47 protein-coding genes (1 of these 47 running past the window's edge) are annotated in these 57,671 nt (G+C 64.9%); 25 read left to right on the plus strand and 22 right to left on the minus strand.

What is annotated here, in order from left to right; genetic code table 11:
• From VSR34_RS04465 to VSR34_RS04500, 8 genes are all read right to left on the minus strand, one after another.
• A partial coding sequence (locus VSR34_RS04465) for an efflux transporter outer membrane subunit (protein WP_342961965.1) occupies positions 1 to 1,427 on the minus strand: 1,427 nt, incomplete at its 3' end.
• Positions 1,424 to 2,422 (minus strand): HlyD family secretion protein, encoded by a 999-nt coding sequence (locus VSR34_RS04470; protein ID WP_342962108.1) that lies wholly within the window; start codon positions 2,420 to 2,422, stop codon positions 1,424 to 1,426. The genes VSR34_RS04470 and VSR34_RS04465, both read right to left, overlap by 4 nt.
• Positions 2,423 to 2,429: 7 nt before the next feature.
• Positions 2,430 to 2,639 (minus strand): DUF1656 domain-containing protein, encoded by a 210-nt coding sequence (locus VSR34_RS04475; protein WP_028213779.1) that lies wholly within the window; start codon positions 2,637 to 2,639, stop codon positions 2,430 to 2,432.
• A gap of 37 nt (positions 2,640 to 2,676) precedes the next feature.
• Positions 2,677 to 4,809, minus strand: coding sequence for an FUSC family protein (locus tag VSR34_RS04480; protein WP_028213778.1), 2,133 nt, complete (start codon positions 4,807 to 4,809; stop codon positions 2,677 to 2,679).
• A 17-nt stretch (positions 4,810 to 4,826) separates the two neighbouring features.
• Positions 4,827 to 5,291 carry a MarR family transcriptional regulator gene (locus VSR34_RS04485; protein WP_028213777.1) on the minus strand — a complete coding sequence of 155 codons (465 nt, stop codon included), beginning with the start codon at positions 5,289 to 5,291 and terminating at the stop codon, positions 4,827 to 4,829.
• Between the two features lie 165 nt (positions 5,292 to 5,456).
• Positions 5,457 to 6,161 (minus strand): HAD family phosphatase, encoded by a 705-nt coding sequence (locus VSR34_RS04490; RefSeq protein WP_342961966.1) that lies wholly within the window; start codon positions 6,159 to 6,161, stop codon positions 5,457 to 5,459.
• 221 nt (positions 6,162 to 6,382) lie between these two features.
• On the minus strand, positions 6,383 to 8,791 hold the full coding sequence (locus VSR34_RS04495; protein WP_028213775.1) for a glycoside hydrolase family 31 protein: 2,409 nt from the start codon (positions 8,789 to 8,791) through the stop codon (positions 6,383 to 6,385).
• A 39-nt stretch (positions 8,792 to 8,830) separates the two neighbouring features.
• The gene (locus VSR34_RS04500) at positions 8,831 to 10,099 is read right to left on the minus strand and encodes an MFS transporter (RefSeq protein ID WP_342961967.1); all 1,269 of its coding nucleotides are present in this window, start codon (positions 10,097 to 10,099) and stop codon (positions 8,831 to 8,833) included.
• 407 nt (positions 10,100 to 10,506) lie between these two features.
• On the opposite strand from VSR34_RS04500, the gene VSR34_RS04505 reads away from it, so the two are divergent.
• Complete coding sequence (locus VSR34_RS04505; RefSeq protein ID WP_342961968.1) at positions 10,507 to 11,676, plus strand: porin; 1,170 nt, start codon at positions 10,507 to 10,509, stop codon at positions 11,674 to 11,676.
• Positions 11,677 to 11,775: 99 nt separating this feature from the next.
• On the plus strand, positions 11,776 to 12,534 hold the full coding sequence (locus VSR34_RS04510; RefSeq protein WP_028230332.1) for a class I SAM-dependent methyltransferase: 759 nt from the start codon (positions 11,776 to 11,778) through the stop codon (positions 12,532 to 12,534).
• 69 nt (positions 12,535 to 12,603) lie between these two features.
• Here the strand turns inward: VSR34_RS04510 and VSR34_RS04515 are convergent, their stop codons facing one another.
• The 5 genes from VSR34_RS04515 to VSR34_RS04535 all read right to left on the minus strand — a co-directional run bounded on the left by VSR34_RS04515 (position 12,604) and on the right by VSR34_RS04535 (position 17,616).
• The gene (locus VSR34_RS04515; protein WP_081716156.1) at positions 12,604 to 13,881 is read right to left on the minus strand and encodes an alanine--glyoxylate aminotransferase family protein; all 1,278 of its coding nucleotides are present in this window, start codon (positions 13,879 to 13,881) and stop codon (positions 12,604 to 12,606) included.
• A gap of 429 nt (positions 13,882 to 14,310) precedes the next feature.
• Positions 14,311 to 14,652, minus strand: a complete 342-nt coding sequence (locus VSR34_RS04520; protein WP_028230334.1) for a zinc ribbon domain-containing protein YjdM — start codon at positions 14,650 to 14,652, stop codon at positions 14,311 to 14,313.
• A gap of 150 nt (positions 14,653 to 14,802) precedes the next feature.
• Positions 14,803 to 15,597, minus strand: a complete 795-nt coding sequence (locus VSR34_RS04525) for an ABC transporter ATP-binding protein (RefSeq protein WP_028213769.1) — start codon at positions 15,595 to 15,597, stop codon at positions 14,803 to 14,805.
• Between the two features lies 1 nt (position 15,598).
• Entirely contained in the window at positions 15,599 to 16,495 is an 897-nt protein-coding gene (locus VSR34_RS04530; protein WP_028213768.1) for an ABC transporter permease, read from the minus strand.
• A 131-nt stretch (positions 16,496 to 16,626) separates the two neighbouring features.
• A complete protein-coding gene (locus tag VSR34_RS04535; protein WP_028230335.1) occupies positions 16,627 to 17,616 on the minus strand; it encodes an ABC transporter substrate-binding protein in 990 nt (329 codons plus the stop codon).
• Between the two features lie 1,001 nt (positions 17,617 to 18,617).
• Between VSR34_RS04535 and VSR34_RS04540 the strand changes: the two genes are divergently transcribed.
• The 5 genes from VSR34_RS04540 (at position 18,618) to VSR34_RS04560 (ending at position 23,577) form a co-directional block, all read left to right on the plus strand.
• Positions 18,618 to 19,745 carry a branched-chain amino acid ABC transporter substrate-binding protein gene (locus VSR34_RS04540; protein ID WP_342961969.1) on the plus strand — a complete coding sequence of 376 codons (1,128 nt, stop codon included), beginning with the start codon at positions 18,618 to 18,620 and terminating at the stop codon, positions 19,743 to 19,745.
• A 146-nt stretch (positions 19,746 to 19,891) separates the two neighbouring features.
• Complete coding sequence (gene livH / locus VSR34_RS04545; RefSeq protein WP_028213765.1) at positions 19,892 to 20,818, plus strand: high-affinity branched-chain amino acid ABC transporter permease LivH; 927 nt, start codon at positions 19,892 to 19,894, stop codon at positions 20,816 to 20,818.
• Between the two features lie 7 nt (positions 20,819 to 20,825).
• Positions 20,826 to 22,109: a high-affinity branched-chain amino acid ABC transporter permease LivM gene (locus tag VSR34_RS04550; protein ID WP_028230337.1), complete on the plus strand. Its 1,284-nt coding sequence runs from the start codon at positions 20,826 to 20,828 to the stop codon at positions 22,107 to 22,109.
• Positions 22,106 to 22,876, plus strand: a complete 771-nt coding sequence (livG, locus tag VSR34_RS04555) for a high-affinity branched-chain amino acid ABC transporter ATP-binding protein LivG (protein ID WP_342961970.1) — start codon at positions 22,106 to 22,108, stop codon at positions 22,874 to 22,876. The genes VSR34_RS04550 and livG overlap by 4 nt, the downstream gene beginning before the upstream one ends.
• Complete coding sequence (locus VSR34_RS04560) at positions 22,876 to 23,577, plus strand: ABC transporter ATP-binding protein (RefSeq protein WP_028213762.1); 702 nt, start codon at positions 22,876 to 22,878, stop codon at positions 23,575 to 23,577. The genes livG and VSR34_RS04560 overlap by 1 nt, the downstream gene beginning before the upstream one ends.
• Positions 23,578 to 23,678: 101 nt before the next feature.
• On the opposite strand, the gene VSR34_RS04565 is transcribed toward VSR34_RS04560, so the two are convergent.
• The gene (locus tag VSR34_RS04565) at positions 23,679 to 24,884 is read right to left on the minus strand and encodes a helix-turn-helix transcriptional regulator (protein ID WP_028213761.1); all 1,206 of its coding nucleotides are present in this window, start codon (positions 24,882 to 24,884) and stop codon (positions 23,679 to 23,681) included.
• A gap of 433 nt (positions 24,885 to 25,317) precedes the next feature.
• Here VSR34_RS04565 and VSR34_RS04570 point away from each other — a divergent pair, with 433 nt between their 5' ends.
• Positions 25,318 to 25,920 (plus strand): DUF4337 domain-containing protein, encoded by a 603-nt coding sequence (locus VSR34_RS04570; protein ID WP_028213760.1) that lies wholly within the window; start codon positions 25,318 to 25,320, stop codon positions 25,918 to 25,920.
• A 48-nt stretch (positions 25,921 to 25,968) separates the two neighbouring features.
• On the opposite strand, the gene VSR34_RS04575 is transcribed toward VSR34_RS04570, so the two are convergent.
• Positions 25,969 to 26,454: a hypothetical protein gene (locus tag VSR34_RS04575; protein ID WP_042290501.1), complete on the minus strand. Its 486-nt coding sequence runs from the start codon at positions 26,452 to 26,454 to the stop codon at positions 25,969 to 25,971.
• A 135-nt stretch (positions 26,455 to 26,589) separates the two neighbouring features.
• A complete protein-coding gene (locus VSR34_RS04580) occupies positions 26,590 to 27,057 on the minus strand; it encodes a DUF2501 domain-containing protein (protein ID WP_028213758.1) in 468 nt (155 codons plus the stop codon).
• Between the two features lie 656 nt (positions 27,058 to 27,713).
• On the opposite strand from VSR34_RS04580, the gene VSR34_RS04585 reads away from it, so the two are divergent.
• On the plus strand, positions 27,714 to 28,916 hold the full coding sequence (locus VSR34_RS04585; RefSeq protein ID WP_342961971.1) for a transposase: 1,203 nt from the start codon (positions 27,714 to 27,716) through the stop codon (positions 28,914 to 28,916).
• A 59-nt stretch (positions 28,917 to 28,975) separates the two neighbouring features.
• Here the strand turns inward: VSR34_RS04585 and VSR34_RS04590 are convergent, their stop codons facing one another.
• A complete protein-coding gene (locus tag VSR34_RS04590) occupies positions 28,976 to 30,496 on the minus strand; it encodes a mannose-1-phosphate guanylyltransferase/mannose-6-phosphate isomerase (RefSeq protein ID WP_342961972.1) in 1,521 nt (506 codons plus the stop codon).
• A 497-nt stretch (positions 30,497 to 30,993) separates the two neighbouring features.
• Between VSR34_RS04590 and VSR34_RS04595 the strand changes: the two genes are divergently transcribed.
• From VSR34_RS04595 to VSR34_RS04640, 10 genes are all read left to right on the plus strand, one after another.
• Positions 30,994 to 32,373 carry an undecaprenyl-phosphate glucose phosphotransferase gene (locus VSR34_RS04595; RefSeq protein WP_342961973.1) on the plus strand — a complete coding sequence of 460 codons (1,380 nt, stop codon included), beginning with the start codon at positions 30,994 to 30,996 and terminating at the stop codon, positions 32,371 to 32,373.
• 80 nt (positions 32,374 to 32,453) lie between these two features.
• Positions 32,454 to 33,893 (plus strand): UDP-glucose/GDP-mannose dehydrogenase family protein, encoded by a 1,440-nt coding sequence (locus tag VSR34_RS04600; protein ID WP_028213755.1) that lies wholly within the window; start codon positions 32,454 to 32,456, stop codon positions 33,891 to 33,893.
• A gap of 30 nt (positions 33,894 to 33,923) precedes the next feature.
• Positions 33,924 to 34,373, plus strand: coding sequence for an exopolysaccharide biosynthesis protein (locus tag VSR34_RS04605; RefSeq protein WP_028213754.1), 450 nt, complete (start codon positions 33,924 to 33,926; stop codon positions 34,371 to 34,373).
• On the plus strand, positions 34,370 to 35,545 hold the full coding sequence (locus tag VSR34_RS04610) for a polysaccharide biosynthesis/export family protein (protein WP_036044434.1): 1,176 nt from the start codon (positions 34,370 to 34,372) through the stop codon (positions 35,543 to 35,545). Before VSR34_RS04605 ends, VSR34_RS04610 begins: the two co-directional genes overlap by 4 nt.
• Before the next feature lie 59 nt (positions 35,546 to 35,604).
• Positions 35,605 to 37,851, plus strand: a complete 2,247-nt coding sequence (locus VSR34_RS04615) for a polysaccharide biosynthesis tyrosine autokinase (protein WP_028213752.1) — start codon at positions 35,605 to 35,607, stop codon at positions 37,849 to 37,851.
• A gap of 40 nt (positions 37,852 to 37,891) precedes the next feature.
• Entirely contained in the window at positions 37,892 to 38,815 is a 924-nt protein-coding gene (locus tag VSR34_RS04620) for a glycosyltransferase family 2 protein (RefSeq protein WP_342961974.1), read from the plus strand.
• Between the two features lie 34 nt (positions 38,816 to 38,849).
• Positions 38,850 to 39,995, plus strand: coding sequence for a glycosyltransferase family 4 protein (locus VSR34_RS04625; protein WP_342961975.1), 1,146 nt, complete (start codon positions 38,850 to 38,852; stop codon positions 39,993 to 39,995).
• Between the two features lie 62 nt (positions 39,996 to 40,057).
• Positions 40,058 to 41,473: a glucose-6-phosphate isomerase gene (locus VSR34_RS04630; protein WP_342962109.1), complete on the plus strand. Its 1,416-nt coding sequence runs from the start codon at positions 40,058 to 40,060 to the stop codon at positions 41,471 to 41,473.
• Positions 41,470 to 42,690: a glycosyltransferase family 4 protein gene (locus tag VSR34_RS04635; RefSeq protein ID WP_342961976.1), complete on the plus strand. Its 1,221-nt coding sequence runs from the start codon at positions 41,470 to 41,472 to the stop codon at positions 42,688 to 42,690. Before VSR34_RS04630 ends, VSR34_RS04635 begins: the two co-directional genes overlap by 4 nt.
• A 31-nt stretch (positions 42,691 to 42,721) precedes the next feature.
• Positions 42,722 to 43,879 carry a glycosyltransferase family 4 protein gene (locus VSR34_RS04640; protein WP_342961977.1) on the plus strand — a complete coding sequence of 386 codons (1,158 nt, stop codon included), beginning with the start codon at positions 42,722 to 42,724 and terminating at the stop codon, positions 43,877 to 43,879.
• An 84-nt stretch (positions 43,880 to 43,963) separates the two neighbouring features.
• Here VSR34_RS04640 and VSR34_RS04645 read toward each other — a convergent pair whose 3' ends face one another.
• The 4 genes from VSR34_RS04645 to VSR34_RS04660 form a co-directional block, all read right to left on the minus strand.
• Positions 43,964 to 44,920, minus strand: coding sequence for a GDP-mannose 4,6-dehydratase (locus VSR34_RS04645; RefSeq protein ID WP_342961978.1), 957 nt, complete (start codon positions 44,918 to 44,920; stop codon positions 43,964 to 43,966).
• Entirely contained in the window at positions 44,907 to 45,950 is a 1,044-nt protein-coding gene (gene gmd / locus VSR34_RS04650) for a GDP-mannose 4,6-dehydratase (protein WP_028213746.1), read from the minus strand. Before gmd ends, VSR34_RS04645 begins: the two co-directional genes overlap by 14 nt.
• A 37-nt stretch (positions 45,951 to 45,987) precedes the next feature.
• The gene (locus VSR34_RS04655; RefSeq protein WP_028230345.1) at positions 45,988 to 47,082 is read right to left on the minus strand and encodes an acyltransferase; all 1,095 of its coding nucleotides are present in this window, start codon (positions 47,080 to 47,082) and stop codon (positions 45,988 to 45,990) included.
• A gap of 210 nt (positions 47,083 to 47,292) precedes the next feature.
• A complete protein-coding gene (locus tag VSR34_RS04660; RefSeq protein WP_154671160.1) occupies positions 47,293 to 47,496 on the minus strand; it encodes a hypothetical protein in 204 nt (67 codons plus the stop codon).
• Here VSR34_RS04660 and VSR34_RS04665 point away from each other — a divergent pair.
• From VSR34_RS04665 to VSR34_RS04675, 3 genes are read left to right on the plus strand one after another with little or no spacing between them, the layout of a single operon-like run.
• A complete protein-coding gene (locus VSR34_RS04665; protein WP_342961979.1) occupies positions 47,483 to 49,636 on the plus strand; it encodes a hypothetical protein in 2,154 nt (717 codons plus the stop codon). The two genes, VSR34_RS04660 and VSR34_RS04665, sit on opposite strands and share 14 nt — an antisense overlap.
• Positions 49,637 to 49,666: 30 nt before the next feature.
• On the plus strand, positions 49,667 to 51,133 hold the full coding sequence (locus VSR34_RS04670) for an oligosaccharide flippase family protein (protein WP_342961980.1): 1,467 nt from the start codon (positions 49,667 to 49,669) through the stop codon (positions 51,131 to 51,133).
• Positions 51,130 to 53,607 carry a glycosyltransferase family 4 protein gene (locus tag VSR34_RS04675; RefSeq protein WP_342961981.1) on the plus strand — a complete coding sequence of 826 codons (2,478 nt, stop codon included), beginning with the start codon at positions 51,130 to 51,132 and terminating at the stop codon, positions 53,605 to 53,607. The genes VSR34_RS04670 and VSR34_RS04675 overlap by 4 nt, the downstream gene beginning before the upstream one ends.
• A 611-nt stretch (positions 53,608 to 54,218) precedes the next feature.
• Here the strand turns inward: VSR34_RS04675 and VSR34_RS04680 are convergent.
• A complete protein-coding gene (locus VSR34_RS04680) occupies positions 54,219 to 55,379 on the minus strand; it encodes an acyltransferase (RefSeq protein WP_342961982.1) in 1,161 nt (386 codons plus the stop codon).
• Positions 55,380 to 55,605: 226 nt separating this feature from the next.
• On the opposite strand from VSR34_RS04680, the gene VSR34_RS04685 reads away from it, so the two are divergent.
• From VSR34_RS04685 to VSR34_RS04695, 3 genes are all read left to right on the plus strand, one after another.
• Positions 55,606 to 55,749 (plus strand): hypothetical protein, encoded by a 144-nt coding sequence (locus VSR34_RS04685; RefSeq protein ID WP_167334407.1) that lies wholly within the window; start codon positions 55,606 to 55,608, stop codon positions 55,747 to 55,749.
• Between the two features lie 271 nt (positions 55,750 to 56,020).
• Positions 56,021 to 56,911, plus strand: a complete 891-nt coding sequence (gene galU, locus VSR34_RS04690; RefSeq protein WP_028210375.1) for a UTP--glucose-1-phosphate uridylyltransferase GalU — start codon at positions 56,021 to 56,023, stop codon at positions 56,909 to 56,911.
• A gap of 574 nt (positions 56,912 to 57,485) precedes the next feature.
• Positions 57,486 to 57,671 carry the start of a S53 family peptidase gene (locus VSR34_RS04695; RefSeq protein WP_342961983.1) on the plus strand. It continues 1,485 nt past the right edge of the window, so only the first 186 of its 1,671 coding nucleotides appear in the window; it begins with the start codon at positions 57,486 to 57,488; its stop codon lies off the right edge, out of view.

Below are 57,671 nucleotides of genomic sequence, written 5' to 3' on the forward strand. Positions count from 1 at the left end.
CCCCCGCCCAGCGCGAGGAAGAGCCGTACCTGATCGAGCGCGACCTGGCCTTCGGCCGCGGCGACCTGGGCGTGCGCGCTGGTGAGCGTGCGCGTGGCATCGAGGTCGGAGAGGAACGCCTCGCGGCCCGCGGCATAGAGGCGATGGGTTTCGTCCGCCGACTGCCTGGCAGACTGATAAGCGGTGCGAAGCGACTCGGCGCGCTGATCGTCGGCGGCATAGGTCGCGAGGCTCGACTGCGTTTCGCGCAGCGCATTGAGCACCACGCCGTCGAAGTGCGCGAGCGCGCCGCCCGTTGCGGCCTCGGCCGCGCGCACGCGCGCGCGCTGGCCGTTGACGGGGATGGTCCAGCTGATCAGGGGTCCGAATGACCAGGCGTTGGTCGCGGGGGTGAAGAGATCGCCGGTCAAGCCGACCGTCCCGACGCTCGCGCCGAACGTGATGTCGGGGTACATCTCGGCGATCGATACACCAATGCGCGCCGTCGCTGCCGCGAGCTGGCGCTCGGCCTCGCGCACGTCGGGGCGGCGCTTGAGGAGCGCGGCGCCGTCGCCCACGGGAATCGGCTGCTTGAGCTTCGGCAGGCGGTCGCACTCGAGCGCGGCGGGCGGCAGGTCCTTGGGCGCGCGTGCGAGCAGCATGGCGAGCTGATACTGGGCCACGCGGCGGCGGCCCTCGAAACGCGGGATATCGGCGGCGAGCGTGTTGGCCTGGGTCTGTCCGCGCGTCACGTCGGGCTGGTTGCCGCGGCCCGCGTCGCGCAGGCGTTTCGTGAGCGCCACGCGCTTTTTCTGCAGCCTCAGCGATTCCTGTGCAACGGCCAGCTCCTCGGCGGCCGAGCACGACTCCACGTAGGCCTGCACCACGTCGGCGACCACGGTGATGCGCGCGAGGTCGGCGGCGGCCTGGGCGGCCGCGTCGTCGGCGCGCGCGGCTTCCACGCCGCGCCTCAGCTTGCCGAACAGATCGAATTCGTACGATACGTTCAGGCCCAGATCGCCCAGGTTCGCAACGGGCACCTTTTCGAACAGGAGAAACTGCTCGCCCGACACCTGCGCGCGCTCGAAGGCCGCGTGCGCGCTGCCCGAGAAGCCGCCCTGCGCGCTGGCCACGTCGACGGCCGCGCGCGAGCGTGCGAGATTCGCCGCCGCCACGCGCAGATCCGTGTTCGACTTCAGCGCTTCCTGCACGAGCTCGTTGAGCGTGGGATCGTCGTACAGCTGCCACCAGTTGGCGGGCACGCCCTGTTGCGAGACCGGCGCACGGTCCGCGCCATCGATCGGCCCCTGCGCGAGAGGCGCATTGACGACGGCTTCCTTCGGCACCTGATAGTTGGGTCCGAGCGTGATGCATGCCCCGAGCGCGAGCGTGAGCGATGCGAGGGCGAAGTGCGGCCCAAAGCGGCGCCAGAAACTGCGGCGTGTCATTGCGAAGCTCCGGCGGCCTGGGAAGCCGCGTGCACGCCGGTGCCCGAAGCGGGCTGCGCGGCGACGGCGCCGCTAGCGCCCAGCGCGCCGCTGGCGGAATTCGGACGGCTTGCCTGCCGGTCCCTTAGCGCTTCCTCGCGCACCGCCACGGTTGCCGTGCGCCCCGCGATCATGCGGAAGTCGTCGGGCACTTCGTCGAGCGCGACGCGCACGGGAATGCGCTGCGCGAGACGCACCCAGCTGAACGCCGGATTCACGTTGGGCAGCAGGTTCGGGGCCGCCTGGCGGTCGCGGTCCTCGATCGCGGCGACGATGCTCTGCACATGGCCGCGCAGCGGACGCGATTCGCCCATGACCGTGATCTGCACGGGCTGGCCGATTTCGATGCCGTGCAGGCGCGTTTCCTCGAAGTAGCCGTCCACGCGGAACGAATGCATGTCCACGACGGCGACCACGGCGCGGCCCGCCGTCACGTACTCGCCCATCCGCGGCGCGCGGTCGTTCAGATAGCCGTCGACGGGGCTTACGATCGTCGTGCGCTGCAGATTGAGCCTGGCAGTGTCGACCTGGACCTGGGCGTCGGCCGCCGCTGCCTCGCCCTGATCGACGCGCGTGCGGCTTTCCTCCAGCGTTTCCGCCGCGACGAGATTGCCGAGCCCGACGTTGCGCGCGTATTCGCGCTTTGCCTGGGCGAGCGTGGCCTTGCGCTGCGCGAGCGTGGCCTCTGCGAGGCGCAGCGCGAGCGCATAGCGCGCCTGGTCGATCACGAACAGCACCTGGCCTTGCTTGACCTGCTGGTTGTCGACGACGTCGACGCGCGTGATGAGGCCGCCGACGTCGGGCGCGACCTGGATCACGTCGGCGCGCACGCGGCCATCGCGCGTCCACGGCGAGAACATGTAGTAGTTGACGATGCGCCACAGCACGAGTGCGGCGACGACGACGACGATGAGCGTCAGCAGGATCTTTCCTGCGGAGAACCAGGTATTTTTCACGTTCACGTTATTTCACGAAGCGATGCGACACGATGATGACGGCGGCCAGCACGAGCACATAGATGCCGAGATCGAAAATGGAACGATGCCACACGAGGCGGTAAAAGCCGACGCGGGTGAGCACCTTGCCGATCACGACGTTGATGAGGTACGCAATCAGCATCAGCACGAGCACGGCGGGCACGAACACGCCGAAGATATCGATTTCGCCGATCATGGTGCGGGTTTCGAAAAAGGATGAGAGGGATGCGCGCTCATGCCGTGGCCTCGGGATGGGAAGGCGACTGCGCCGACGCGGCCGGATAGAGCGCGAGCCGCATGCCCACGAGCGCATGCAGGGTGTTGCTCAGCCAGCGCTGCGAGACGAGCGCGCGCGGCGCCGGTTCCGCATCGGCGTCGGCCGCGGTGACGGGTGGCAGGTGCGCGCGGGCGCGCGCGGCGACGCGGCGCATGGCGTCGTCGATGGCCTCGCGCAGTGCGGGCGGCGCGCTCTGGCGCTCGCTTTCGCGCGCACAACGCGCGTAGTGTTCGCTGACGCCGGCGAGCACGCGATCGATCGCATCGGTCATGTCGCTATCGAGCTTGCGCAGCGAGCGGCGCAAATCGAGCGCATTGAGCGCGATGCGCAGATCGCGAAAGCTCTCGATCGAAGGGTGGCGATGCTCGTCGGAAGCCGCGAGACGCGGAATCAGCTGCATGAGCCTGTCGAGCATGCGCGAGGCGAGATTGCGCTGATCGGCGATGCGCGTGTGCGAGGCCGAGAGCGCGACGTCGTTCCAGCTCGAGCGCAACAGGCGCCGCGCCGCGAGTTCGGCGCCGAACGGGCGCGTGGCGCGGGTCCACAGATAGGCGAACAGGAGGCCCGCCACGCCCGCGATATTGCTGTTGAGGAACACGAGGAAGTCGGCCTCGTAGGCGCTTTGCACGCTGATGAAGGTTGCCGTGTTCACGGCCGTGAGCATCGTCACCATATTGAAAGCCGGGCGCGGAATGAGCGTGCCGACCAGGATGAACGGCCCCGCGAACAGCAGCACGAGCATGGCGAAGTCGTGCACCTTGGGCAGCGCGACGAACAGGTACAGGCCAGCGAACACCACGCTTGCCGCCGTGGCGAGGAAAAAGCGGAAGACGAGCGGCGCGGGATCGTCGGAGGCCGCGAAGAAGCAGCAGGCCACGGCCGCCAGCGTCACCGCTCCTGCCCCGTCGTGCCAGCCCGAGCTGACCCACAGCCAGCAGGCCACCAGAATCGCGCTCACCGGCACGAAGCACGAGAACAACATGAGGCCGCGATCGTAGAAGCGCTCGGTCCCGCCAAGCCGCCAATGCCGGTAACGTGGCCGCCACGTGCCGGCTTCGTGCGCGATGAGCGCGCGCAGCGCGCGGCAGTCCTGCCAGACGTCGATTACCTGGGTGAGACGCCAGAGCGCATTCGAGAGCAGGGCGCCTTGCCAGCTCGCGAGCGCGTCGTGGGCGGGCTGCAGCGCCGCGATGCGCGCACGCAGGCTGTCGGCGGTCGGATCGCCTGCGTCGTCGTGCATGTCCGCTGCGCGCCTCGGCAGCGGTTCCTCGAACCAGCGGGCCGCGTCGCGCAGCAGGCCGTCGAGGCCCTCGGGCCACACATGGAGATCGCGGCGCAGCGCGAGGAGCGGGTCGGCGAGCGCGGAAATCAGCGGCAGAAAGAGCAGCATGCGCCCGCGCAGGGATTCGGCGCGCGCCAGCGTTTGGGGATGCGCGTGGTCGTAGCTGAGCTGGCTGAGCAGAAACTCGAGCTGGTTCACGGTGGCCGCGAGGCGCTGGCGGCACGCCGAAAGCGCCTTGCCGGTGATATGACCCGAGAGCGTTTCGCCGCCGTACCACGCGGCGTCGCGGAACCAGGCATCCGCGCGCTCGATCAGCGTGGGCGCGAGACGGCTCGGCAAGATGTTGCTGCCGATCACGCTCGCGCACACGATGCCGAGCGTGATCTCCTGCGTGCGCGCGATGGCCACGTCGAATATGGTCGTGGGATCGGTAACGGTAGGCAGTGCGATGAGCGGCATCGTGTAGCCCGCGAGCATGAACACATAGCTGCGCGCGGTGCGGTCGGAGATCGCCAGATACAGCAGCGTGCCGGTCCACGTGGCGACGATCACGCTGAAAAGCAGCGGCGTTTCGACGAAGGGCGGCACGAGGGCGATCGCGGCGGCCGCGCCGAGCGCCGTGCCGAGCGCGCGATAGAGCGCCTTCGAGCGCGTGGCGCCAACGAACGGATTCGAGACGATGTACACGCTCGCCATCGCCCAGTACGGGCGCGGCAGCTGGAATACGAGCGCGATATAGAGCGCGAGCATCGACGCAGCAAAGGTCTTGACCGAAAAGAGCCAGTCGCGGATGGAGGGGTAGGTCATGGGTCCGCTTTCCGCTTTCAGTCGTGTAAGGCCCGTTCAGCCTGGTCTGGAGGGACTGCGGCGTTGAACGCGTTGAGCACGCGCAGCGTCGCCTCCAGGTCGGCGCGGCTCACGCCCTTGAGCACGCGCGCGCGCAGCTCGCGCAATTCCTGCTCCATGCGGGCGGTGACGGCGCGGCCTTCTTCGGTCAATGAAATCGTTTTTGCGCGGCGGTCGTCAGGGTCTTCGTCGCGGCGCACGAGGCCGGCGGCGCAGAGCTGGTCGAGCAGACGCACGAGCGAGGGGCCCTCTATGCCCACGTGCTCCGCGAGCGTCACCTGGCGCACGGCTTCCCCGAGCCGACCAGCCGTGAGCAGCGGCGCGGCGCATGCCTCGGAGACGTTGTACGCGGTGAGCGCGCCGTGGGTCGTGCGCCGCCATTTGCGTGCTGCGACGACGAGCGTGCTGCTGACCGCGAGGCGTAAGGTATGTAGATTCGACATCCGCGGATGATAGATCAAGGCGATTCGATAGCAAACTATCTTTTTCTCTGCGCAGCCACGATCCGGATGGTATGCGAGTCGCGGGCGGGCTGCGTCGGGCGTGGTGGGCGACGATGCGCGAGACCAACAGGGATGGCGATGTTCGCGTGTTCTATAGGCGCTTAACTATCTGGCTGGCGCGTGAGACGGCGATGTCCAGCCGGCGAGCAGCGCGGGAAGCTGTGCCATGTCGGTGAAGACGTGTGCGACGCCGGCTTCGCGCAGCGCCCCGGCGCTGCTGTGGACGGGCTCGGGCGGGCTGTAGCCGAAAACCGTGGCCCCCGCGGCGAGGCCCGCGCGCGCGCCCGTGACCGTGTCCTCGATCACGGCGCAGCGGCCAGCATGCACGCCGAGACCGTCCGCCGCCGCTAGATATACATCGGGATGCGGCTTGCTGCGCGGCGTTTCGTGGCCGCTGTAGATGTGCCCCTCGAAGCAGTCGATGAGGTCCACCTTGCGCAACTGCAGTTCCACTTTGAGCCGGTCCGCGCCCGAGGCGACGGCGATGCGTCCGTTCATGGCCGCATGCACCGCGCGCACGGCCGCGGGTGCGCCCGGGATTTCGACGAGATCGCGTTCGAGCGCCTCGTTGCGACGCGCACGAAAGCCTTCGAGCCAGGCATCGGTGATCGCGAAGCCCGTCTGGGCCTCGATGCGCGCGGCTTCGTCTTTCACCGCCTTGCCGACGAAAATGCGCATGGTTTCGTCCACGGAAAGCGACCAGCCCAGCTCGCCCAGCAGCTGCGTGAGCACGACGTGGGTGATGCGTTCGGAATCGACGAGTACGCCGTCACAGTCGAACAGGACGGCGTCGAAAGGGATGAGGGACATCGTAAGCCTGGGGTTGCCTGCTGTTGACTGCTGTTGCCTTCGGTGTGGGTTGCGTCATGCGGCGCGCATCGGTCATGCATTCGGATGGCGCAAGCGCGAGGCGGCTCCATTGCCACGTGGTTGCGCGCGCAAGAGGGCGATGATAACCGGGGCCGCGCGTGGGCGTGGTTTTCGCGTGCAATCCCGCGCGGCGGGGAGGATCGCGCCGGAGCGCCCGGGGCTTATAGTTCGACGACGATCCGGCGCCACCCGCCCATAGGTTCGTCCGCGACGATGCGGCCCGCGGAGATGGCTACGTTACGCGATTCGCCCGCTGGCAGGAAGATCTCAACGGACGTCGCCGCACGAGGCATCGGCCCGATGACTTCGACGGCGAGCGTGAGCGTGCCCGCATCGCCCTGCGCCGAGACGACCCATTCGCCGAACTCGCCGCGCCGCCACGCCTCGCTTTCGCCGTCGTCCTCGGCATAGCGGCGGCAAACGCGCTCGTTGCCTGCGAACGGCGTCACGATGAACGCGCGGCGGTCGTCGCGCCGCCCGAATTGCTGTTCCGCGACGTTCAGCGCGATCACGCTGCCTTCGCGCACCAGCATGACGGGCCGCTCCCACGGCGCGGGCAGCGTCACCCTTTGGCCCCCCTCGAACTGTTCGCCGCTCCAATAACAGGTCCAGCGCACCCCCTCGGGGAGCCAGACCTCCCGCTCCGTTTGTCCGGGTTCGACCACGGGCGCCGCGAGCAGCGAAGCGCCGACCATCATGTCGTCGGATTCCGCGTAGCAGCGCGCGTCCTCGGGGAACTCGGCGAAGGTCGGGCGCAGCACGGGCTCGTACTCCATCGTCGAATCCCAGAGCAGCTGATATAGATAAGGCAGCAGGCGATAGCGGAGCTTGAGCAGCGCCGAGACCTGTGGCGTGAGCGTGGGGTACATCCACGGCTCGTTCACGGTGCCGTCGTCGTTCCACGAGTGGATCGAGAAGCGCGGCATCCATACGCCGAACTGGATCCAGCGGATGAAAAGCTCGGGCTCGGGCGCGGGCCCCGAGAAGCCGCCGATATCGTGGCCGATGTTCGACACGCCCGAGAGCGCGAGTCCCAGCCCCATCTTCAGGTTGTAGCGCAGCGTTTCCCATGAGGTGGCGTTGTCGCCCGACCAGGTCTGCACGTAGCGATGCATGCCCACGCCGCCCGAACGCGAGACGAGGAACGGGCGTTGGCCGGGAGCGTGCTCGCGCTGCGCGTCGCGCGAGGCGCGCATCATCAGCAGTGTTTGCAGGACCTTCGCTTCGCGCGCGGGCCATGGCGTGCCGAAGCCATGCGCCATAGCGTGAGGCGACCAGAGTTCGTACTCGTTGTTGTCGTTCCAGGTGGCGGCGATGCCGTAGCGCAGCAGGGCGTCCCTCACGTGCTGCTTCCACCAGGCCACGGCGGCGGGGTTCGTGAAGTCGAGGTACGCGCCGACGTCGTCCCAGAACTGGACCCATGCGGGCTCGCCATCGCGCGTCTGGATGAGCAGGCCGTCGCGCACGGCGTGCTCGAACTCCGGATGATCGCGCAGCAGGCAGGGCTTGATGTTCGCGCACAACCTGACGCCGTGCGCCAGGTAGTCCTGAACGAAGCCTTCGATGTCGGGGAATTTCTCGCGATTCCAGTGGAATACATAGCGCTTAGCGCCGATCGATGTATAGCCCGACGACAGATGAAACGAGTCGCAGAGAATGTCGTGCTCCCGGCAACGCGCGAGGAATTCGCCCATGCGGCGCTGCGCGTCGGGCGCGTCGGTGTAGCTCATCGTCGAGCCCGAGTAGCCGAGTCCCCATTTCGGCATGAGGGCGGGGCGGCCCGTCAGCCACGTGAAGCGCCGCACGGCGGCGAGCGGCGTTTGCGGCGACGCGATGAAATAGTAGTCGAGGTCGCCGTGGTCGGCGATGAAATGGCGGTAGGGGCCGTGATAGTTGTCCAGCTCGCGGCCCATGTCGAAGGTGCAGTCCGCGAGCGTGTCGTAGAAGAGACCGAAACCCTGGCGCGTTTCGGGCTGCCAGGTCAGATAGAACGGAATGTGCTTGTAGAGCGGGTCGGTTGTCCTGGCGCTGTAGCCCATCGCGTCGACATTGGTCATCCGGTAGCTCTGGTTCGCACGATCGATCGAGCCGGCGCGTTCGCCAAGACCCAGATACATCTCGCCCGGCTGGCGGCGCACGTAATGATAGATGCGCTCGTCCCACCAGCCGAAGTTGTACGCCTGCGTCGCGCGGTCCTGTAGCACGATGCGCCAGCCGCCGTCACGGCGCATCTCCCACGTGCAGCGGCCGCCCGCCAGCGCGACGGTGAGCCGGATCTGCGTCGTCTCGATGCGGATCTCTTCCTCAGTGGAAAGGACACCGAACGAAGGCAACGCGAACCCGCTCGTGTCGAGGCGGTCGCGGCCTTCGTAGGGCACATCTTCGAGCCCCGGCGCGATGGCCCACGTGCGCGGCCCGTGAGCTTTGCCGTCCGGCAGCACACGCACGCGCACGATGTCTTGTTCTAGCACGAACACGTCAATTGCGGGGCCTTGCGTGCTTTCGAGGCGCAGGTGATGGCCTTCGTGTTTCGACAGGGCGAACCTGGGGGGATGAAGTAGCGACGTCATCGGTATTTCCTTTGTCTTGCGAGGCGCTGACACGGACGCTCATGCGCGCGCCAGTCCGTAATCGCCGCGGGACTGTCCGCGGATGAGCCACACGAGCAGTGCGGCGCCTATCAGGTCGAACGCGCCCAGGCTCGCGAACAGCGGGCCGTAGCCCACCTTGTCGGCGAGCGCCCCGACCATGAGCGAGAAGCTCAGGCCGCCGATCCACGCGGCCATGCCCGCGAAGCCGCTCGCCGTGCCGACTTCGCGCGAATCGAACACGTCGGCGGCGAGCGTGTTGACGAGCGTGGAGATCATCTGGTGCGCGAAGCCGCCCACGCAGAAGAGCGCGATGGCCGTATAGGGCGAAGCGACGAGCCCGATGCACGCGGGCCCGATCATCATGAACGCGCCGAGTACGACGCCCGTCACGCGCGACCAAAGCAGCGACAAACGGAAATGGCGCATCAGGAAGGGCGAGAGGTAGCCGCCGAGAATGCCGCCCAGGTCTGCCGCGACGAACGGCAACCACGCGAATGCGGCGATCTGCTTGAGGTCCATATGCCGCTCAGTGGCGAGATAGAGCGGAATCCAGAAACTGAAGGTCTGCCACGCCGGCTCGGCGAAAAAGCGCGGCAGCGCGATCGCCCAGAAGCGGCGCGAGGTCACGACGTCGCGCGTGCGTGCCTCGCCTTCCCCCGAGGGGCGGCTTTGACCTTCCATGATCAAGGCACGCTCACTCTCGCTGATGCGTGGGTGGGCGGCGGGCGCGCGATAGAGCACGTACCACGCGGCGGCCCAGACGAAGCCGACCGCGCCCGTCACGATGAACGCCGTTTGCCAGCCAAAGCGCAGCGAAAAGAAGATGACCACGGGCGGCGCGAGCACCGCACCGAGTGACGTGCCCGCATTGAAATAGCCGACTGCCACCGACTTCTGCCGGTCGGGAAACCATTCCGCCACGGCCTTGAGGCCGGAAGGAATGGCGGCGGCTTCGAAGAGCCCGAGCAAACCGCGCATGGCGCCGAGCGACAGCCACCCCGTGGCGAAGCCGTGCATGACGCCCGCGGCGGACCACAGTGCCGCGAACAGCGCGAAGCCGATACGCAGCCCCACGAGGTCGACGATGATGCCGCAGACGGGTTGCATGATCGTGTAGCCGATCTGGAACGCCGCAACGATATACGAGTACTGCTGGGTGCTGAAGTTCAGCGCATTCTTGAGTTCGGGCGCGAGCACCGACAGTGAGTTGCGCGCGAGATAGTTCAGGATGGTGCCCGCGCAGACGAGGGCGATGATCCACCAGCGCAGGCCTTTGACTGTTTTCAATGTTGTCTCCCCATGGTCCCGGGTTGTTGCTGGGCGAAAATAGGTTCGCTTTACTAATTAAAGAGATGGTTCTCACATGCGAGTATTTATGCCACTGGTACACCGCTGCTATGTCATACGATGACGCACATCTGATCTGCCGCCAGATGCTATGTTTGCGGCCGGTCGGTGTCAAGGTGCGCGGACAGCGGGGACCACGCCAGTGGGCGCAATATTCTGGGCGGTTTGAGGTAGATCAGGCATCTTTCAACTAGCTTGCGTGGCGAGGCTCCTGTGCTTGACGTTGGTCTTTGTCAAACCTACGATGCCCTCGCTCATCCTGACATCGGTTGTCAGATGACAAGAAATTTGCACGCGCCGGACTGTCCATTCATGCGCCGGTTCGTGTAATAACATGAGGAGACCTGATGAACAGATACGCAAAAACGCGCGCCTTCCTGCTTGTGGCAGCCCTCTGTGACGTGGCGTCGGTTCAGGCGCAATCGAACGTGACGCTGTACGGTACGGTCGACGACGCGATCAGCTACGTCAACAACCAGAACGGTAGCTCGAACGTCTACCTGCGCCACGGCAACCTGTATGCCTCCAAGTTCGGACTTCGCGGCAACGAAAATCTGGGTGGCGGCACCCGCGCGATCTTCGACCTGCAGGCGGGCTTCGACGCGAACACGGGCGCCGCAGCGTCGGCTGGCCGACTTTTCAACCGCCAGGCCTACGTGGGCCTCGCCAACGACACCTACGGCACCCTCACGATGGGCCGCCAGTACACGCCCTATATGCTCTTCGTCGGTGCGCTCTCCGCGAATAGCTGGCTCACGGGCGCAACGGGTTCCCATCCCGGCGACTACGACAGCCTCAATACCACGGTGCGCATCAATAATGCGCTCACCTATGTAACCCCGGTGTTCAAGGGCGTGAGCGCGAGCGCGCTATACGGCTTCAGCGGCATTGCGGGGAGTCCGGGCAAGGGGCAGAGCCTGAGCGCCGCGCTGCGCTACACGGGCGGCCCGCTGAGCCTCGCGGCAGGCTATTTGCGCCTGAATAACACGGGCCGCACAGCGGGTTTCGATCCAAACGCTTCGGGCTCGTTTGCCGTCTCAGCGGTGAATCGCGGATATGCGTCGGCGCGGGCGGTGCAAAACATCGCCGCCGCGGGCAACTACACGCTGGGCGACTTCACGTTCGGCCTGAACTACACCAACGTGCAATATCTGGCGGGCGGCACCGCGGCGTTTGCGAACACAGCCGTGTTCAATACCTACGGCGCACTCGCCGCATGGCGCGCAACGCCTGAGTTCGATCTGGCGGCCGCGTTCTCGTACACGATGGCCGCGAAGGCCAATGGCATCACGAGCGCGGCGCGCTATCGGCAGTACTCGCTACGCGAATCATGGCATCTTTCGAAGCGCACCACGCTCTATGCCTTGCAGGCGTATCAGCGTGCGGGCGGCCAGACGCTCGGCGCGAGGGGCAATGTGGTCGGCGCTGTGGCGACCGTCGGCGACTCGCAGAATGCGTCGCCGTCATCGACGAACGCGCAGTTCGTCGGCATGGCGGGCATTTCGATGCTGTTCTAGTCTGGGCTCGCCTGGCGTTGGTGTGGTGGTGGTCGGCTGCGCCAAACGGCGGACAAAACGGTGGACAATGGCGTATTCAATCCGCTTCCTCGCGCTCTCATGTCCACCGACGAAAAGAACCCCGACGCAACGGCCAACGAACTGCCGGGCCGCGCCAGCTACACGCAGTTCGCCGGGCGCTATGCCGAGCAGGCGCCCGGCAAGCCGCACAACGCGCTCTACGAGCGGCCCGCCACGCGCTCGCTGCTTGGCGCGGTGGCGGGGCTAGACGTGCTCGACGCGGGCTGCGGGCCCGGCATCGTGAGCGCGGAGCTGGCGCGCGAGGGCGCGCGCGTGCAGGCCTTCGACGTAACGCCTGCGATGGTCGAACTGGCGAAAGCGCGTTGCGCGGGTCTCGCTGTCGAGATCGCAGTGGGCGATCTCGGGCGCCCGCTCGACTGGCTGGCCGATGCGGTGGTCGATCGCATCGTGTGCTCGCTGGCGCTCGACTACGTCGAGCATCTCGCACCGGCCTTTCGGGAGTTCCACCGCGTGGCGCGTCCCGGCGCGCTGCTGGTGTTTTCGATGTCGCACCCCATGCGCGACTGGATCGACACGCGCACGCGCGGCTCGCGCAGCTACTTCCAGACGACGCGGTTTGGCCTGCACTGGGGCGGCTTCGGCGAGCCCAAGCCGTGGGTGGAAGCGTTCAGGCGGCCGCTTGCGGACATCTTCAATGCGCTCACGGAAACGGGCTGGGCGATCGAGCGGGTGCTCGAGCCCGAGCCGCAACCGGAAATGAAAGCGGTATCGCCGGCACTGTACGCAGAACTCGCGCAGGCGCCGGCGTTCATTTGTGTGCGAGCGCGACGGCTATGAGCGCTTCGCGGCGCGCCACGCGGCCGCACGTGCTCAACGACGCACATGGCGCCGCATACGGCGTTGCGCTTAGCGCCGCGTTTCGCGCGAACTGGCCGAGAGCGACTCTTCGAGCGCGGCGACGCCGGCGGGCAGGTCGACCTTCACGCCAAGATCGCTCATCGTGCGGCCCAGCGCGTGCACGGTGCGAAAGAGGTGGTGCTCGCGGCACTGCTCGCCCATCTGCCCGATGCGAACGATCGGGAGACCGAACGATCCCGCGATCTCCACCTGATATTGCTGCGAGATGTGATTGCAGACCTCGCGCGCGGTGACGCCCTCGGGAAGGGCGATGCCGACCACGGAGTTGAGGCGGCAAGTCTGCGGCGTGTAGAGCGCGAGGCCCAGCGCGCCCACGCCGCTTTGCAGCGCCAGCGAGCAGCGCAGATGGCGCGCATAACGCTTTTCCAGCGTTTCCGTGCAAACGAGGCGCAGTGCCTCATGCAGCGCGAGCACGCCGGAAACGGGCGCGGTGTAGTGATAGCCGGCGTTGTGCCAGAAGTTTTCGGCGAGCATGGCGTCGAGGCACCAGTGGGTGTTCGGCGCGGTGCGCGTGCGCACGCGCTCCCAGGCGGCGTCCGAAAAGGCGATCAGCGAAACGCCGGGAATCGACGAGAGGCCCTTTTGACCGCCCGTGATCACGACGTCGATGCCCCATGCGTCCATGTCGAGCGGCATCGTGCTCAGCGTGCACACGGCGTCCACCACCACGAGCGCACCGGCGGCCTTGGCGAGCTGCACGATTTCCCTGAGTTCGCGATTCCAGACCGTGTTCGACGTTTCGCCGTGCACGATCGTGACGACGGCAGGGCGCGTGCGCTCGATGGCCTGCTTCACGGCGTCGAGCGAGGCGATCTCGCGGTCGGCCACGTCGAGCGTGGTGACTTCCGCGCCCACGCGGCGCGCCATTTCGGCCATGCGCGCGCTGAAGAAGCCGTTGACGATGGAGAGCACGCGCGTGCCCGGCCACGCGAGGTTGGAGATCGCCATTTCCATTGCCGCCGACCCCGGGCCGGCCACACCGAGCACCCAGTTCGAGCGGGTCTGGAACACGTAGCGCGCCATCGTTTTAACCTGATCGATGACGCGCGCCATGGTGTCGCCGAGGTGATTGATGACGACGGAGTTGGCCTTGGCCACGGCGTCGGGAATCGGCACGGGGCCCGCGCCCATCATGAGGAGCGGTTCCTCGGGAAGGATGCGGTCGAGCGTATCGACGACAGGGCAAGGGACGGGCGCGGCCTCGGCCGCTGCCGCCGCTGCGCGCGAAGTGGCCAGCGGATCGGGGTGGAGCGCGTTGTCGTTCATCGTGGGTACCTGGCTTGCCTGGAAGTGAGCTGCGGAATTGGCTGCGGAACGGGCTGCAAAACGGGCCGCGTGCGAGGCGCCCGAAGGCGGCGCCTCAAGCAGTGTGGTTCGGCGCCGCTGCGCTGGCCATATACAGTTGCACGCAAATTTGCTGAACAATCGTTCGGGCGGCGCTCCGGCGTACGGACAGCCAGCCTATGATCGATCGCATCGCCGGATAATGCAAGGAGCACGGCGCATGTCGCGATTTGCCCTTCGGTCGCGCGTTTGTCGAAACGCCTGGCGCGAGCGTCACGCCATGGTGCGCAGTGAACGTTCAGGTATTCGGGAAACGCGCTTGAATTGAGTCGGAGTCCGAAGCAGATATTCGGCTTGTCTGCCGACATCGCGGGGGGCAGGAGCCGCCCCCGTTGACCCACGTGCCGCTGGTCACGCTTTCCTGACGAATTCCGACTTCAGGCTCATGGCGCCAAAGCCGTCGATCTTGCAGTCGATATCGTGGTCGCTGTCCACGAGCCGGATGTTTTTCACCTTGGTGCCCATCTTGATCACGCCGCCCGAACCCTTGAGTTTCAGGTCCTTGATGACCGTGACGGTATCCCCGTCGTGCAGGACATTTCCGGCCGAATCGCGATAAACCTTGCCGGCGGCTTCGGCCGGCGCGGCTTCTTGCGCCGACCATTCGTGCGCGCACTCCGGGCAGATGTAGACGCCGTTATCCTCGTACGTAAACGCGGAATTGCATTTCGGGCAGGGGGGCAATGTGCTCATGTGTGATCCTTGGTGCCGACGAAGGCAATGAAAACGGAAAATTATAGCGCGCCGGATTCGCCGCCCTTTCCCGGGAATCTTCGCAAAGCCATGGAAAAAGCCCGCGGCCTCGAACGAGGGGCAGGCATCCCTTGCGCGAAGCGCGGCGCTTCAGCCCAACAGCAGCGCGTCGTCGTCCAGCTTCTCGTGGCGGTTCTGCTCGAACAGGCGCAACAGGTCTGGCACGTCGAGGCCGCGGCGCGTGTCGCCCGAGACGTCGAGCACCACCTGACCCTGGTGCAGCATCACGGTGCGCTGGCCGTAGTCGAGCGCCTGGCGCATGCTGTGCGTGACCATCATGGTCGTGAGCTTCGATTCCTCGACGATGCGCGCGGTCAGTTCGAGCACGAACCCCGCCGTTTTCGGATCGAGCGCCGCCGTGTGCTCGTCGAGCAGCAGGATGCGCGATGGCTGCAGCGACGCCATCAGCAGGCTCACCGCCTGGCGTTGACCGCCCGAAAGCAGCCCGATTCGATCGGACAGGCGGTTTTCGAGCCCCAGATTCAGGAGGCGAAGCTTCGCGCGGAACCGTTCGCGATCCTGCTTTTTCAGCGCGGGGCCGAAGCCGCGGCGTTTGCCGCGCGCCATGGCGAGCGCCATGTTCTCTTCAATCGTGAGCGCTTCGCAGGTGCCGGCCATGGGATCCTGGAACACGCGTGCAACGAGATGCGCCCGGTCCCACGCCTCTCTTTTCGTGACGTCCTGACCGTCGATCGTGATCGATCCGCTATCCACCATCTGGTCGCCGCTGATCGCGTTGAGGAAGGTGGACTTGCCCGCGCCGTTCGAGCCGATCACGGCGACGAACTGGCCGCTCGGAATCTCGAGGTCGAGACCGCGCAGCGCACGCGTTTCGATCGGCGTGCCGGGGTTGAAGGTCAGCTTGAGGTCTTTGGCGCTGAGCATTTCATGCCCTCCCGTTCCTGCGGCCGAACAGCTTCTTGCGCGTCGCGGGCAGGACGAGCGCGATCGTCACGAGTACGGCGGTGACGAGATTCAGGTCCTGCGCCTTCAGGCCGATGAAGTCGCTATTGAGCGCGAGCGCGATGAAGAAGCGATAGAGAATCGCGCCGAGCACGGCGGCGAGCGTGGTCAGCACGAGCCGGCGCGCGGGCAGGATGCTTTCGCCGATGATCACGGCTGCAAGCCCGATCACGATGGTGCCGATGCCCATCGAAATATCCGCGCCGCCCTGCGTTTGCGCGAAGAGCGCGCCGGCCAGCGCGACGAGTGCGTTCGAAAGCGCCATGCCGGCCAGCGTCGCGCGGCCCGTAGCGATGCCTTGCGCGCGCGCCATGCGCGGATTTGCGCCGGTCGCGCGCAACGCGAGGCCGTATTGCGACGAAAAGAACCAGTCCAGACCGAATTTCGCGACCAGCGCGACCACCAAAAGCGCGAGCGGGCGCAGGACGTAGTCGGGCAGCCACGCGGGCTGGAGGATCGTGAACACCGTCGATTCCGAAATGAGCGGCACGTTCGGCGCGCCCATCACGCGCAGGTTGATCGAGTAGAGCGCGATCATCATCAGGATGCTCGCGAGCAGGTCCATGATTTTCAGGCGCACATTGAGCCAGCCGGTGATGAAGCCGGCAATTGCGCCCGCAGCGATCGCGCACGCGGTGGCCAAAAAAGGATTGTGGCCCGCGGCGATGAGCGTCGCCGCCACGGCGCCGCCCAGCGGAAAGCTGCCGTCCACGGTGAGATCGGGGAAGTTGAGGATGCGAAACGAGATCAATACCCCGAGGGCCACGAGACTGAAGATCAGGCCGATCTCGAGCGCGCCGAGAAGCGAGTAGAGGGACATGGAGAAAAATCCTGTTGCGGTCTCCGGCAGCCGTGCGCCGGAGTCGACGCGCGGCGCCCGCCCGCATGGGGACGGGCGCCGCTGCCGTCGTTGCTTACCGCAGATGCCGCAGTAACGATTGAGGGTCCGGCTTACTTCACGACCGAGGTCGCGTCCTTGAGCAGGTCGGCCGGGAGTGTCGCGCCTTGCTTTTGCGCGGCGACCGGGTTCACGAATAGTTGCAGCCTGCTGCTCGTTTCCGAGGCGATCGCGCCCGGCTTTTCGCCCTTGAGGATGCGCACGACGACTTTGCCCGTCTGATGGCCGAGATCGCTGTAGTCGATGCCGAGCGCCGCGATCGCGCCGCGCTTCACGCTGTCCGTGTCGGAGGCGACGAGCGGGATCTTCGCGTCGTTGGCGACCTTCACGAGCGCTTCGTACGCCGAAACGACGTTGTTGTCCGTGTTCGTGTAGATCACGTCGGCCTTCCCGATCAGGCTCTTCGCGGCTGGGCCGATGTCGACGGTGCGCGGCGCGGCGGCTTCCTTGAGCGCCATGCCCTGCTGCGCGAGCAGTTCCTTGAGCGCCTTCACGACCACGACCGAGTTTGCTTCGCCGGGGTTGTAGACCATGCCGACGGTCTTCGCGTTCGGCACGACGCGCTTGATGAGCGCGACCTGCTTGTCGAGCGGGAGCTTGTCGGAAACACCGGTGACGTTCGTGCCGCTCGGCGACCACGTCTTCACGAGCTGTGCGGCGACCGGATCGGTCACGCCCGAGTACACCACAGGCACGGACTTCGTTGCGGCAACAACGGCCTGAGCGGAAGGCGTTGCGATCGCGACGATCGCGCTCGGGTTGTCGCCCACGAACTTGCGCGCGATCTGCGCGGCGGTGCCCGTATTGCCCTGCGCGCTCTGGTATTCCCACTTGAGATTCTTGCCCGCGTCGTAGCCCGCGGCCTTGAGCTCGTCGCGCACGCCGTCGCGGATCGCGTCGAGCGCGGGGTGCTCGACGATCGACAGCACTTCCACAGTCGCGGTTTCGGCGGCTTGCGCGGCGCCCGAGGTCAGCACGAGCGCTGCGGCGCTGGCGACGAGGGAAAGGCTGGCGGCAAGGGCTGCCTGCTTGAACGTCTTCATTGTTTTTGATCTCCCCCGATGTTGGGTTCTTCCGGATCTGTCGGTGCGGTATCGCCGGCTCCGCGCGTGGCGCGAGAGCACCCGGCATGCGCCGTCATGGTGCATGCGAGCGCGGCGAGGGAGCGAGGATACCACCGACTCTCGCGGGGCAGGAACGCTATTGCGGGCCGGCGAGGCGGGTGCGCGACGGTATTGCGAGGGATTAATTCAAGATTGCACGGTTCGATTTTCCGGGAAATCCGAAACTTGACGAAAAAAATCTCGTTATGGGATTGGGAATCGTATTTATTGGATAGTTGAATGGCGATATGGGTGGAACACCGTATCGGAAATAATTAAATTTTAAGGTGATCGTAATGTTTTCCTTTTTTAATCAATGATTTGGCATATTTCTCATTTAGGGTATTCCCGATGTTGCTCTTTACTGATATTCATTAACTTCTCTCGTAAGCAATTAATCGATGAATCTATCCGTCGAATCAGATTTCTCCATCGAATCGATCGTGAAGAGAAAATGGTAATCCCGATCCTCTAAAAATAACAAGCGCGCCGCTTGATATCCCCTCGGCGAGCCGCAGCAGCGCGGGGAGACGGCCCATTGTCCGTCGGGGCGGCCATTTCCCGGGGTATTTTCAAGTCTTTTCGAGGACGCCCTCAATTGATCAGCATCAAAACTCAAGCCGATATCTGAAAAAAAACTCGCGGTTGCGGTGAGATGCGATTATTGATAGCATCCGCGGGTCGCTGATTCGGGCCGGTCCACCTTTCCGGTACGAATTGCAGCGAACGGGGCAGGCGGAATGCTTGCGCAACAGAGCCTGTAACTCAACAGGCTCTCCGAACTCAGCGCCTACCAGGGCGCTGATACACGCCGGGCCCCGTCACGTCTATTTTCTGGTGCCCGTCGTGGTTGTTCCCCACGGCAATTCATAGGGGTGCTGTTCGTTTGCGCAGGTCATGCCGTCTGACCGGTTGACCCGAAAACAATCGAGGAGCTCCTGATGACGCCGTTGTCACGCCTTAACCGTCTTACGTCCGTTTCCGTGGCCGCCGCGCTGCTCGCTTTTGGTGCAAGCGCGCACGCCGACACCGTGAAGATCGCCATTGCCGGCCCGTTCAGCGGCCCGGTCGCCCAGTACGGCGACATGGTCAAGGCGGGCGCCCTGACCGCCATCGAGCAGATCAACGCCGCCGGCGGGGTCAACGGCAACAAGCTCGAAGCGGTCCTGATGGACGACGCCTGCGAGCCGAAACAGGCCGTCGCCGTCGCCAACAAGATCGTTTCGCAGCACATTCAGTACGTGATCGGCCACGTCTGCTCGGGCTCGACGATTCCCGCCTCGGACATCTACGAGAACGAAGGCGTCGTGATGGTTACGCCCTCGGCGACCGCGCCGCAGCTGACCGAGGGCAAGAAGCGCCAGTTCGTCTTCCGCACCATCGGCCGCGACGATCAGCAAGGTCCGGCCGCCGCCGCCTACATCATCAACAAGGTCAAGCCGAAGAAGGTCGCGATCCTGCACGACAAGCAGTCGTACGGCCAGGGCATCGCCACGTCGGTCAAGGCCGCGCTCGACAAGGCCCACATTCCCGTGGTCGTGTTCGAAGGCATCAACGCCGGTGATTCGGACTACTACGCAGTCGTCACGAAGCTCAAGTCGCAAGGCGTGGACTTCGTCTACTTCGGCGGCTACCACCCCGAAATGGGTCTCCTGATGCGCCAGTCGCGCGAGCAGGGCGTGAAGGCCACGTTCATGGGACCGGAAGGCGTGGGCAACAAGGACGTGACGGCGATCGCCGGCCCGGCCTCGGAAGGCATGCTCGTCACGCTGCCCGCCGATTTCGCAGCCGACCCGGCCAACGCGAAGCTCGTGAAGGCGTTCGCCGATGCCAAGCGCGACGCGAACGGTCCGTTCCAGATGCCGGCTTACGCCGCGGTCGAAGTGATCGCCGACGGCATTGCCGGCGCGAAGAGCACCGACCCGACCAAGGTCGCGGCCTACCTGCACAAGAACGGCTTCAACACGCCGATCGGCAAGGTCGAGTACGACGCACAGGGCGACCTGAAGTCGTTCCGCTTCGTCGTCTACACGTGGCACAAGGACGCCACCAAGACCGCCGCGAACTGATCCGGCGCGCCGCAAGCCGCAAGCGCCCCGCCATACCTGGCGGGGCGTTTTCATGGCCGTTGTGCGCGCAACGAAAAATGGCCGGCACGGCTTCAAGAGTCTCTACACAGGTCTCTCATCGGCTTCACGGCCGCGGGGCTTAAGGCATGAATGATTTTCTTCCGCAGTTCACCCAGCAGCTCGTCAACGGGCTCACGCTGGGTGCGATCTATGCGCTGATCGCCATCGGCTACACGATGGTCTACGGCATCATCGGCATGATCAACTTCGCTCACGGCGAGATCTACATGATCGGCGCCTATGTGGGCCTCGTCACGCTCACGGCCATCGGCACCTCGGCGGGCTACCCGCTGCCGCTCGTGCTGGGCGCGGCGCTCATCGTCTCGGTGCTGGTCACCGGGCTCTACGGTTTCGCGGTCGAGCGCGTGGCGTACCGGCCGCTGCGCGGCGGGCCGCGCCTCGTGCCGCTCATTTCCGCCATCGGCATGTCGATCTTTTTGCAGAACTACGTGCAGATCGGGCAGGGCGCGCGCGACGTGTCCGTGCCGATGCTCATTTCCGGCGCGCTCGACTTCAACATGGGCGGCAACTTCGAAGTGACGATTCCCTACGCGCGCATGCTGATCGTCGGCGTGACGCTCGTGCTGATGATCGCGCTCACGCTGTTCATCTCGCGCTCGCGCATGGGCCGCGCCTGCCGTGCCTGCGCCGAGGACATGAAGATGGCCAACCTGCTCGGCATCGACACGAATCGCGTGATCTCGTTCACGTTCGTGCTCGGCGCCATGCTGGCGGCGGTGGGCGGCGTGCTGATCGGTCTCACGATCGGCAAGCTCAATCCGTATATCGGTTTCATCGCGGGGATCAAGGCGTTTACTGCCGCGGTGCTGGGCGGCATCGGCAGCATTCCGGGCGCGATGCTCGGCGGCGTGCTGCTGGGCCTCGCCGAAACCCTCGCCTCGGGTTACATGCCGGCCGAGTACAAGGACGTCGTGGCGTTCGGCCTGCTCGTGCTCGTGCTGCTGTTCCGTCCCACCGGCCTGCTCGGCAAGCCGGACGTCGAAAAGGTGTGAGGTCGATATGAGCCAAACTGTTTCGGTTCGCGCGGCCGCCCAAGGCGCGTCCTCGTCGCAAACGGTGAAGGGCGCGCTGGCCGCCGCCGTCGCGACCATCATTCTCACTGCACCGATCCTCGGTCTGCAGCTCACGCTCGACGGCTATCAGGTCGTGCTGCAGCAGCACTGGCGCCCCGTGTGGATCGCCGCCGCCATGGTGTTCGTGTTCCAGCTCGTCAAGCCGATGCTCGTGCAAGCAACTAGCAGTGCGAAGTTGTTCAACGCGTTGCCCAAGGCGCCCGCACTCGGCGCGCGCCAGCAGCGCGTGGCGATCTGGGTGCTGCTCGCGTTCGGGGCGGTGTATCCGTTCCTCGGTTCGCGCGGGGCGATCGACGTCGCCACGCTCGCGCTCATCTACGTGATTCTCGGTCTTGGCCTGAACATCGTGGTGGGCTTCGCGGGTCTGCTCGACCTTGGCTACGTGGGTTTCTACGCGGTGGGCGGCTATACGTACGCGCTGCTCAACCAGTACTTCGGCTTCACGTTCTGGGAGTGCCTGCCGCTCGCGGCGCTTGCTTCTGCCACGTTCGGCTTCGTGCTCGGCTTTCCGGTGCTGCGCCTGCGCGGCGACTATCTCGCCATCGTGACGCTCGGCTTCGGCGAGATCATCCGTCTCCTGCTCAACAACCTCACGAGCATCACGGGCGGTCCGGACGGTATTTCCGGCATTCCCAAGCCCACCGTGTTCGGCTTCGAAATGGCCCGCCGCGCGAGCGTGGAAGGCGCGAAGACGTTCAACGAGCTGATCGGCATCGAGTACAGCGGCCAGCATATGGTCATTTTCCTGTACCTGCTCGCGCTCGTGCTGGTGGCGTTCACGCTGTTCGTCACGAGCCGCCTGCGGCTCATGCCGATGGGCCGCGCATGGGAAGCGCTGCGCGAAGACGAGATCGCCTGCCGCTCGCTGGGTCTGAACCCCACGCGCATCAAGCTCTCGGCGTTCACGCTGGGCGCTTCGTTCGCGGGCCTCGCCGGCGCGTTCTTCGCGGCGCGCCAGGGGCTCGTCACACCCGAATCGTTCACCTTCATCGAATCGGCGCTCATTCTCGCCGTCGTCGTGCTGGGCGGCATGGGCTCGCAACTGGGCGTCGTGCTCGCCGCGATCCTGCTCACGGCGCTGCCCGAGGTGGCGCGCGGCTTTGCCGAGTACCGCATGCTGATCTTCGGTCTGGTGATGGTGCTGATGATGATGTGGCGTCCGCAGGGCCTCTTGCCTGCGAGCCGTCCGCACGTGGAGTTGCCGCAATGAGTGCACAAGCGTTGTTGAAAGTAGCGGGCCTGCAGATGCGCTTCGGCGGTCTGCTGGCCGTGGACGGTATCGACTTCGACGTGCGTCCCAACGAGGTGTTCGCGATCATCGGGCCGAACGGCGCGGGCAAGACCACGGTGTTCAACTGCGTGGGCGGCTTCTACAAGCCGACCGCCGGCGACATCGTGCTCGATGGCCACGCGATCAACGGCCAGCCGAGCCATCAGGTCGCGCGCCGCGGCCTCGTGCGCACGTTCCAGAACATCCGCCTCTTCAAGCAGCTCACGGTGCTGGAAAACCTGATGGTCGCGCAGCACCTGAAGGTGAACCGCAACATGCTGAGCGGGCTCTTCGCGACGCCCGCGTATCGCCGCGCCGAACGTGCCGCGCTCGAGCGCGCCGCTTACTGGCTGGAACGCGTGGGCTTGAAGGACGTCGCGAACCGGGAGGCGGGCACGCTTTCATACGGCCATCAGCGCCGGCTCGAAATCGCGCGTTGCATGATCACCGACCCGCGCCTGTTGATGCTCGACGAACCCGCTGCCGGTCTGAACCCGCAGGAGAAGATCGAGCTTCAGCAGATGGTGGACGGTTTGCGCAACGAGTTCGGAATCTCCGTACTCCTGATCGAGCACGACATGAGCCTCGTGATGGGTGTGTCGGACCGCATTCTCGTGATGGAGCACGGCAAGCCGATCATGATCGGCAAACCCGATGAAGTGCGCAACGACCCGCGCGTGATCAAGGCCTATCTCGGAGAGGACTGATGCTGAAGCTGGAAAAGGTCCATACCCACTACGGCGCGGTCGAAGCGCTGGCGGGCGTGTCGATCGAAGTGAACAAGGGTGAGATCGTCACGCTGATCGGCAGCAATGGCGCCGGCAAGACGACGCTCATGATGACGGTCTGCGGCACGCCGCGTGCCTCTTCGGGCCGGGTGACGTTCGAAGGCCAGGACATCACGCGCATGCCGACGCACGAGATCATGCGCCTTGGCATGGCGATTTCGCCGGAAGGCCGCCGCGTGTTTCCGAGCCTCACGGTGCTGGAAAATCTGCAGATGGGCGGCTTCTTCGCCTCGCAGCACGAGATCGACGCGGGCATCGAGCATGTGTTCAAGCTCTTTCCTCGCCTCAATCAGCGGGCGAAACAGCGAGCGGGCACGATGTCGGGCGGCGAGCAGCAGATGCTCGCCATTGGCCGCGCGTTGATGAGCAAGCCGCGTTTGCTGCTGCTCGACGAGCCTACGCTCGGCCTCGCGCCGCTCGTGATCGCGCAAATCTTCGACATCATCCGCACGATTCGCGAGGAAGGCGTGACGGTGTTCCTCGTCGAGCAGAATGCGAACAAGGCGCTGCATGTGGCCGATCGCGGCTATGTGCTGGAGACCGGGCGCGTGGTGCTCGCCGACAGCGCCGAAAACCTGCTTGCCAACGACGACATCAAGCGCGCCTATCTGGGCGGTTGAACGTCCAGGGTGAGGCCAGACAGCGGCCCGCACAATCCGTGTTCATGAAAACCGGGTTGAGCGGGCCGTTTTTTACGCGTGAATCGCCCGTCGAACCGGAATCAATCCCCGCGCGCGATGGCGATCTGCGCGATCAGCCGCATCAATTCGGCCTGGCGCCGCGTGGCCGTCTTCGCGAACACGTGATGCAGATGCGTGCGCACGGTGGAGGGCAGCACCTGCAGCGCCTCGGCAACGTCCTTGGGGTTGAGCCCCTTGCCGACCTCGCAGGCCACGCGCGCTTCCGCTGGCGTGAGGCCGAACAGCGAGACGAGACGCGTTTCCACGCCGCGCCGCGACGACTGCGGATCGATCACGATGAGCATGACCATGCCGCTGCACGCGCCGTGCGCGATGCCGGCGTGACGGTGCGTGCCCAGCGGCGAGACCAGCGCCTGCAGCGGCTCGTCGGGCGGCTGGCGCGCGATCAGCATCGCGCCGCCCGTGCGTCCGCGCGCATCGCGTCCGGCGGCGCGCTCGATCAGGCCGCGCAGTGCCTGCGTGGCGGCGGCCGTGGCGGCTGCGAGCGTGGCCTGTTCGCTGCGCAGTCCGTTCGCGCGCGCGAGTTGCGCCGTTGCCGCGCGATTCGCAAACAGGATGCGCGCATCGGCGTCGACGATCAGTACGCCGTGCGCGAGCGCGTCGAGCGCGTCGGCGGGCGCGGTGCCGCCTTCATCGTGCGATACCGTGGCGCGTGCGGTGTGCCGCTGCACGCGCAGCGCATTGCGCAGATGCGGCAGCAGCGCGCGCATCGCGTCTAGCTCGTCTGCGCTGAAGAAGCGCGTTTCATGCCGCAGCGCGCCGAACACGCCGGCCATGTCGTCCTCGCGCAGCACGTTTGCGAACGCCACTGTGTAGAAGTGCTGCGGGCGCACCCATTCCTGAACGAAAGTGCTGCGCTCATGGCTCGCCTGCGGGCGGAGCATGGTGTCGGTGACGAGCGTGCCGGCGGGCCAGCGGCGCACTTGCGGCAGGAGCGGATCGAAACCGCCGTAATGCTGCGCGTAGGAATGAGCAAACGGAGCGTCGATGCCCGCCCAGTCGTCGAGTGGGAACGCGCTTTCGCTCCGCACCATGGTGAGATTCACGTGTTGCGCGCCGATGCGCCGCGCGATTCGCGCGCAGACATCCGGCCAGCGTTGCGTGTCGAAACCTGCGTCGTAGATCGCATCGATCAGGCCGCCCATTTCAAGGTCGCCCGGCTCCACGTGCGCACTACGTACGACAGGAGCGGTGGCTGCGGCGAGTGCGGCCGTGGTGGGCCCCATGATGGTCTCCAGGTTGCTTTTTATTGACGGCGGAAGGCCGCAGGGCATGCTGCGCGGCGTTACGGGCAGAGCCGTGTGGCACTGCAACGGCGCGGGTCGCATTCAGGGTGCAATTCGGGGTGCAAAACCACGTTCGCAAACGGCAGGCGGGAGGGATGCATTGCAACATCCGATGTACCTGATTTGAATAAATAGACGATAGAACCTACGATTCGCTTACGTCCGGGGACATTTCGACTTTCGTTACATCCAATCGAGTTCGGGTACTGGACAAGCGCGCCGGGCTCACGATAATTGAGCCCCTATAGGCGGAGTCCCTTGAAGTGGGCGAGGCCGCTAAAGCGCCGCACGGGGCCAGGCGGCGCGCCGCGCACTTCGTCGCGAGAGCGAAGCGCGGATCGAGGACGAGTCAGTGAAACCGGAGAGTCTTTGGATGTCTGAAGAGTACGAAGTGCATGGGCCGCACGACCACGCGGTCGAACACGCCGCGGCGGGCCATGGCGGGCATGGGGAAGGCGATCGTTTCCCGGGCCGCATGGCGGTGATGACCGCGATTCTCGCTTCCATCGGAGCGATCTTTGCCTATCAGAGCGGCAACAGCGAGAACCTCGCCCTCTATTACAAGAACGAAGCGGCGATTCACAAAACCGAAGCCGCGAATCAATGGGCTTACTATCAGGCGAAAGGCGAGAAGCAGAATCTCGCTGAACTGGGGGCGCAGCTCTCCGCGCTCGCGCCGAACGCCGAGGCCGCGCAGCGCCGCTTTGCCGGCGACGCCGACCGTTATCGGCAAGAGAAAGCGCCGATCCGCGCCAAGGCGGAGGAGCTGGAGAAGACCGTCGAGCACGACGATGCGTTGAGCGAGCAGCTGCTGCACGGCCATCACCGTTGGGCACAGGCCACGACGCTCATCCAGATCTCGATCGCGCTCACGGCGATCACGCTGCTCACGCGCCGCCGCTGGCTCCTGAACACGTCGGTCGGGGTGGCCGTCGTGGGCGTGGCGCTGGGTGCACTGGCGTTCTTCGGCGGCTGACCGCATGCGCGGGGCGGCACGGGCCGCGCTAGCCCCTGAGCTGCGCGCTTATCCGCCGCACACGATCGCCGTGAGCAGCAGCGGCACCACCGACTGCACGGTGGCGTCGCTGTTGACTTCGCGCACGCGCGAGCGCACGGTTTCCGCCGGCGCGGACACGACGACGCCATATAGCGGCGAGTCGATCTCCTTGCCCGCGCCGCGCTTGAAAAGCGAGTCGTCGTGGTCGTAGCCCAGCACCACGTAGATGGGAAAGCCGAAAGCGCTCAAGCGGGTTCCGCGCGCGGGGCGAAATGCGTTGACCGAATTGGCTTCGACGCGGCTCGGCTCGGGGTCGATGGATTTTTCGTCAATCAGCGACGAAATGAACGCGTGCGGGTTGGATTTGCAGTCGAACTGCTGGTCCCGCGGGCCTTGCGCGTGCGCAGGCGCCGGAACCAGCAGCGTGGCGAGAGCGGCGAGACTGGTAAAAGCGGTTGCCCACACTGTGGTGGCCGCAAACGGGAAGACCACGGGGTTTTTGCGCTTGTTCATGGCTACGGTCAGCAATGTCACGAGAAGTACGCATGACCTCATTCGACACCAGGACTTGGTTCGTGTTCAAGCGCCGGGGCACAAAAATTGCGCAACCCGTGCGCCCGCGCACGTGCGCAAGCAGGCGCGGGGGCGCTACAGCATCGATCTGGCCTGACTTAGTATCTTGTCGCAGACCTGCTTCGTAGCTTCTTCCTTGAGACCGCTGCCCGTGAGATCGACTTTCTGGCCGTTGCCCGCGGTGAGGATGCCGCTCGTGCCCTGGGCATAGCCGCTATCGGACGTGTTAGCGCCACCGGGAAGCTTGCTGAGCAACGAGTCCTTGACGTGGCTCGCGGTATCCGCGTTCAGGTAATTGTTCTTGATGCAGTACTGCAGCACCCCGGTGACATTGCCCAGACTGCTCGAACTCAGCGACGACGGCGAAAGCGAAGTGCCGAGTCCGCCCAGATTGCCGAGCGCGCTCTGCGCCGAGCCGCTGTTGCTGCCGCCCGGGGCCAGCAGGTTGCCGAGCTGTGCGCGCGCGGCGCCCCAAGGGGCGAGGAGCGCCAGGGTCAGCGTGGCCAGCAACGCGGTTGGGATGCGCGGTGCAGTGGTTTGCATACTCGAATCTCCGTGATGATCAGCGCGCTCTTACTATAGACGGATTCGCATTCGCAGCATCGCTACATGACGCTGTACGACCGTTCGATGCGAGTGTGCTTAGTCCGGCTGAAATGCGATCGCGAATTTCATGGCGGGCCCGTCGCCGGCATCCGGTGATTTCATCGGCGTGTCATTGGTTGCGGGCGCAACGATAACGGCGCAGCAGCGAACCGGATGTCTGCCGAGGCGGTGGTGTCGCAAGTGGTATGCATGCGTTCGGACGTTATGCCGGGACGAGGCATTGTCATGTCCGCGCAACGAATGTGGCTCTCACAAGTCTGTTTGTGCGGCAAATCACTGCGTTTCTGCGCCTTTTCCAGCAGCATTCTCCGCGATTCAAGCGCGAGATTGTTTCCAACCGTAACACTTATTACGGCCCTCCTCATCGGCTGGTTTCGGGTGGTATGCTTCCTGCACAAATTCTCCCTTGCACGAGTGAGACCACGTGTATTGCGTCAATAACGTGAACGAACGCACTGCCACAGTGCGCTTCGCGACGCAAACGAACACGTCATACAAACATATGGTGCAACCGAGCTAGCCAAGGCGGGCAACAAGATCCGCAAGCCAGTGCTCCGTCAGTGCAGCCCCGGTCCGGCTGCGTGGAGAACAGCATGAATTTCGAAGAATTGAGCGACGACGAGTGGATGCAGGTGTCCTCGCTCGTCTCAGATGAACCTCCTATCAGACTCAACCGGCGCGGCCGCCCTCGCGCCGAGCCACGCGTCGTGGCCAATGCCGTCCTGTGGATCCTCACGACGGGCGAATCGTGGTCGCGTCTTCCCGCGCGTTATCCTTCGGGGCCTACGTGCCGTCGCCGTTTCGAGGAATGGCACGCGAGCGGAACGCTGATCGAACTGGTCGAACTGCTCTCGCAGCGCGGGCGAAAGTTCGTTTATGTGCCGCAGCCGGTGCAGGCCGATGCAGCGCCCGTTGCCGTCGCAGTGGAGGAAGCGGCAGAGGACGACGGCCTGCCGGCCGTGTACTGGAAGAGTCCCGAAGCATGGCAGGCGCCCACGGCGCTCGCCGATGCACCGCTCGCCGATCCCATGGAAAGCATGATGCGTCAGCTAGCCGGCGAACCTGCTGCGCGCGGTGTGCCTGCCGAGCCTGCCGACCCTGTGATGCCGACAGCGAGCGCAACGCGTCCCCAGACGCCGTTCGCGCCTTCCCGCGCAGGCAAGCCGACCGCTACCCGCGCGATGCCGCGCGAGGAATACACCACCCCGCACCGCCGCGCGCACGCGCCGGGCGGCGCGGTCCAGATCGCCGAATGGCGCGGCTACACGATGAGCCTCACCGTGCAGCCCGTGCGCAACCGCATGTTTCGCGGGGCCGTGGAAATTCTCAAGGATGGCAAGCGCGTTGAACGCTCGGGCCTGATCGGACCGCCGTTCCAGGACCGCGAGGCCGCGAGGCATTTCGCATTCGACTGGGCGCGCGAATGGATCGATCGCGACGGTGCGGCCGACGCCGCGTCGGACACGGGTTATCCGGTTGCGCCGCCCGCAAAGCATTCCGCGTCCCAAGGCATGGCGCAGAGTGGCGCGCCAGGCTCGTTGCCGCCTGCCGTTGCGAGCGCACCGATGCAAAGCGCGAGCGTGATGCGTGGCGATCCGTCGAATGCTGCGATTGCGCGCGCATTGCCTGCTGCAGTGCCGGGCAGCGTGCGGCTCGCGCCGATGCAACGCTACACCGCCACGGGCGCGTTGCTTTCCGGCAGCGAAACCCGCGACGCCAATGCGGCAACGTCCGGGACCGCCGAACGCCACCCCGCCGGTACGACGCTCACGCGCTACCGCACGCTGTCGCGCTGATACTGCGCGGCCGCCGGCGCGGCGGCGCAGCCGGGCATCACTGCTTCAGGCACCGTCTGTCACTGCCTGCCGTACTGATCGTCGAGACGCACGATATCGTCCTCACCGAGGTACGAGCCCGACTGCACCTCGATGATCTCGAGCGGCATCTTGCCCGGGTTTTCCAGTCGATGTGACACGCCGAGCGGGATGTACGCCGATTCGTTCTCCGAAACGATGAAGCGTTCCTCCCCGCGCGTGACGAGCGCCGTGCCGCGTACGACAACCCAGTGCTCGGCGCGGTGGTGATGCATCTGCAGTGAAAGGCGTGCGCCGGGCTCGACGACGATACGCTTGACCTGGAAGCGCTCGCCGCTGTCGACGCTGTCATAGTGTCCCCACGGACGATGCACGAGGCGGTGTGCGACGGCTTCCGCGCGGCGCTCCTGCTTCAGGCGTTGCACGATCTTCTTGACGTCCTGGGCGCGCGAGCGGTCGGCGACGAGCAGGGCGTCGGGCGTCTCCACGATCACGAGGTCTTTCGTGCCGAGGCACGCCACGAGCCGGCCGTCCGAGTGCGCGAAGGTGTCGCTTGCATCTTCGAACAACACGCGTCCATGGGCGACGTTGCCTTGGTCGTCCTTCGGCGAGACTTGCCATACGGTGTCCCATGAGCCGAGGTCGGTCCAGCCGGCCGCGAGCGGAACGACCACGCCGGTTGCGATCGAGGGGTCACCGGCGAGCGGCTCCATGACGGCATAGTCGATGGAGTTCGAAGGCGAGCGGGTGAACGCTTCGCGCTCGACGCGGAAGAATTCGCCGTCCGCCTTGCCGTGTTCCATCGAATCGGCGCACGCCGAATAGATCGCGGGATGGAAATGGCGAATCGCGTCTAGCCACGTCGAGGCGCGCACGATGAAAATGCCGCTGTTCCACCAGTAGCGCTGCGAAGCGACATATTGCTGCGCCAGCTCGAAATAGGGCTTCTCGACGAAACCGTTGAGGCGGCGGGCGCCGTCCGGTTCCGCGCTTGCCAGGGGTTCGCCCACGTGAATGTAGCCATAGCCCACTTCGGGATGCGTGGGCACGATGCCCATCGTCACGATCTGGCCGTTCGCCGCGTGGCGCACGCCTTCGGCAACGGCGTTCCGGAACGCAGCGGGATCGGCGAGCGCGTGATCGGCCGGCATCACCACGAGAATGCCGTCTTCCTGCGCCGCCACTACGGACATCGCGGCGAGGGTCAGCGCGGGCGCCGTATCGCGGCCCACCGGCTCGAGAATCAGGCGTGCACGCTTGCCCGCCGCACGAACCTGGTCGGCGGTGGTGAAGCGATGTTCTTCATTGCAGACGATCAGCAACTGCTCCGCGAGCGCGACGCATTCGGCGAGCGCATCGAGGCGGCTCGCCGTGTTCGCAAGCAGGGACTGCTCGCCCACGAGATTGATCATCTGTTTTGGATATTGCTCGCGCGACAGTGGCCACAATCGCGAGCCTGCGCCGCCCGCCAGCACCACAGGGCACACCTGCAATGCGCTGCGCGATTCGGCACGCGTCTGTGACGCCCTGGCCGATGCCGTTGCGGAACCCGTATCCGTCATTTCGCTCTCCTCTGAAAGGTCTCGATGCACAGATTTGTAGCATGCTTAAAATCGTCATAAATAGATTCGCAAAGAAGAAAATAGAAAATATTCGCATTGAATGTAAATTACCTATTAGCCATTTATCAATAATCATAAAAAATTCAATAAAAATTCATCAGCAGACTGTCTGGATTTCACGCCGGCACCCGGAATGCGGCCTGAAAAAGCGAAGAACGTTCCGGGATCTGCCGTCCAGTGAGCCAATGCGGGAGCCAATTCCGGCAATATTTGCCGAAAAAAACGGGAAAAAATTGTCTCAAAAGGGCCGATACATTTGGAGATACTTTTGAGCCTTGCGGCCTGAATTTTTATCGCGCCTTATTAGGGTTTATTCGGATCAGAATTATCTCGGCCATACGTTTTCGCGGCGACGCTATTCCAGATATTTCCGAAAAGACCGGCCATGGCTTGCAGCGCATGGCCACGATTCATTCCTTTAACCCGAGGTGCCGGACATGCTGAGCGTTCTAGCCAGAATCTTCGACGTTGCCGCCATCGCCGCCGGAGCGCTGCTCGCGGCCGCCTTGCAGCGTGGCCAGCTCTCGCCGCTCACCGATGTGCAGAGCGTGGCGCTCGCGTTCAACTGCGTGCTCGCGATCTGGATGTTCCCCGCATTCGGCATCTACAAGTCGTGGCGCGGCAAGTCGCTGTATGGCCTCTTCGCCCGCGTGTGCGCGGCGTGGCTCGCGGTGGAGGGCACGGGCATCCTGCTGAGCTTCAGCGTGCACCGTGCCGATTCGCTCTCGCGCCTGTGGCTCGCCTGGTGGGTGGTCGCTTCGGTCGCGTTCCTGATCGTCTCCAAGGCGCTCGTGCATATGGTGCTGCGTGGCATTCGCCGCGAGGGCTACAACCAGAAGGCCGTGGCCGTGGTCGGCGGTCCGCGCTATGGGCGCTTCCTGATCGAACAGATGCGCGTGCACCCCGAGGCGGGCTTTCGTCCGGCGCTCGTGTTCGACGAGGACAGCGACGCGGACGGCACCGCGGCGCTCGAAGGCGTGCCGGTGGAGCGCAACCTGGAGGCCATGCTCGGGTTCGTGCGCGAGAACGACGTGCGCGAGCTGTGGCTCGCCTTGCCGATCACCAAGGAGCGCACGATTCACCGCATCGTCATGGCCCTGCGTAACGACTTCGTGAACATCCGCTTCATCCCGGACGTGCGCAGCCTTTCGTTCTTCAGCCAGCCCGTGGTCGATCTGCTCGGCGTGCCGGCCATCAATCTCGCGGCTTCGCCGGTCACGGATCTGCATGTGCTGCCCAAGCGCGTGTTCGACATCGTGTTCGCGGGCGGCGTGCTCCTCGCGCTCGCGCCGCTGCTCGCGTTGATCGCGCTCGCCGTGAAGCTCTCGTCGAAGGGCCCCGTGTTTTTCAGGCAGCGCCGCAAGGGTCTGGACGGCAACGAATTCGAAATCTACAAGTTCCGCTCGATGAAGGTGCACGCGGAAGTCGCGGGCCAGGTCACGCAGGCGCGCCGCAACGATCCGCGCGTCACGCGCGTGGGCGCGTTCCTGCGCCGCACCAGCCTCGACGAACTGCCGCAATTCATCAACGTGCTCAAGGGAGAGATGTCGGTGGTGGGACCGCGCCCGCACGCGCTCGCGCACGACGACATCTACAAGGATCTCGTGCGCGGCTATATGGCGCGCTATCGCATCAAGCCCGGCATCACGGGCTGGGCGCAGGTCAACGGCTTTCGCGGCGAGACCGATCGCGTGGAGAAGATGCGCGACCGCGTGCGCTTCGATCTGCACTACATGCAGCACTGGAGCTTCGCGCTCGACCTGCGCATCGTGGCGATGACCATGTGGAAGGGCTTCGCAGGGCAGAACGCATATTGAGGCGAGGCGCAATGTGCCCGTGCACGTGGGCACCGCGCTTCACCTGGGACATGGACAGGTAATTCACTTTTGAGGTGGGCATGAATCTGACGATCATTGGCAGCGGTTATGTGGGCCTCGTGACGGGCGCTTGTCTCGCCGACATCGGCAACGACGTGTTTTGCCTCGACGTCGACGAACGCAAGATCGACCTGCTCAATCAGGGCGTCGTGCCGATTCACGAGCCGGGCCTGCAGGAAATCATCGAGCGCAACGTGCGCGCGCGGCGGCTCAAGTTCTCGACCGACGTGCAAGCGGCAGTCGCGCACGGCGATGTCCAGTTCATCGCCGTGGGCACGCCGCCCGACGAGGACGGCTCCGCAGACCTGCAATACGTGCTGGCGGCCGCGCGCAACATCGGCCGCCACATGACCGGCTTCAAGGTCGTGGTGGACAAGTCAACGGTACCCGTGGGAACGGCCGCGCTCGTTCACGAGGCGATCGACTCCGAGCTGCGCAAGCGCGGGGAGAGCCACATGTTCTCGGTGGTCTCGAACCCCGAGTTCCTGAAAGAGGGCGCGGCCGTGGAGGACTTCGCGCGGCCCGACCGTATCGTGCTCGGCTGCAACGACGACGTGCCCGGCGAACGCGCCCGCGAAGTGATGAAGCGGCTTTACGCGCCGTTCAACCGCAACCACGAGCGCACGCTTTACATGGACGTGCATTCGGCGGAATTCACCAAATACGCGGCCAACGCCATGCTCGCCACGCGCATTTCGTTCATGAACGAGCTCGCGAACCTGGCCGACCGCGTGGGTGCCGACATCGAGGCAGTGCGCCGCGGCGTGGGCTCGGACCCGCGAATCGGCTATGACTTTCTTTATGCGGGCTGCGGCTACGGCGGCTCGTGCTTCCCGAAAGATGTGAAGGCGTTGATGCGGACCGCAGAGGACTTCGGAGAGCCGCTGCAAATCCTGCGCGCCGTGGAGTCCGTCAATGAAGCGCAGAAGCAGGTGCTCGCGCAGAAGATCGTCGCGCGCTTCGGTTCCGACCTCGCGGGCCGGACGTTCGGCGTCTGGGGTCTCGCATTCAAGCCCAATACAGACGACATGCGCGAGGCGCCGAGCCGCACGCTCATTGCCGAACTGCTCGCGCGCGGCGCCACGGTCAAGGCCTACGACCCGGTTGCGACCGGTGAGGCGCGGCGTGTTTTCGCGCTCGACCTCGCGCACGCGCCGCAACAGCAGGCGCGCCTGTCGTTCGTGAACGATGCGATGGAAGCGGCGAGCGACGCCGATGCCGTTGTGGTCGCAACCGAATGGAAAGTGTTCAAGGCACCCGATTTCGAAACGCTCAAGGCGCAGCTGAAGATGCCGATCGTGTTCGATGGCCGCAACCTCTACGATCCGTCCGCGCTTCAGGAGCTGGGCATCGAATACCACGCCGTGGGCCGCGCGAGCGCGACGCAGGTGAGCCGTGCGCGCGCCGAAACCGTGGCGACGCGAGGCGCTGGCCTGAGCGTTGCCGGGCTTCGTGCATAGCCTCATGTCGAGGAAGGGAGTCGCGCGACCATGATCAAGGACGTGCTCATCGTCTGCCACGCAAACGTCTGCCGCTCCCCTGCGGCGGAACAGCTCTTTCGCGCGCGCCTGCGCGAACAGAAAGGCGCGAAGGCAGGCGCGTTTCAGTCGGCTGGCCTGCGTGCGCGCGACGGCGACGAGATGGACCCCGTGATGCAGTGGCTGCTTGCCGAGCGTGGCGTGGAGGTGGGCAAGCACCAGTCGCGCCGCCTCACCAGCCGCCTCGTGAGGTCGGCCGACCTCGTGCTCGTGACCGAGCGCCGGCAGGTTGCCGCCGTCGAGCGCATCGAACCCACCGCACGCGGCAAGGTGTACGCGCTCGGCAACTGGGAAAACTCCGATGTCAGCGATCCGCATGGGCTCCACGAGTCCGCGTATCGCCAGAGTCTTGAATTGATGGACCGTATGGTAAAGGGATGGTTGAGCCGAATATGCCAATGACAAAACTGAAACTGACTGCGGTGGTCGCGTTGAGCGTCTTCGTTTCCGCTTGCGCAACGGCGCCTGGCAACTATCTCGACACGTCGAGCCTGAAGGAAGCGCCGAACAACCAGCCGCAGCAGCAATTCAACGTGCAACTCATCACCCAGCAAGTCGTGTTGCAGCAGGCACAAGCGGCCGCGGCCGCGCCGAAGGCGGCTCTGCCCCCCTCGAAGTTCGCGAGCGCAGCCGACTACGTCTATCACATCGCGCCGCAGGACATTCTCGGCGTGACCGTGTTCGACCACCCGGAGCTTTCGACGCCGCAAGGCTCGACGTTCTCGACGGGCGGCAACACCACGCAAACGGTGGGCCAGGCGCTCACGCAGCCGTACACGAACGCGCTGCCCGGTCAGGCCGACCCGTACGGGCAGACCGTGGCCAAGGACGGCACGATCTTTTTCCCGTTCGTGGGCCGCATCATGGCAGCCGGGAAAACGCCCGACCAGATCCGCAGCCAACTCGCGGCCGGCCTCGTGCCCTACGTGAAGAACCCGCAGGTGGATGTGCGCGTGCTCGCGTATCGCAGCCAGAAAGTGCAGATCACGGGCGACGTGAAGACGCCGGGACCGCTCTCCGTGAGCGACGTGCCGCTCACGCTCGTCGACGCGATCACGCGCTCGGGCGGCACGACCGACGGCGCCGACATCAACCGCGTGCGCCTCACGCGCGGCGGCAAGCTTTACGTCCTCGACGCGAACCGCATGCTCGACGGCGGCGATGCGAGCCAGAACGTGATGCTGCAGGACGGCGACATCATCAATATTCCGGATCGTTTGGATAGCAGAATATTCGTGATGGGCGAGGTGAAGACGCCGACGCAGACGAGCCTCATTCGCGGCAACCTCACGATCGCCGACGCGCTCACCCAGGCGGGCGGCATTCTCGATACCGACGCGAACCCGCGCCAGATCTTCGTCATGCGCGGCATGAAGGACAACCCGACCCAACCCGAGATCTACCGCCTCGATATGACCCAGCCCGACGCGATCATGCTTTCGTCGCAATTCCAGTTGAAGCCGCTGGATGTGGTGTACGTGGGCACGGCCGCTTCGACGACCTTCAACCGCGTGTTGCAGCAGGTGCTGCCGACCATCCAGACCGTCTTCTTCCTGAAGCAGATCGCGAAGTAAGCGTGCGGCGGGCACATACAGGAATAGACAGTGGAGCAACACCTAGACAACGGGATCGAATCGTGACCATACAAGCCCATAGCCAGGCGGCCCCGGTGGCCCGCACCGAGGAAGAGGACGTCGTCCTCGGCCAGTTGCTGCGCGTCATCATCGACGACATCGGCTGGCTCATCGCGATCGCGGCGGCGGTCATCGCCATGGCCGTGTTCTACTGCTTTGTCGCCAAGCCGGTCTACACGGCCGACACCCAGGTTCGCGTGGAGCCTTCCGACTACACGTCGCAGGCCCTCACGCAAACGCAGACGGGCGCGAACATCAGCAGCGGCTCGTCGTCGGGCAGCCTGCCCACCGACGCCGAGATCCAGATGATCAAGAGCCGCAGCGTGGTCGAGCCGGTGGTGAAGCAGTTCAAGCTGAACACCACCGTCACGCCGGTCATGCTGCCTTTGATCGGCAGCCTTTCGGCGCGTCTTGCGACGCCGGGTACGCCCTCGCGCCCGTGGTTCGGGCTCAGCAACTGGCTCGGCAACTATGCGTGGGGCGGCGAAGTCATCGACATCGACTCGATCGAGGTCACGCCCGAGCTCGAAAGCAAGAAGCTCACGCTCACCGCGCTTGACAACGACCGCTACGTGATCTCGACGCCGGACGGCGCGCGCCTGCTCGAAGGCGCAGTGGGCCAGGTCGAGCAGGGCGGCGGCGTGAAGCTGCTCGTGAACAAGCTCACCGCGCGTCCGGGCACTCGCTTCAAGGTCGTGCGCCTGAACGATCTCGATGCGATCAGCGGGTTCCAGAACGCGATCCAGGTGCAGGAGCAGGGCAAGCAGACGGGCGTGATCGACATCTCGCTCGAAGACAACGACGCCGCGCACGCGGCCGCGATCGCGAACGCGGTGGCGCAGTCGTATCTGCGCGAACACGTGGCGACCAAGCAGGCCGACGCGAACAAGATGCTCGACTTTCTGCGCAGCGAGCAGCCGCGCCTGAAGGCCGACCTCGAGAACGCCGAAGCGGCGCTCACGGCGTACCAGAGCAAGTCGGGTTCGATCAACGCGAGCGACGAAGCGAAGATCTATCTCGACGGCAGCGTGCAGTACGAGCAGCAGATTTCGGCGCTGCAACTGCAGATCGCCTCGCTGCAACAGCGCTTTGGCGACCAGCACCCGGTCCTGATCGCGGCGCGCCAGCAGCTCGCCCAACTGCAGGCGGAGCGCGCGAAGTACGACACGAAGTTCCGCGACCTGCCGGCCACCGAAGTGAAGGCCGTGCAGCTTCAGCGCGACGCCAAGGTGGCCGAGGACATCTACGTGCTGCTGCTGAACCGCATTCAGGAGCTATCGGTGCAGCGCGTGGGCACGGGCGGCAACGTGCGCATCGTCGATCCGGCCTTGCGGCCCGGCAACCCGTCGAAGCCAAAGAAGCTGCTGATCATCTCCGCGGCCTCGCTGCTCGGCATCATTCTCGGCACCGGCTTCGTGCTCATGCGGCGGAACCTGTTCAAGGGCATCGTCGATCCGGACCAGATCGAGCGTTCGTTCCAGCTGCCCGTGTATGGTCTCGTGCCGCTTTCGCCGGAGCAGGCGGCGCTCGAAAAGCGCGGCCCGGTGCGCGGCGGCACGCGCCTGCGCGAAGTGCTCGCGAATGTGCGACCCAAAGACCTGACGGTCGAAAGCCTGCGTAGTCTGCGTACTTCGCTGCAGTTCAGCGTGATGGACGCGCGCAATCGCGTAGTCGTACTGACGGGTTCGGTGCCGGGCGTCGGCAAGAGTTTCCTCACCGCGAACCTCGCCGTGCTGCTCGCGCATTCGGGCAAGCGCGTGCTGATGATCGACGGCGACATGCGGCGCGGCGCGCTCGAACGCTATCTGGGCGGTCCGCAGGAAAACGGCTTCTCTGAACTGCTTTCCGGGCAGATCGCGCTGGACGAGGCGATTCGCGCGACGGAAGTGGACAACCTGCACTTCATCTCGTGCGGCCGTCGACCCCCCAATCCTTCCGAACTGCTGATGTCGCCGCGCCTCGGCCAGTACCTCGAAGGCCTGTCGAACCGTTATGACGTGCTGATCATCGACACGCCGCCCGTGCTCGCCGTGACCGATGCGGCGATTATTGGCGGCCATGCGGGCTCGACCTTCCTCGTGCTGCGCTCCGGTCTTCACACCGAAGGCGAGATCGCCGACGCGCTCAAGCGTCTGCGCAACGCCGGCGTGCGTGTGCAGGGCGGCATCTTCAACGGCGTGCCGGCGCGCACGCGCGGCAACTACGGCTATGGCTATGCGAACGTGCGCGAGTACCTGAGCGCATGACGCTTACGCACTCATCAAGCACAGAAAAGGAGAACACGCGATGAAAGTGACCGTGCTCGTTCCGACGTATCGGCGTCCTGATGATTTGTCGCGCTGCCTTTCGGCGCTTCTGCGACAGCAGCGCGGGCCTGATGAGATCGTGGTGGTGGCGCGCGCCGACGACGAGGCGACGCACGCGTGCCTCGCCGATCACGTGACGCCCAAGGTGCTCAACGTGGCGGTCGCCATCGTCGAGGAACCGGGGCAGGTCGCGGCGCTCAATCGCGGCATCGAGGCCGCGACGGGCGATGTGATCGCCATCACCGACGACGACGCCGCGCCGCGCGCCGACTGGCTGGCGCGTATCGCCGCGGCCTTCGAGGCCGACCCGAAGCTCGGCGCGCTGGGCGGCCGCGACTGGGTGCACGAGGGCGGCCGAACGATCGACGGCGAGCGCACGCTCGTCGGCAAGCTGCAGCGCTCGGGCCGCATCATCGGCAACCATCATCTGGGGGCGGGCGGTGCGCGCGAGGTCGATCTGCTCAAGGGCGCAAACATGAGTTATCGCCGCGCGGCGATCGGCGATCTGCGTTTCGACCGGCGCCTGCGCGGCACCGGCGCGCAAACGCACAACGACATGGCGTTCAGCATGAGCGTGAAGCGCGCGGGCTGGAAGCTCGTGTACGACCCGCTCGTGGCGGTCGACCACTACCCCGCGCCGCGCCCGGGCGAAGACCCGCGCAACGCGCAGACCCTCGCTTCGATCCGCAATGCGGCCTACAACCTGCATTTGATCCTGCTCGGCCATCTCACTCCGCTGCACCGCGAAACTGCGTGGTGGTGGTACGCGCTCGTCGGTACGCGCGTGTATCCGGGCCTCGCGCAGACGGCCCTGAGCGCCATGCGCGGCTCCGCCGGCGCGGCGTTCGCACGCTGGCGCGCGGTGCGGGGTGGCGCGCGAGAGGCGCGCCGCGCGCTCGTTTGAGCGCAACGGCCAACGACTACACGGAGGACCCTGAATGAGCGGTACGCAAGTCCACGTCCACCTTTTCCATGGCGCCGATCCGCGCCGCTATCGCAAAGGCGAGAACATCGGCAGCCTGTATGGCTACCATCACGCGGAGTCCGCGGAATTCGTCCTCGATTACGCGCGCGATGCGAGCGAAAGCGCGCCCATTCGCTTCGTCCGCCGCGGGCTGAAGGCGGCGCTCGGCTTCGACTTCATTCATGCATGGCGTAATCGCCGCGCCATTCTGCAGTCCGATGTGATCTGGACGCACACCGAGCAGGAGCACCTGGCCGTGGCGCTGGTGCTGCTCATGAACGCGAAGAAGGGCGGTGCGCGCCCGCTGCTGCTCGCGCAGAGCGTGTGGCTGCTCGACCGCTGGCCGGGCTATGGTGCGCTGCGCCGCGCGATCTACAAGCGCCTGCTCAGGCGCGCCGATCTGCTCACCACGCTCGCCAGCGAGAACGCCGCGCTGTGCGGCGAGTACTTCGGGCGCGAAGCGCGTCACGTGCTGTACGGCCTGAACACGAACGACTTCCCGCCGACAACGCCCACGCAGTGGAAACCGCATACGCCGGTACGCGTGGCCGCCATCGGCAACGACCGCGACCGCGACTGGACCACGCTCGTGAGTGCGCTCGGCAATGATCCGCGCTACCAGGTGCGCATTGCCACGCGGCGGCGCATGCCCGCTTCGCTGCGCGCGGAGAACGTCGAAATCGTGCGTGTTTCGGGCATCCAGCAACAGCACGCGCTCTATGACTGGGCCGACCTGATCGTGGTGCCGCTGCGTCCCAACTCGCACGCTTCGGGCATCACGGTGATGCTGGAAGCCGCCGCGCTCGGCAAGCCCATGATCGCGACGAGGGTGGGGGCGCTCGAAGACTATTTCGACGATAAGGCCGCCTCTTATGTCGAGCCATTCGACGCACAGCAGTTGCGCGACGCCGCGAATGCGCTAGTGGCCGACCCGGCACGTGCGCTCGAACAGGCGCGCGAGGCTTGCGAGCAGCTGTGTACACGCGACCTGACCACGCAGCAATTCGCACGCCAGCATGCGCAGCTCACGCGCGAGATGCTGCGCGAGCGCGACGCTCGCAACGGCGAGTCGATCGCGAGCGAACGGCGCGGCCAGAGCGTGGCCGCGCGCGGGATGTGATCGTGGACGTCACGACCGCCATTTCCACGCCCGCGCGCCGGCGAGGCCGCCGCCGCGGCGGGCTGCGCGGCCTGTTCGACCGCGATACGCTGCCGCCGCTCGCCTTGTGGCTCTTCACGGCGCTCCTGATCGGCGCGCATCAGGGCACCGTGCTCACGCTCGCGTTTCCCGTGCTCTCGATCGCGGTGGGCCTGTGGCTGTACTTCGTGAACCCCGTGCGCTATATCGGCTTCATGTGGTGGCTGTGGTTCCTGAGCCCCGAAGTGCGCCGCCTCGCCGACTACGGCAAGGGCGGCTTCACCCCCACGAGCCTCATTCAGGTCGCGCCGCTCGCCGTCACGATGATCAGCGGCATTTCGCTGCTGCGCTACTACCCGGTTCTCGGCCAGCGGCGCGGCCTGCCGCTGCTGCTCGCGCTGCTCGGCATCGGTTATGCGTTCGTGGTGGGCGTGGTGGGAAGCGGCCCGGCTGCCGCCGTGTACGACCTCGCGAACTGGATCTATCCGTTCCTGATCGGCTTTCACATCATGGTGCTCACGCGCCAGTATCCCGAGTGCAGCAAGACCATCGTCAACACCTTCATCTACGGCATGCTGGTGATGGGCGCGTACGGCCTCGTGCAGTTCTTCATCATGCCGCCGTGGGATGCAATGTGGATGATCGGCTCTGACATGAACTCCCAGGGCGACCCCGTGCCGCTCGGCGTGCGCGTGTTCAGCACGATGAATTCGTCGGGCCCGTTCGCGTTCGCGATGATGGGCGCGATGGTGTTCGTCATGGCCGCGCAGCATCGTGTGCGCTGGATCGCGGCGGCATTCGGCTTCTTTTCGTTCGCGCTATCGCTCGTGCGCTCCACGTGGGGCGGCTGGGCGATCGCCATGCTGATCCAGTTGATGAAGTCGAGCAACAAGGTGCGCATCCGCATCGTCATCAGCGCGGTCGTGCTCGCGGGTGTGTGCGTGCCGCTGCTCACGTTCGGCCCGGTGGCGGACCGCATGCAGCAGCGCCTGAATACGCTCGTGAACCTGAAGGACGACCAGAGCTACGAAGCGCGTAACCAGTTTTACGCGGATTTCGCGAAGAAAGCCTTTACCGATGTGACGGGCGAGGGCCTCGGCGCCACCGGCGCATCGACGAAGCTTTCGAGCAATAACGGCCAGCTCGGCCAATACGGCAGCTTCGACAGCGGCGTGATGAACATTCCGTTCGTGCTGGGCTGGCCGGGTACGCTGCTCTACATGTCGGGCGTGCTGTGGCTGCTCCTTCGCGCGGTGCGTGTGTCGCTGCGCATGCCCGAGGATCGCTACGTTTGCGCGTGCCTGAGTCTCGCGGTGTCGATTTTCGCCATGCTCGTGTTCACCAACTCGCTCGTGGGCACCGGCGGCCTGCTGCTCTTTTCGAGCGTGTTTTCCATTCTCAGCGCGGGGCATTGGACGAAGTTGCAGCGTCGTGCCCTTACCACGGAGGTCTCCGATTGAGAGTCGCAATCGTCACGCATGTCGTGCGCCACAACGACGGCCAGGGCCGCGTCAACCATGAAATCGCGCGCGCCGCGCTCGATGAAGGGTTCGAGGTGACGCTGGTCGCCTCGCATGTGGCGCCCGAGCTGCTCGCCCACCCCAAGGTGAAATGGGTGAGCGTGCGACCGTCCCGCGCATGGCCCACCAACCTCCTGCGCCAACAAGTGTTCGCCATGAAGAGCGCGCTGTGGCTGCGCCGCCACCGGCAAGAATACGATGTGCTCCATGTGAACGGCTTCATCACCTGGGCGCACGCCGACGTGAACACCGCCCATTTCGTGCACGGCGGCTGGGCGCGCAGCAAGTACTACCCGTTCGGTCTCACGCGCGGGGTATGGTCGGCCTATCAGTTCGTCTACACGCGCGCGAATGCCGTGCTGGAGCGATGGGCCTACCGGCGTTCGCGTGTGATCGCAGCAGTCTCGCGCAAGGTCGCCGACGAAATCCGCGCTTGCGGCGGCCATCCCGTGGAGCGCCTCGACGTGATCTACAACGGCGTGGACACGCGCGGCTTCTCGGCGGCAAGCGCCGATCGCGCGAAATTCTCGCTGCCGGCTGATGCATTCCTGCTGCTTTTCGTCGGTGATCTGCGCACGCCGCGCAAGAACCTCGGCACCGTGCTGCACGCGCTCAAGAAGATGCCGGAGAACGTGCATCTTGCCGTGGCCGGCTACTTGCCGGGCAGCCCGTATCCCGATCTCGCGCGCGAACTGGGCGTCGAGTCGCGTGTGCATTTTCTCGGCCTCGTGCGCGAAATGCCCACGCTGATGCGCTCGGTCGACACCTATGTCTTTCCTTCGCGCTACGAAGCGATGAGCCTTTCGCTGCTCGAAGCGATGGCGGCAGGCCTGCCCGTCGTGACCGCGCGCACGGCGGGCGGCGCCGAGATCATCACGCCCGGGTGCGGCATCGTGCTCGAAGATCCCGACGACGTGCCGGCGCTCGCCAACGCCGTCAAGACGCTCGCCGCCGATACGCCGCGCCGCCTCGCGATGGGCGAGGCCGCGGCAGAGCTTGCCGCGCAGTTTGGCTGGGCGCGCATGGCGGCGCAGTACATCGCGCTCTATCGAGAGCTGGCAGGTGACGCAAACCAGGCCGTGCGGCACGAGGAGCCCGCGTTCGCCGCGGCGACGCTTCCGGGCGCACAGACGCTCCAGCGCGCAGAAACCCCCTGATAACCGCATACGTGCAGAACAAGGACACGCGATGACCACACAATCCATTCAATCGCTACAGATCGGCATGCACTGGTTTCCCGAGCGCGCCGGCGGGCTCGATCGCATGTATTACTCACTGGTTGGTGCGCTGCCCGGTGCGGGCGTGCGCGTGCGCGGCGTCGTGGCCGGCTCCGCCAGGGTGGCCGAAGACAGCGGCGGTGCGATCCACGGCTTCGGGTCCGCTTCGCGCTCGCTGCCGTTGCGCCTGATGGACGCGCGCCGCGCGCTCCGCCGCGAGATTCGCCGGCACCGGCCCGATGTGATCTCGTCGCACTTCGCGCTCTATACCTTCCCTGGACTCGACGTCACACGCGGCATTCCGCAGGTTTCGCACTTCCAGGGACCGTGGGCCGACGAGAGCTTCGTGGAGGGCGCGGCCACGCTGAGTCAGCGTATCAAGCATTCGCTGGAGCAGTCGGTTTATGAGCGCTCGTCGCGGCTCATCGTGCTTTCCAAGGCCTTTGGCGACATCCTCACGCGCCGCTACGGTATTTCGCCCAAGCGCGTGCGCATCGTGCCCGGCTGCGTGGACACTGCGCATTTCGACCCGGCCTGCACGGCCGCGGAAGCGCGCCTGAGGCTTCAGTTGCCGCAAGGTCGTCCGATCATCCTGGCCGTGCGTCGCCTTGTTCGGCGCATGGGTCTTGAAGATCTCATCGATGCAATCAAGTTGGTGAAGCAACGCCATCCGGACGTGCTCCTTCTGATCGCTGGACGAGGCCGTCTGGAGTCCGAACTTCAGCAGCGCATCGACGAAGCTGGACTCGTCGACAACGTGAAGCTGCTCGGCTTCGTGCCCGACGCGCATTTGCCTTCGCTCTATCGTGCGGCGACGCTGAGCGTGGTGCCGACCGTCGCGCTGGAGGGCTTCGGGCTGATCACGGTGGAGTCGCTTTCGGCTGGCACACCGGTTCTCGTGACGCCGGTTGGCGGTCTGCCAGAAGCGGTGGCGGGGCTCTCGCAGGATCTCGTGCTGCCGTCAACGGGGGCGAACGCGATTGCCGATGGCATCGACGGTGCGCTTTCCGGCCGCATCAGATTGCCCGATGAAGAAGCCTGTAAAGCCTATGCGCGGGAGCATTTCGATAACGCGGTGATCGCGAAGCGCGTGGCCGGTGTCTACGCGGAAGCGATCGCCGCTCACTGAAGTAGCGGAGGTCGCACGGAAAACCGCCGCTTTGGCAAGCGGCGGTTCTTTCACTGTCCCAGGAAAGAGAAAGAACGGGTTGGCTCACTGCGTTTCGAGCACGCGTTCCCGAGCTTCTTCGTACATCCAGCGCAACGTGTCTTCGAGGCGCTTGCGCGGGCTGTCGCCGACGATCGCGCGTAGCTTTGCGTTCGAGCCGATGAGCTGACGCACCTCGTTGGCACGGACGAATCGCGGATCGACATGCACCTCGATCTCGTAGCCGGCAATGCGTGCAAGCATGCCGAGCAGCGCACCGAGCGTCTGGCTGCTGCCCGAGCAGACGTTGACGGTAGCGCCGCGCGGCGCGGCTGCGATGAGCTGTGCATAGGCATGCACGACATCGCGCACATCGGAGAAGTCGCGGGCTACGTGGAGGTTGCCGAGCGAGATGGTTTTCTCGCCGCGTGCATAGTGATCGACGATCTTCGGGATCAGGAAGTCCAGCGACTGGCCCACACCCGTGTAGTTGAACGGGCGCGCGATGATGACCGGCAATTGCGCTTCCCAGCGCTTTGCGACGTATTCCATCGCGAGCTTGCTCACGGCATAGTCGTTGGCGGGCTGCGGCACGACCTTCTCGTCGATCACGCCATTCGTGGCGTTGCCGTAGACGTTTGCGCTGCTCGCGAGCAGCACGGCGCGTGGCACGTGCTTCTGATGCGCGAGCGCTTCGAGCAGATTGCGCGCGCCGACCACGTTGACGACGTAAGTGCGCGCCACGTCGCTATCGGCCACATGGGCCACCGCGGCGAGATGGACTATGACGTCGGGCTGCACCGACTCGACAGCATGCGCGATGGCGGCGCGGTCGAGCAGGTCCGCTTCGAGCGCTGTGACACCGAAGGGGAAGGCTTCGTCGCCCAGCGACTCGCCGTCCCGCACGGTGCCCCACACGCGGTAGCCGTCCGCCGCGAGGCGGGCGGCCATATAGCGCCCCGTGAAGCCGCCAACGCCGGTGATGAGCGCGCGCGGCCGGGCTGCGGCATCAGAATGTGTCATGGCGTTCGTTGCGTGCGAGGTCGGCCGTGACCATCATCTGGCAGAGCTGCTCGAGCGAAGTCTGCGGTTGCCAGCCGAGCTTTTCCTGTGCCCTGGTCGCGTCGCCAATGAGGAGATCGACTTCGGCGGGGCGGTAGTAGCGGGGGCTCACGCGCACGAGCGTGCGGCCCGTGGCGACGCAGATGCCGGTCTCGCGGTCGCCCTTGCCCGACCATTCGAGCTGGAAGCCGGCCGCTGTAAAGGCCATCTTCACGAAGTCGCGCACGGTTTCGGTACGGCCCGTCGCGAGCACGTAAGTGTCGGGCTCGTCGGCCTGCAGCATGCGCCACATGCCTTCTACATATTCGGAGGCATAGCCCCAGTCGCGCTTTGCGTCGAGGTTGCCGAGTTCGAGCATGTTCAACTTGCCGAGCTTGATCTTGGCAACGCTGTCCGTGATCTTGCGGGTGACGAACTCGCGGCCGCGCAACGGCGACTCGTGGTTGAAGAGAATGCCGCTTGTCGCGAAGATGTCGTAGGACTCGCGATAGTTGACGGTGGACCAGTGCGCGAACAGCTTGGCAACGCCATAGGGGCTGCGCGGATAGAACGGCGTGGCCTCGCATTGCGGGATCGCCTGGACCTTGCCGAACATTTCGGAAGTCGAAGCTTGATAGAAGCGCGTTTTCGGGTTCACTACGCGAATCGCTTCGAGCAGGTTCAGCACGCCGATTCCGGTGACTTCGGCCGTCGTGACGGGTTGGTCGAACGAGACGCCCACGAAGCTCTGGGCGGCGAGATTGTAGACCTCGCTGGCCTGAGCGCGTTCGACGAGGCGCAGGGTCGAGCCCGCATCGGTGAGGTCGTGCTCGACGAGTTCGAGCGAGGGATGATCGAGTATCCCCAGCTCGTTCATGCGCCAGAAGTTGACGGAACTGGTGCGGCGATAGGTGCCGGTGACCGTGTAGCCCTTGTCGAGCAGAAGGCGCGTGAGGTAGGCGCCGTCCTGGCCGGAAACACCGGTGATGATCGCATTGCGACGTTCGTTCATGTGATGTGCCTTTGAAGTATCGAACGGGATTCAAGGGTTACGATTGCGGGCTCGACTGCCTCATGCGGGCGGAGAGATGCACCGGCTCGGCGAAAGAACGGCGCACCGGCCCGCGCGTGAGGCGACGCTCGAAGAAGAACCAGCTCGCGCTTGCATAAGCGAGCGTGAGGACGAGCGCGATCGCGGCGCTCGCGATGCGGCCGTAGTGAAGCGGCCATACCGCATAGAGAATCGTGAGGTGAATGAGGTAGATCGTGTAGCTGATGGTGCCGATATATACGAGCACGGGATTGGAGAGCAGGCGGCGCAGGATCCCTTTGGACTGGAGTGCGAGTACGACGATGGAAGTGCAGAGCACGAGTGAAATGCTATAGAGCGTCGCGTTGGATAGCGGCGTGTTCATGGCGCGAAAGCGCGGGTAGTGCAGGTGCAGCCACGCCAGCGCGCCAAGCGCCGCGAAAAAAAATACGGTCGCGGGCCACTTGAAGGGTTCGAGCGCGTTGCGGTCGTGGCGCACCAGCACCGCGAGCAGCGCGCCCGAGGCGAGCAGATCCATGCGGAACGGCGTGAGGTAGTAGATCGGCCAGTAGCTGGCGAACCAGGGCGTCGCGACGGCGCGCAGCACAGGCACGAGCAGGATGAGCGCGGCGGCCGCCATCGCCATGAGCCGCTGCGGCAGGAGCAGCACGACGAAGGGCCACACGATGTAGAACTGCTCTTCCACGGCGAGCGACCAGAGGATATTGAGGCTGTCGTGGCCGTTCTGGCCCAGCGCGTCGCCGATATTGGTGGCGAAGAACGCATACCACGGCCAGTAATGCGCCCAGCCGAAGCCGAACAGCAGCGACGACACCACGAGCAGCAGTACATAAGGCGGCAGGATGCGGCGCACCCGGCGCGCATAGAAGTAGCTGAAATACGATTGCCCGCGCGCTTTGCGTTCGAGCAGGATGCCGGTGATGAGAAAGCCGCTCAGCACGAAGAACAGGTCGACACCCATCCACAGCGGCGCGTGCAACGCGTGCTGCGCGAACACGGCAAGCACGGCGATGGCGCGCAGGCCGTCCAGCTGGACGATGCGGTGGGAATGGTCGGCGATTCCTTGTTGATTGACCAGGCGGCTAACGGTCATCGGTTCTCCTGTGGATTCGTTCATGCGCAGTGGGGGGGCGTTTCATTCTAGAAATAATTAAATTGTTCAAAAAACGCGAAATATATCGGTGATATTTTTATGGATTAATTGTCTTGATCTGCGTGATATGAAATTCGCATCTTGGTGAGCAGGTCTCAATCGGACATCGCTGGGCATGGAGTTATGGCAGGGCGTCTGGGGTTCGCTGAATCATTTTCTTTTTGCGCGCAAATAAATCACAAGTATTGAATTGTTTTGAATTATTTTCCATTTTTTTGTGGTGATTTTTAGCGCGATTTGTACGGCATGATCCAGGCAGTCTTCCGTAACGAGACCGGAGAGTGCCTTGCCGTTTTCCAATCCCGATCGTCGCTTGCGCAGGACGCAGGCGCTGGCCGCGATGTGCGCGTTCATCTGCACGTCTTCGGTTCAGACCATCGCCGCCCCACAACTCAATGTGACGACCTCGTGGATCGGCAATACCTTTGGCAACGGCCAGGGCACGTGGATGCAGATCAACGTCACCGCGATTGCAGTGACGCCTGAAGGCAAGGTGTTCACCAACGCACCGTGGGACGAGAGCGGCGCCGAGATCAGCGCGTACCAGGACGGCAAGCCGCTCGGCTTCGCCGGGGGCACGCATGGCTGGGGCGGCGCGGGCGGCAACGCCGTGGCCGTGAATCATCGCTATCTGTTTGCGGCCGTTGGCGTGGGCAACGAGAAGGGGCACCTGGTCGGCAACGGCATCTGGCCGGAGAAAGGCAGCCAGTGGTTCGGCATTACGCGCCGGCCGCTCGACGAGCCGAGGCGCGCCGCCGCGTTTCAGGCCTCGCCCGACGCACTCAATCCGCATGCGCAGCTTGCCGGGGCGTTCCTGAAGATCAACGAGGTGCCCGCGGGCACGCATGCCGACATTGGCGGACTCGCCGCGACGGATTCGACGCTGTACGTGAGCAACACGCCGATGAACCGCATCGAGGTGTACGACGCGAACTCGATGCAGCGCAAGACGCAATGGGACGTGCAGGCGCCGGGCCGCATCGCGCTCGCGGCCGATGGGTCGGTGTGGGTGCTGAGCGGCGGCGGACACGCGCCGCGCGTCGAGCACTATTCGGCGCAAGGCAGGCGTTTCGACGAAACGCTCACGCTGCCCGACGATTCGGTCGCGGTGGACCTCGCGTTCGATCCGCAGCAACGTTTGCTGATCGCCGACAACGGGCCCCGCCAGCAGATCCTCATTTACACGCGCCAAGGCAAGACGTGGACGCAGAGCGCCTCGCTCGGCGAACGCGGAGGGATCTTCTCGGGCGTCGCAGGGCGGCCTGGGCCGGGTCGTTTCAACGGCCTCACGGGCGTCGCCACCGACGCGCGCGGCAACATCTACGTCTCGACCAACGGTGTCGGGCCGCAACATGACGACAGCATCGGCGCCGGTCTGGGCGCGACGCTGGAAGCCTGGACGCCGGCGGGCAAGCGCCTCTGGAATCTGGAGGGTCTGCTCTTTGTCGACGGCGCGTGGGTGGACCCCCAGCGCCCCAACAGCGTCTATACCGGCAACAAGCGTTTCGAACTCGATTTATCGAAGCCCCCGGGGCAGGACTGGAAATATGTCGGATTCCTGTCTAACCGGTTTCGCTATCCGGACGACCCGGTTTTTCACACGGACCAGTGGCCGGGGCTACCCACCGCGCGCGCGCTGGGTGGCCGCACGTTCCTGTTCCTCACGGACATGTACGCCGATCACCTGAAGATCTATCGCTTCGACGCGCAGCATGACGGCGAGACGGCGATTCCATCGGGTTTGATAGCGGGCCGCGGCCGCGGGGTGCAGAACGTGCCGAACGCGCCAGCCGGCGGCGACTGGATCTGGCGCGATGCGAACGGCAACGGTGCGCTCGACCCCGACGAGTTCACGCGCAACCCGGGCCGCGACCATCTCGCGGGCGGCTGGGGCTGGTGGATCGACACGCGCGGCGACATCTGGCGCGCGCGCGACGACAAGGGTATCTGGCGTTTCCGCTTCGGCGGCCTCGACGCAAAGGGCAACCCGATCTACTCGTACGACACGCTCGACAAGTACGCGATACCCGCGCCGTTCACCGAGGTGCATCGCGCGATCTACGAGCCGCAGACCGACACGCTCTACGTCACCGGCTACACCGCCGATTCGCCGCACGAACCCGGGTTCTGGAAAGAAGCGGGCCGCGTGCTGGTGCGCTACGACAAGTGGTCGAGCGGGCATCCCGAGCAGCGCTACCTGCTGCGCCTGCCGTGGGATCCCAAAGCGAAGCCGCCAGTCACGCCCGCGGGAGTCACGGTGGAAGGCCAGTACCTGTTCGTCGTCGAGCCGGCGGGCAACGTGCACGTGTACGACAAGGACAGCGCGAAGGAAATCGGCAGTTTCGGCCCAGGGCCGGAAGTAGGCCGCGCCTCGGGCTGGGTCGACGTGCCGTTCGGCATCACCGCGCATCGCGAGCCCAACGGCGAATACCTGGTGTTCGTCGAGGAAGACGCGCGCGGCAAGGTGCTCATGTACCGCTGGAAACCGGCCTGACCCCTCCCGGGCCACGCAACTGGATAGCCAATGGACAAAGGAATACTGCGTAACGTCGCCATCAATCTGTTCGGTCTCGTGATGCCGACCTTCGTGTCGCTCGTCACGGTGCCTTCGTATATCCGCCTCCTCGGCGTCGAGCGCTATGGCGTGATCGCACTCGTGTGGACCCTGATCGGCTACTTCAGCGTGCTCGATCTCGGCATGAGCATGGCCGCGCAGAACCAGATCTCGAAAGCGTATGCGTCGAACGACGCCGACGCCTGCGAGCGTGTGTTCTGGAGCGCCTTCTGGCTCAACTTCACGACCGGCGCGATTGGCGGCCTGCTCATCTATTCGGGCGGCGCGCTCTATACCGCGTATTTCACGCACATCACGCCCGAATTGCGCCACGAGGTCTATCTCGCGCTGCCCTGGCTCGCCGTCGCGATTCCGCTCGCGAATGTCTCGTGGGTGTTCGCGGGCGCGATCAACGGCGCGGAGCGCTTCGGGATTTACAACACGAATCAGACGATCGGCACGTTCCTGTTCCAGCTGCTGCCGCTCGGCGCCGCCTGGGCGTTTGCACCGAATCTGCAAACCGTGCTGGCCGCCGCCGTGTTCGCGCGTTTTGCGGCGGCCGTGCTGCTCGGCCGCTCGGCGTTGCGCGTGCTGGGGATCCGGAAGATGCGCGGGCCGCGCCTCGATACCACCAAGGCACTATTCAATTTCGGCGGGTGGATGCTCATTGCGAGCATCACCACGATGATCGCCGATTCGCTCGACCGGATGATGCTGGGCGCGGGCCTCGGCGCGCGCTTCGTGACTTACTACACGGTGCCGCAGAACCTCGTCACGCGTTTGAACATGGTGCCCAACGCACTCGTGCGCACGCTGTTTCCGCGCCTTTCGGCGCTGGGTCGCGAGCATGCCGATGAAATCGCCGCACAGTCGCTGCAATTCCTCAATGCCGTGTTCACGCCCATCGGCATCGGTGCGATCGTCGTGCTTCAGCCTTTCCTGCAGATGTGGGTGGGGCCCGTGATTGCCGAGCATGGCGCACCGGTCGGGCGTGTGTTGATCATCGCCGTCTGGCTCGTCGGGCAGGCGAGCGTGACGCGCATTCTCATCCAGTCGCAGAACAACCCTGCCGCCGCCGCGCGCGTGGGGCTCGTGGAGCTGCCGCTCTTCGCGGGGATCCTGTGGCTCGGCATTGCGCGTTTCGGCTTGCCGGGCGCGGCTGCCGCCGTGCTGCTTCGCGCACTGTTCGATTACGTCGTGCTGTTGTGGCTCTCGCGTATTCACAGCCGCACGATCATCGTCGACATGTTCGCACACCTGAGTTTTCTCGCTGCCGCGCTGGCGATTGCGTGGTGGCTGCCCGACGCGCTGTACGCCATCGGCGCCGGTGTCGTGCTCGCGCTCGCCAACGCGGTGTGGTCGGTCGCGACCACGCCCATGCTGCGCGGCTACGCCCGTTCCCTTCTCTTTCGATTGAATTCACGGAAAAGCGCATGAGTCACGAACTGATCGACGAAGCGGCGCCGCCCGAAAGCGCCGCCGCGCCCATTCAACGGCGCGACGCCACGAAACCGCGACGCTCCGAAACGGGCGCCGTCATGCCCCTGCGCCCGGCGCTCGCGGCAGGCCGCGCGCCGCGCGTCGCCGTCGTGCACGACTGGCTCGTCACCTATGCCGGCGCCGAGCGCGTGCTCGAGCAGATCCTTGCCTGCTTTCCGGAGGCGGACCTGTTTTCGGTCGTCGACTTCGTCGATTCCAAAGACCGCGCGTTCCTGCGCGGCAAGCGGGCCACGACGTCGTTCATCCAGAAGCTGCCCGGCGCGCGCAAGCGCTATCGCGCCTATTTGCCGTTCATGCCGCTCGCCATCGAGCAGCTCGACGTATCGGGCTACGACGTGGTGATATCGAGCAGCCACGCGGTGGCCAAGGGCGTCCTGACCGGGCCGGACCAGTTCCATATCAGCTACGTGCATTCGCCGATCCGCTATGCGTGGGATCTTCAGCATCAGTATTTGCAGGAGTCGAGCCTCACGCGCGGGCCGAAGTCGATGCTCGCGCGCCTCATCCTCCACTACATCCGCAACTGGGACGTCCGCACGGCGAATTCGGTGGACCAGTTCGTGGCGAACTCGGAGTTCATCGCGCGGCGCATCCAGAAGGTGTATCAGCGCCAGGCCGAAGTGGTCTATCCGCCCGTGGATATCGACGCATTCGAGCTGGAAGCGCGGAAGGAAGACTTCTACATGACCGCCTCGCGGCTCGTGCCGTACAAGAAGATCGACCTGATCGTCGAGGCGTTCGCGCGCATGCCGCAGCGCCGGCTCGTGGTGATCGGCGATGGGCCCGACATGCACAAGGTGCGCGCGAAGGCGACACCGAACGTCGAAGTGCTTGGCTATCAGCCGTTCGCAGTTCTGCACGACCGTATGCGGCGCGCGAAGGCATTTGTGTTCGCGGCCGAGGAAGACTTCGGCATTTCCGTGGTCGAGGCGCAGGCATGCGGCACGCCTGTGATCGCGTTCGGCAAGGGCGGCGCGCTCGAAACGGTGCGCGACACGGACACGTGCCCCACGGGTCTCTTCTTCGAGGAGCAAACGGCGGACGCGATCATCGCGGCCGTCGATTCGTTTGAAAGCGATCCAGGCCGGTTTCGCGCCGAGGATTGCCGCGCGAACGCGGAGCGCTTCTCGTCTGCGCATTTTCGCGAGCAGTTCTTTGCACGTGTGGCGCGGGCGGTTCCCGCGATCTCGCAGTCGGGTTCCGCGCGCGGCGCGCCGCCGTTCGAGTTCGATGATGAAACGACGGACGCGCCGCGCGTGCTTGCGATCGACCAGAGCGGCGTGCTGGGCGGCGCGGAGCTTTCGCTGCTGGAGGTGGTGAAGGGATTGCGTTCGCGCGTGGACGTGCTGCTCTTCAACGACGGCCCCTTCAGGGAGGCGCTCGACAAGGCTGGCGCGCGCGTGGAAGTGCTCGATTCAGGCGCGTTGAGCAATGTGCGCCGCGACGGCGGCGCCGCGCCGCGCCTGGGCGTGCTTGCGGGCATTGCCGCACTGGTGCGCGAGACGCGCCGCCGCGCGCGCAAAGCCGACGTGCTCTACGCCAACACGCAGCGCGCCATGGTGATCGGCGTGCTCGCGGGCAAGCTCGCGCGCAAGCCGGTGGTCTGGCACCTGCGCGATATCGTGAGCGCAGAGCATTTCGGGCGCGTGCAACGCGCCGTCATCAAGGTATGTGCGAAGCTTGGGCTCGCGCACGTGATTGCGAACTCGCACGCTTCGGCGAAGGTGTTTTCGCAGCTCACGCGCTTTGACGCGAAGCGCATCGACGTCGTGCATAACGGTGTGGATGATTCGCCGTTCCGCGCGCTCGCGCGCGTGCCTCAGGTGCAATTGCGCGCGCAGATCGGGTTGCCGGAGGACGCGTTCCTCGTTGGCGCGTTCAGCCGTCTCGCGCGCTGGAAGGGTCAGCATGTGCTGCTCGAAGCGCTGCTCGAGGAGCCGCGTGCGCATGCGGTGTTCGTTGGTGCGCCGCTGTTCGGTGAGGACGCTTATGCCGCCGAGTTGCGTGCGTTCGTCGAAGCGAACGGGCTGCAGGAGCGGGTGCATTTCCTTGGCTTTCGCCATGACATCGCGGCGTGCATGCGTGCCGTGGATGTCGTCGCGCATACGTCGATTACGCCCGAGCCGTTTGGGCGAGTGGTGGTGGAAGGCATGCTGGCTCAGCGGCCGGTCGTCGCCTCGCGCGATGGTGGGGTGACGGAGATCGTCGAGCATGGTGAGAGCGGGTGGCTCTGCGCGCCGGGCGACGCCGGGGAGTTGGCTGCGGCGATCGCGAAGCTGCACGACGATGTGGCGTTGCGGGAAGGGCTCGCTGTGAGGGGGCTCGCGGTTGCACGTGAGCGCTTTGGCAGGCAGCGGTATGTCGATGCGGTCGAGCGGGTGCTCGATGATGTTGCTGCGCGGGCTAAATGATGGTCACGGGTTTTCGGGTTTCCTGAGTGTTTTGGTCCGTTGCCGTTTTGGCCTTTGGGCCTTGCTTGTTTTCGCGTCGGTATGCAAGCGTTGCCCCTGTGCGGGGCGGCACCTACTTTCTTTGCCGCGGCAAAGAAAGTAGGCAAAGAAAGCCGCTCAAACCGCCAGCGCCAGCCACCATTCACCTCTCGCCGTAAATGGTGAATGGCTCCGGAGCGTCCGTCACCACTCGCCCACAAACGGAGTGACAAGGCGCTCATCCTTCCGGCGGCGCTCCGCGCCCCGAAGGGCATAACCAAAACATTGGGGCGCGTGTGTTCTCGCGAACGCGCACCATCCGGTTTCCCTTGTAGACCCTTCCGCAGCGCGCGTAGCGAGCAGCGGGATGAATGAGCGCCTTGTCACTGGCTTTGAGGGTGCGAGGTGACAGACGCTCCGGAGCCATTCACCATTTACGACGAGAGGTGAATGGTGGCAGGCATTGGCGGTGTGAGCGGCTTTCTTTGCCTACTTTCTTTGCCGCGGCAAAGAAAGTAGGTGCCGCCCCGCACAGGGGCAACGCTAACAGACCGACGCGAATACAAGGAAAGGCCAAAACAGCACCGAACCGATCAAGCCCGAACCCGCTTCCTGAGCCGCGCAGCGGCAAGAAGCGCTGGACGCTCGAAGAGTTGATAGAACACCCAGGCAATCGGCAGCACGGCGATCGTGAACCCAAACGAGGCCCAGATCGACGTTTGCAGTTCGGAGCGAAACAGCAGCGATCCGAGCAAGACGAAGAGCGGCAAATGAATCAGATACAGCGAGTAGCTGAACTCGCCGAGCTTCGCGAAGAGTGCCAGCAGCACGCCGCGAGACCGAGCCGCAGGCCGGCCAAGCGCCTTGACGAGATAGCAGGCGAACGCGCAAGCCCAGAGCTGGAATGCGCCGAACTGGCCGAAGTGAAATGCCGCGCAACCGGCTACAGCGAATAGCGCCGCTGCAGGATAGGCGAAGCGATAGCCATAAGACCCGCGCAAGCGCACTTCGGCAATCCAGACGCCGAGCATCCACGAGAACCAGTACGACGCGAACACAACGATGTCGTGCCGTTCGAGCGTCAACGCGGAAGCCACGTTGACGAGTGCAACGGCGACAAGCACTGCATTCAGGCCGAATCGGCGTCGCGCGGCGAAGACGAGCGGATAGAGCAGATAGAACTGCACTTCGAGAGAAAGCGTCCAGAGCGCGCCGTTGGAGCCATACGTCTTGCCAGCCACGCCTTGCAGCGAGAACAGGTTGACGAAGAAATCGCGCGCGCCGATGGCGTTGATCTTGTGACTGACCGGGAGCAGCGTAAGACTGATCGAATCGGCGGCCAGCGTCAGCAGCAGCGCGGGGAGCAGCACCGGATAGATGCGCACGAAGCGGCGCAGCCAGAACTGCCGCGCGTCGAGCCGGAAACCGGGGTTCGAAAAGAGCCGCGCGGCGCCGCTGCGGTGAATGCAATAGCCGCTGATCACGAAGAAAATCGGCACGCCCGCCGATCCCCATGCGACGGGGAACGTAAGCCACGCAGCGATGGTGCCAGGACTGGCGAGGCTCGCGTTCAGCTGGTGAAATGCACCCATGCCGATCCAGGTCACCTGGCGGCAATGGAAATAGGCCACCAGCAGGGCCGCGAAGCCGCGCAAGCCGTCGATCAGGTGGTCGCCGGCATGCTCGCGCGCCGCCGCGACTGGCCTTGCCGACGTGCCAGCAGTCGCGGCGGGCAGGGCGGATGCGGGTGCCATGGCAGTGTGGAGTGCAGGGTCGCTCATCGGTGTCGGCCAGTCCGTGGGAAGAGTACCCGACGATCTTAGGGGCGCCCGCGCGAGCGAAACGAGCAAAAGATTTTCAAAATGTATTCGCGCCGTCAATGGAAATAGAGAAGAAAATGTCATAAAAGAAAAGACGGTTTATTTATGGAATTTGGAATGATATTTTGGATGTGATCGACTATGGTCGCTGGAGAATCCGATGAACCTGCACTTGCTGGCCGGTGTGGCCGTGCTGTTGATACTGGTGGGGGTGTCCGCGTATCGCGAGGCCTTGCGCAACGAGCCTATACGGCGCGCCCGCACGCGATCAGGCGCCTTGCCGCCCGCCGACGAAGTCGAGTAGACTTCGTCCGACACGACGCGCCATTGACAGCGAAACGCGGCAACGCATACAACAACGCTCGAATCCGGATCGCGGAATTCATGCCGATTATTCGAAATGAATGGCAATAGTTTCCGGTTATGCGTTAAAAAAAATAAAAATATTTTTGTTGCCTTTTTGTTTTTGAAAACACAGCCATCAATACAAGCGCTGCCAAAGGCAGAACCTCGGGGAAGTCGGCCCGCCTCGCTGCGGGACCGAGACTCAAACGAACGATCTGGGAATGGACATCATGCTGAAAGTAACCAAAGCGGTATTTCCTGTTGCAGGCCTTGGGACGCGCTTTTTGCCCGCCACCAAGGCGAGTCCGAAGGAAATGCTGCCGATCGTCGACAAGCCGCTCATTCAGTACGCGGTGGAAGAGGCGATCGCTGCGGGGATTACCGAAATGATCTTCGTGACCGGCCGCAGCAAGCGCGCGATCGAAGATCATTTCGACAAGTCGTACGAGATCGAATGCGAACTCGAAGCCCGCAACAAGCAAAAGCTGCTCGACGTCGTTCGAAGCATCAAGCCGGCCAATGTGGACTGCTTCTATGTGCGGCAGGCCGAGGCGCTCGGTCTGGGCCACGCCGTACTGTGCGCGGAAAAGCTCGTTGGCGGCGCCCCGTTCGCCGTGATCCTCGCGGACGACCTGCTTTACAGCCCCACGCCGGTCATGAAGCAGCTCGTGAACACGTTCAATCACTATCACAGCTCCGTAGTGGGCGTGGAATCGATCGCGCGTGAAAACAGCGCTTCGTACGGCATCGTGGATGGCCGCGAGTGGGAAGAGGACGTGTTCAAGCTTTCGGGTATCGTCGAAAAGCCGGCGCCCGAAGTCGCGCCGTCGAATCTCGGCGTGGTGGGCCGCTACGTGCTGATGCCCACGATTTTCGAGCATCTGCGTTCGCTCAAGCCCGGCGCGGGCGGCGAGCTTCAGCTCACGGATGCCTTGCAGTCGCTGCTGACCGAAGAGCAGGTGCTCGCATACCGCTACATGGGCACGCGTTTCGACTGCGGCAGCAAGCTCGGGTACCTCAAGGCAACCGTGGAGTTCGCGCTGCGCCACCCGGAAGTGAAGGACGAATTCGAGGCCTACCTGCAAGCGCATTTGCCGGCTGCGCTGGCCGCGGCGGCGTGAGAGGCGACTGCGGGCTCCGAGCGATGCGATAACAGGCGCAGGCGCGCGCTCGCAAGGCGCGCCTGCCGGAGCGCGCATCGACCATCCAGGCAAAATCCCTGGAGAATCGCGGAGCATGCTTCGGCGAAGCGCGTCTGCAGTCGTGCGAAACGGCGAACGCGGGATAGATACTTAGTATGACTATGAAAATGCCGTATCGTCGCGACGCGCAACATGACAAAGGATAACGTTGCTGTGCGGGATGCTGGCGGTGCTTTTCGAGTGCGCTCGGGGTAACGATTTCCATGAAAGGAAACTTGAAAGTCCGTTCATCACGGCTGCCACGCGACTGCTGATCATTCGCCTCGCCGCTGCTGCCGGCGTTCGCGTGGCCGCCGGGCACGCTACGTGCTGCGCTCACCTGTTGCACCCAGCACGGGCGGGTTTCGGCCGTACGGCGGCGATGCGCCATGGATCGCCGATGTCCTGAATGGCATGCCGTGCCGGTTCGGCATGCGGAACTCGTGAGACACGCAGCGTGTCCGACCGCCAGATTCCAGACCCAGGCACCCGCTTCATCGAGGAGAAATCGGCCATGAGCAGGCACCCACCCGTGGCAGGCAGTGACCATCCCGCGCCTGCCGGCGCGCAATGCGTCGGCGCATGCGATCCGGAGGAGCATTTCGATATCGTCGTGATCCTGCGGCGCCAGGCGTCGGCTGAATTTCACGAGCTGGTGAACCGGCTCACCCGGAACGATCCCGGCGCGCAGCCGCTTTCG

The sequence above is a fragment of the Paraburkholderia sp. JHI2823 genome (genome assembly GCF_038900695.1).
Lineage (GTDB): Bacteria > Pseudomonadota > Gammaproteobacteria > Burkholderiales > Burkholderiaceae > Paraburkholderia > Paraburkholderia mimosarum.

What these genes read in the sequence shown, in the direction of transcription:
- VSR34_RS04505 (WP_342961968.1), top strand. Translation starts at nt 10,507, where the DNA reads ATGAACAGATACGCAAAAACGCGCGCCTTCCTGCTTGTGGCAGCCCTC.
- gmd (WP_028213746.1), bottom strand. Translation starts at nt 45,950, where the DNA reads ATGAACGAACGTCGCAATGCGATCATCACCGGTGTTTCCGGCCAGGAC.
- VSR34_RS04590 (WP_342961972.1), bottom strand. Translation starts at nt 30,496, where the DNA reads ATGACGGATACGGGTTCCGCAACGGCATCGGCCAGGGCGTCACAGACG.
- VSR34_RS04515 (WP_081716156.1), bottom strand. Translation starts at nt 13,881, where the DNA reads ATGAACGACAACGCGCTCCACCCCGATCCGCTGGCCACTTCGCGCGCA.
- VSR34_RS04485 (WP_028213777.1), bottom strand. Translation starts at nt 5,291, where the DNA reads ATGTCGAATCTACATACCTTACGCCTCGCGGTCAGCAGCACGCTCGTC.
- VSR34_RS04600 (WP_028213755.1), top strand. Translation starts at nt 32,454, where the DNA reads ATGAATCTGACGATCATTGGCAGCGGTTATGTGGGCCTCGTGACGGGC.
- VSR34_RS04565 (WP_028213761.1), bottom strand. Translation starts at nt 24,884, where the DNA reads ATGGGGCCCACCACGGCCGCACTCGCCGCAGCCACCGCTCCTGTCGTA.
- VSR34_RS04475 (WP_028213779.1), bottom strand. Translation starts at nt 2,639, where the DNA reads ATGATCGGCGAAATCGATATCTTCGGCGTGTTCGTGCCCGCCGTGCTC.
- VSR34_RS04540 (WP_342961969.1), top strand. Translation starts at nt 18,618, where the DNA reads ATGACGCCGTTGTCACGCCTTAACCGTCTTACGTCCGTTTCCGTGGCC.
- VSR34_RS04655 (WP_028230345.1), bottom strand. Translation starts at nt 47,082, where the DNA reads ATGACCGTTAGCCGCCTGGTCAATCAACAAGGAATCGCCGACCATTCC.
- VSR34_RS04595 (WP_342961973.1), top strand. Translation starts at nt 30,994, where the DNA reads ATGCTGAGCGTTCTAGCCAGAATCTTCGACGTTGCCGCCATCGCCGCC.
- VSR34_RS04610 (WP_036044434.1), top strand. Translation starts at nt 34,370, where the DNA reads ATGACAAAACTGAAACTGACTGCGGTGGTCGCGTTGAGCGTCTTCGTT.
- VSR34_RS04620 (WP_342961974.1), top strand. Translation starts at nt 37,892, where the DNA reads ATGAAAGTGACCGTGCTCGTTCCGACGTATCGGCGTCCTGATGATTTG.
- VSR34_RS04495 (WP_028213775.1), bottom strand. Translation starts at nt 8,791, where the DNA reads ATGACGTCGCTACTTCATCCCCCCAGGTTCGCCCTGTCGAAACACGAA.
- VSR34_RS04640 (WP_342961977.1), top strand. Translation starts at nt 42,722, where the DNA reads ATGACCACACAATCCATTCAATCGCTACAGATCGGCATGCACTGGTTT.
- VSR34_RS04480 (WP_028213778.1), bottom strand. Translation starts at nt 4,809, where the DNA reads ATGACCTACCCCTCCATCCGCGACTGGCTCTTTTCGGTCAAGACCTTT.
- VSR34_RS04520 (WP_028230334.1), bottom strand. Translation starts at nt 14,652, where the DNA reads ATGAGCACATTGCCCCCCTGCCCGAAATGCAATTCCGCGTTTACGTAC.
- VSR34_RS04535 (WP_028230335.1), bottom strand. Translation starts at nt 17,616, where the DNA reads ATGAAGACGTTCAAGCAGGCAGCCCTTGCCGCCAGCCTTTCCCTCGTC.
- VSR34_RS04675 (WP_342961981.1), top strand. Translation starts at nt 51,130, where the DNA reads ATGAGTCACGAACTGATCGACGAAGCGGCGCCGCCCGAAAGCGCCGCC.
- VSR34_RS04575 (WP_042290501.1), bottom strand. Translation starts at nt 26,454, where the DNA reads ATGAACAAGCGCAAAAACCCCGTGGTCTTCCCGTTTGCGGCCACCACA.
- VSR34_RS04605 (WP_028213754.1), top strand. Translation starts at nt 33,924, where the DNA reads ATGATCAAGGACGTGCTCATCGTCTGCCACGCAAACGTCTGCCGCTCC.
- VSR34_RS04685 (WP_167334407.1), top strand. Translation starts at nt 55,606, where the DNA reads ATGAACCTGCACTTGCTGGCCGGTGTGGCCGTGCTGTTGATACTGGTG.
- VSR34_RS04670 (WP_342961980.1), top strand. Translation starts at nt 49,667, where the DNA reads ATGGACAAAGGAATACTGCGTAACGTCGCCATCAATCTGTTCGGTCTC.
- VSR34_RS04490 (WP_342961966.1), bottom strand. Translation starts at nt 6,161, where the DNA reads ATGTCCCTCATCCCTTTCGACGCCGTCCTGTTCGACTGTGACGGCGTA.
- livG (WP_342961970.1), top strand. Translation starts at nt 22,106, where the DNA reads ATGAGTGCACAAGCGTTGTTGAAAGTAGCGGGCCTGCAGATGCGCTTC.
- VSR34_RS04625 (WP_342961975.1), top strand. Translation starts at nt 38,850, where the DNA reads ATGAGCGGTACGCAAGTCCACGTCCACCTTTTCCATGGCGCCGATCCG.
- livH (WP_028213765.1), top strand. Translation starts at nt 19,892, where the DNA reads ATGAATGATTTTCTTCCGCAGTTCACCCAGCAGCTCGTCAACGGGCTC.
- VSR34_RS04580 (WP_028213758.1), bottom strand. Translation starts at nt 27,057, where the DNA reads ATGCAAACCACTGCACCGCGCATCCCAACCGCGTTGCTGGCCACGCTG.
- galU (WP_028210375.1), top strand. Translation starts at nt 56,021, where the DNA reads ATGCTGAAAGTAACCAAAGCGGTATTTCCTGTTGCAGGCCTTGGGACG.
- VSR34_RS04550 (WP_028230337.1), top strand. Translation starts at nt 20,826, where the DNA reads ATGAGCCAAACTGTTTCGGTTCGCGCGGCCGCCCAAGGCGCGTCCTCG.
- VSR34_RS04560 (WP_028213762.1), top strand. Translation starts at nt 22,876, where the DNA reads ATGCTGAAGCTGGAAAAGGTCCATACCCACTACGGCGCGGTCGAAGCG.
- VSR34_RS04660 (WP_154671160.1), bottom strand. Translation starts at nt 47,496, where the DNA reads ATGAACGCGCACATCGCGGCCAGCGCCTGCGTCCTGCGCAAGCGACGA.
- VSR34_RS04570 (WP_028213760.1), top strand. Translation starts at nt 25,318, where the DNA reads ATGTCTGAAGAGTACGAAGTGCATGGGCCGCACGACCACGCGGTCGAA.
- VSR34_RS04585 (WP_342961971.1), top strand. Translation starts at nt 27,714, where the DNA reads ATGAATTTCGAAGAATTGAGCGACGACGAGTGGATGCAGGTGTCCTCG.
- VSR34_RS04680 (WP_342961982.1), bottom strand. Translation starts at nt 55,379, where the DNA reads ATGGCACCCGCATCCGCCCTGCCCGCCGCGACTGCTGGCACGTCGGCA.
- VSR34_RS04530 (WP_028213768.1), bottom strand. Translation starts at nt 16,495, where the DNA reads ATGTCCCTCTACTCGCTTCTCGGCGCGCTCGAGATCGGCCTGATCTTC.
- VSR34_RS04525 (WP_028213769.1), bottom strand. Translation starts at nt 15,597, where the DNA reads ATGCTCAGCGCCAAAGACCTCAAGCTGACCTTCAACCCCGGCACGCCG.
- VSR34_RS04665 (WP_342961979.1), top strand. Translation starts at nt 47,483, where the DNA reads ATGTGCGCGTTCATCTGCACGTCTTCGGTTCAGACCATCGCCGCCCCA.
- VSR34_RS04510 (WP_028230332.1), top strand. Translation starts at nt 11,776, where the DNA reads ATGTCCACCGACGAAAAGAACCCCGACGCAACGGCCAACGAACTGCCG.
- VSR34_RS04645 (WP_342961978.1), bottom strand. Translation starts at nt 44,920, where the DNA reads ATGACACATTCTGATGCCGCAGCCCGGCCGCGCGCGCTCATCACCGGC.